Genomic DNA, 57671 nt, shown 5'->3' with positions numbered 1-57671 from the left:
AAATCATTTTTCTTGAAACACTATTCCATTCGATGTTTGGAATAGTGTTTATACTTGGGGCTGTACCATTATTATCCAAAAACTTTTGTTGGACAAGTTTATTTTGCCTGTCAAAAGCAGATATTTCTAGCTTGGTTAATTTAAGGCTATCCGTGGATAGATTTTCTATAACAAAATCAAAATTTAAACTGTATTGCTGTTCATTGATTTTTTCTTTCAGCGGATGCTCAGGTTTGCATTCAATTGTAAGTTTGTTTTGAGCATTAACAGACAAGGCAGATAATCCAAAAATAAGTACTGCAAAAAATTGAATGGTTTTCATCGTTACTTATTCGGTTTTAATGATTATACCGTCTTTGTTGATTTTCAATTCTTTGAAATTCTTTTTGGTTTTAACAACCGAATCACTTTCTACAGTGACACCATTTTCATTGATGGTTACATTTGTTTCGTTGTCATCATCTTCATCATTATAGTCATTATCATCGTTTGGACAATTTAAACATCTTATTTTATTGTCTTCTACTCTGAAAATATCATTAGTAGAATCAGGATGCCATAAAAAGTAATCACCATCTGTACGATCATAATTTCTCATTGAATCGTCTGGTTTCAATAATGTGCCTTGGGGCAAGTATAAAGTGATTTCTATTTCTTGATCCCTGAATTTGTTTTTTAAATCAGTAATTAAATAGTTGTCAAATATCAATTGGTTGCCAACGATTTTATAGTTGTAACGAATGGCATCAGCTCTTTTTTTAGCTTCAGACAGTGATTTTCCTTTGGCTTCTTTTTCAATTTGTAGATAAGCATATTTTTCTTCTGATTTTTCGATTCTGATGCTTACTTGATTTGAATAAATAATGTCATTATTCAAAGAATCTTGAGTAATCATAAACTCATTTCGGTCATCCACATTTTTAGCAAAATAATCATTGTGCTTGAATTTGATTAAAAGAGTATCTGTTGGTTTTATATTAATGGTTTCTTTTTGAACCGATCTGCCATTTACCGCAAATGCTGTTGCTTGTTTTATACCGATTGAGATTGCAAGTGAAACTGCGATTAACCAAAGGGCTAATAAAGTGTATTTTGCAATGTTTCCAATAGAGTTCATGTTGGGTGCCAATAATTTGAATCCTAATAAAGTCATGAAGAAAAATGGAATTCCAACCGCTAAAAACATTAATAAACCAAAAGTCCAAACGGGGTAATCAGTGAAGTTTCCTGCTTCTACAAATGATTGCCAAGGAAAGTTTATAGATGTAGTAGTTCCCAAAGTAAATACTCCAATGAATAGCATAACAAGCACCACTAAACCTGATATTATTAAAACAACTCCTAGAAACTTAGCGAAAATCTTGAAAACGGTCATGATAAAATCACCTAAACCACTTCCTATTTTTTCGGCACCTGATTTTACTTGATTGCCAAATTTGTCATAATCAGCGTTTTTTATTTTTCCGGAAACACTTTCAAATTCTTCACGAACCTTTTTTTCAATATTAGAAATGGTTACCGGTTCTCCTGTCATTTCTAATTTTTCAGATGTGGTTATCGCTTCAGGAGTTACAATCCAGAGAATGACGTATGCCAAAATTCCAGTCCCAAATCCAGCAAAAACAAATATTAAAAACATTATTTTTAACCAAACTGCATCAATTCCAAAATAATGTCCTAAACCAGTGGCAACACCACCTATCATTCCGTTTTCTTTGTCACGGTATAGTTTTTTAGTACTTCTTGGAGCTGCATAATCTCTATTGTTTGTTGAATTTGGACCGTCTTCTTCAATGATGTAATCTTCTGGTTGTCCCATTACGGCGATAACATCGTCTACTTCTCTAATGGTTACTACGTGTTTTTCTGTCTTTTGTTTCTCTGTCAATAGTTCCGAAACTCGCATTTCGATATCTTTGATGATTTCTTCTTGTCCGGATGATTTTGACAGCGAACGTTTGATAGCGTCAAAATAACGGGTTAATTTTTGGTATGCATCTTCGTCAATATGGAAGAACATTCCGCCTAGATTTATATTTACAGTTTTGTTCATGACTATTATTTTTGGTTGGTTATTAGGTTTACGGCATCAGACAATTCCGTCCATGTGCCATCTAGTTCTCTTAAAAAGGTTTGTCCAATTTCTGTCAAACCATAATATTTTCTAGGTGGTCCCGATGTAGATTCTTCCCAACGATAGTTGAGTAATCCGTCATTTTTTAATCGAGTTAAGAGCGGATAAATGGTTCCCTCCACGACCAACAATTTTGCGTTTTTTAAAGTGTCTAATATTTCTGAGGTATAAGCGTCTTTCTCTTTTAGTACTGATAAGATACAAAACTCAAGAACACCTTTACGCATCTGGGCTTTTGTGTTTTCAATGTTCATAATTTTTTAATTTGAGTGGATTTGATTTGTTGATGAAACTGTTCATTTTTGATTGATGATTGATTAATGGGATGATTATAAATAAGTTGATTGGATTCTGAGCTCATGAGATTCTATGAGTAAGTCTTAGCGATCTAGTTACTATTTATTTTAGGAACGGTATTGTAAAGGGATAGTCGTATTCTTCGCCATTAGATGCTTTGATTGAAGCATAAATAACAAGAAAGAATTCAGCTATTTTTATAGAAGCAAGCACAAAAAGCGCCAGGACACCCACTGTCAAGATTCCGATGCTGTTGCCATAATCAAAGTTTTCAAAAATGACATCATTACTGTTTACAAGATCATTGAATGAGATGTTCTTTAAAACAGTATACAAAAATATTGGAATGGCAATCATAGCCAATACCAAAGTGTAAATTAAAATGCTCAATTGAAAGTTTAGCGCTTGTTTACCGTTGTGGTCTACAAATTCCGATTGTTCTTTTTTGGATGTCCATAGGATAATTGGAAATATATAATTCCCAAACGGAATTATATATTGACTAAAAGTGCTCAAGTGTGTAAATGCTGCAATGTTTCTTTCGGTTGAAGTTTCCATTTTTTTGATTTTTTGATTTCGTTTTTTTGATTGATGATTGATGACAGAAATTAATTAGATGACTTACCTAGTAATTTCTTATGCAAATATATGTCCGAAAGACAGTATCTTGTATCACATAGTAGTATATATTAACACAATATTAACAAAAAATAGCAGTATTGAAAGAAAAAAGCTCTTATTTTGACAGCTATGCGATCTCAAAACCCAAATTTTATTAACTTAGACATAAAACCCAAAAGACTTTACCCAATGGTTTAATTTGTCTTGTTGTGGAGCGAAAAGCTTGAAATAACGTTAATTGAAAATTTTTATATGCACGCATGGTATTTTTTGTATTTTAGCAAAAAAATCTATTACATGGAATTAACGGTATCTAAATTGAATCGATTTATATTTTTCAAATTGCCTTCTGCATTTATATGTGGGATACGAGTGAAATCTATTGACAATGAAAAATGCGAGGTGACAGTAAAACACCGATGGATTAACCAAAATCCTTTTAATTCTATGTATTTTGCTGTACAGGCAATGGCTGCTGAGATGACAACAGGTGCGATGGTGATTGATAAAATCCAGAAAAGCGGAAAAAAAATATCGATGCTGGTAGCTAATAATAAATCTAACTTTTCTAAAAAAGCGACAGGCAGAATCACTTTTGTATGCCAAGACGGCCATTTAATTGAGGAAGCGATTCAAAAGACAATTGCCAATGGCGAAGGTCAAACATTTTGGATGAAATCTATAGGTACTAATGAAGAAGGAGTTCAGGTTTCTGAAATGGATTTTGAATGGAGTGTTCGATTGAAATAAGCTGTTTTTATAAAAACAAAAAAAGCTTCGTTTCTAGTTAACGAAGCTTTTTTTAATATAAGGCAATGGTGAATTAATAATTATATAGAAAACAACCTTACTTTCAATCATCGAGAGTTGTATTCTTTGGGGCTTGAATATAAATCTGTCTCAAAAATAGAAAAACTATATCGTAATAGTCTTAAAATTATATTAAATTTTAATTTGAAATTAAAAGTGTCAATATAAAGTTCCTTTTTTATTTTTAAAAAAAGATGACAATTTGACATTTTAGAAGTTTTGGCAGTACTTTTGCAATCGAATTTAATGAATAAAACTATGTTTAAGAATTTTTTTAAAAATAAAAGTAATATGACTACAGAAAATACAGAATTCGATCAAGAAATAGATGATGTAACATTAGAGAATAATGCAAATGGTGAGCAACTTATTATTGAAGAATTAAGTGTTGAAGAGCAGTTAACACAAGACTTAGCCAAAGAAAAAGATAAGTTTTTGAGATTATTTGCTGAATTTGAAAATTACAAAAGACGTACTACAAAAGAAAGAATCGAGTTGTTTAAAACAGCTAATCAAGAAGTTTTGCTTGCTATGTTACCTGTATTGGATGATTTTGACAGAGCAATGGTTGAAATTAACAAATCGGAAGATGAATTGTTAGCCAAAGGTGTAGAATTGATTCATGAAAAATTGAAAGGAACGTTGGTTGCCAAAGGATTAGAGCAAGTTGATGTTAAAGCGGGTGATACATTTGATGCGGATTTTGCTGAAGCTATTACTCAAATTCCGGCAGCATCTGACAAGATGAAAGGGAAAATTGTGGATGTTCTTGAAAAAGGATACAAACTAGGCGATAAAATTATTCGTTTTCCAAAAGTGGTAATTGGTAACTAAAAAAATCAAATTGCAAATCCTAAATTCTAATGTGTTGAACGGTTGGAATTTGGTCCTGAAAGTTTCGGGATTAAAATTTGGAATTTACTTTAAATTATTATGAAAAAAGATTTTTACGAAATATTAGGCATTTCAAAAGGTGCAGATGCTGCTGAAATTAAAAAGGCATACAGAAAAAGTGCATTGAAGTACCATCCTGACAAGAATCCTGGCGACAAAGAGGCAGAAGAAAAATTTAAATTGGCTGCCGAAGCATACGAAGTATTGAGTGATCCTGCCAAAAAAGCAAAGTATGACCAATATGGGCATCAAGCATTTGATGGTTCTGGAGGTTTTGGCGGAGGTCATGGCGGTATGAATATGGATGATATCTTTAGTCAATTTGGAGATATTTTTGGTGGTGGTTTTGGAGGATTTGGCGGAGGCGGAGGCGGAGGTCCTCGTCGCGTAAAAGGAAGTAATTTGCGTATTAAAGTAAAATTGACTCTCGAAGAAATCGCCAATGGTGTCGAGAAAAAAGTAAAAGTAAAACGTAAAGTTCAAGCTCAGGGCGTAAGCTACAAAACGTGTTCAACTTGTAATGGTCAAGGTCAGGTAATGAGAGTTACCAATACGATTTTAGGTAGAATGCAATCGGCTTCAACTTGTCCTACTTGTGGTGGTTCTGGTCAAATTTTGGACAAAAAACCAAGCAATGCCGATTCTCAAGGAATGGTTGTAGAAGACGAAACGGTTTCTATAAAGATTCCAGCGGGGGTTGTAGACGGAATGCAGTTGAAAGTTTCCAGTAAAGGAAATGATGCTCCAGGAAATAGTGTACCGGGAGATTTAATTGTAGTCATTGAAGAAATTGAACATGAGTTCTTGAAACGTGAAGGTGAAAACCTGCACTACGATTTATACATTAGTTTCGCAGAAGCTGTTCTTGGAATTTCAAAAGATATTGACGCGGTAAACGGTAAAGTAAGAATCAAACTCGAAGAAGGAATTCAATCCGGTAAAATCCTGCGATTAAAAGGAAAAGGTATTCCAAGTATCAATGGATACGGAAGTGGAGATTTATTAGTTCACGTAAATGTTTGGACTCCAAAGACCTTGAATAAAGAACAAAAACAGTTCTTTGAAAAAGCATTGACGGATGATAACTTTACTCCAAATCCTGAAAAATCAGATAAATCATTTTTTGAAAAAGTAAAAGATATGTTTTCTTAACTTTTTTTAAGATAAAAAATACAAACCCATCCTTTATTCGTTTAGGATGGGTTTTTTAATGCATTATTAAGAGAATTTCGTTTTGAAATTATTTACTTTTACGCCAATTAAAAAAGTAGCATGAGTAACATACTTGAAGTAAATAAAGTCGTTAAGCAATATGGTGATTATGTAGCGCTTAACGAAGTATCATTGACCGTTCCCAAAGGAAGCATATACGGGCTTCTTGGTCCAAATGGAGCAGGAAAGACTTCTCTAATTCGAATCATAAATCAGATTACGATGCCCGATAGTGGCGAAATCATTCTAGATGGTGAAAAACTTCAGCCCAAACACATACAATACATAGGATATCTCCCAGAAGAAAGAGGCTTGTACAGCTCTATGAAAGTAGGCGAACAATGTTTGTATTTGGCACAAATGAAAGGATTGTCCAAAGCAGAAGCCAAAAAACAACTCGAATATTGGTTTGATCGCTTGGGAATTCAAGGCTGGTGGAACAAGAAAATTCAAGAATTGTCCAAAGGAATGGCACAGAAAATACAATTTGTGGTTTGCGTTTTACATAAACCTAAATTATTGATTTTTGACGAACCTTTTTCTGGATTTGATCCTGTAAATGCTAATGTCATTAAAGATGAAATATTGGCATTGAGAGAGGAAGGCGCAACGATTATTTTTTCTACCCATAGAATGGAAAGTGTTGAGGAATTGTGTGATCATATCGCATTGATTCATAAATCGAATAAGTTGATAGAGGGCAAACTAATTGATGTAAAAAGACAATTCAAAACGAATAGTTTTGAAGTAGGTATTTTGTCAGACAATGTGGAAGGTTTGATGTTTGATATTACTCAAAAATTCAGGGTGGGTGAAGCCAATTTTAAATCATTAAATGACGAAATAAAACTGGAAATTCAACTTGGTAATGCCACACCAAATGAATTATTGAATGTTCTGACAAAACGTGGTCAAGTAATGCATTTTGTGGAGAAAATCCCAAGTGTGAATGATATTTTTATTCAAACGGTAACAGCATAGAATTTAGATTATAAATCCGAAATCCTTATTCACAAGTCTAAAATCCGAAATCTAAAATTAAAAAATGAGTATTATTTCATTAATCATAAAAAGAGAGTTTATTGCCAAAGTTCGCAATAAGTCATTTGTTGTTATGACTTTTTTAAGTCCGTTGCTGTTTGTTGCGATTGCTGGTTTTGTTGCGTATTTAAGCTCTATGAAAGCCGAAACAAAACGTGTTGCAATTCATGATGAATCGGGTTTATTTGTCAACGAGTTTGTAGCTCAGAATAATAAAGACAGTGAATACAGATACTTGGATTTATCGGCAATAGATGTTCAGGCTCTTAAAGACAGTATAACTAAAGAAGATTTTGAAGCCTTACTTTATATTCCAAAGACGATAAGTAACAAAGATTTAGAAAATAAAATTCAATTGGTTTCCAACAATAGTCCTAGTATTATTTTTATCGAAAAAGCCCAAGGAATTATTGCAGATAAGCTCACCAAAAATAATCTTGAAATGGCGCATTTGGACACTTTGGCAATAGAAGGTGCCAAGGCCGAAGTAGTTTTGAATCTGTCTAAAGCATCTGGTGAAGAAAGTATCAAGGGACTTAACGAAATAAAAATTGCAATAGGTGGTGCATTTGGTTACCTTATAATGATGTTCATAATCATTTATGGAAATATGGTGATGCGCTCTGTCATCGAAGAAAAAACGAATCGTATAGTTGAGATAATCATTTCCTCGGTAAAACCATTCCAATTGATGATGGGTAAAATTATCGGAACTTCATTGGCAGGTTTATTGCAATTTTTAATTTGGACAGTTATCGGTTTGTCGTTAATGTTTGCTGCCTCTGCATTTTTTGGTGTCAATATCGGTCCAACGTCTAGAGTTTCTCCCGAAATGATGCATGTTGCCCAGCAAGAATTTTCAGGAACTGCCCAAATGTATATCAAAGAATTATGGAATCTGCCTATTGCCACTATTTTGATCGGTTTTGTTGTTTATTTTATTGGAGGATATTTTCTGTACAGTTCTTTTTATGCGGCTATTGGAGCAGCAGTTGATAATCAGACTGATTCGCAACAATTTCTTTTGCCTATTATCATGCCATTAATGTTGAGTGTTTATATTGGATTTTTTACCGTTATTAATGACCCTCATGGGACTATTGCGGTCATTTTTTCTATGATACCCCTTACATCGCCTATTGTTATGCTAATGCGTATTCCTTTTGGGGTACCATGGTGGCAAATTGCAATTTCCGTATCTTTGTTGTTTGCAAGCTTTTTTGGCGTAGTTTGGTTTGCTGCCAAGATTTACCGAGTTGGGATTTTGATGTATGGAAAAAAAACGAGTTGGAAAGAGTTGTATAAATGGTTAAAGTATTAAATAAGTAAAAAACACAGCAAACTTAAATAGTTATTTATGCCAAAAATTCTGATTATAGAAGACGAAGTAGCCATTAGAAGGGTATTAGTGAGTATACTTTCTGAGGAAAACGAGTCTTATGAAGTTGATGTTGCCGAAGATGGTATGATAGGGCTTGAAAAAATAAAAGAGAATGACTATGATTTAGTTTTATGTGACATAAAAATGCCAAAAATGGATGGCGTTGAATTACTGGAAGCTGTAAAAAAAATTGATACCGAAATTCCTATTGTAATGATTTCTGGGCATGGGGATATGGAAACAGCAATAAACACCATGCGCCTTGGGGCATTTGACTATATTTCAAAACCGCCCGATTTAAACCGATTGCTAAATACAGTTCGAAATGCATTGGACAAGAAAAAACTGGTTGTAGAAAATAAAATTTTAAAGAAAAAAGTTAGTAAAAAATACGAAATAATAGGAGAAAGTGAACCAATCAATCTGGTGAAAGTCATGATTGATAAAGTGGCTAAAACCGATGCCAGAGTTTTGATCACTGGTCCAAATGGAACAGGGAAAGAATTGGTGGCTCATCAATTGCATGACAAAAGCGATCGTACTAGTGCTCCAATGATAGAAGTCAATTGTGCGGCAATTCCGGGTGAGTTGATCGAAAGTGAATTGTTCGGACACGTAAAAGGAGCTTTTACATCGGCGGTGAAAGATCGTGCCGGAAAATTTGAGGCAGCCAATAAAGGAACTATTTTCTTGGATGAAATTGGAGACATGAGTTTGTCGGCACAGGCCAAAGTTTTACGAGCTTTACAAGAAGGAATCATTACACGGGTCGGAGCAGATAATGATATAAAAGTAGATGTCCGTGTGATTGCTGCCACGAATAAAGATCTGAAAAGCGAAATAGCAGCAGGCCGTTTTAGGGAGGATTTATACCATCGTTTGGCTGTTATTTTGATAAAAGTGCCTTCTTTGAATGATAGAAGAGAAGATATTCCTTCCTTGATTGAATATTTTTCAAATAAAATTGCTGTAGAGCAAGGAAATGCGGTTAAACATTTCTCCAGAGAAGCAATTCGTTTGTTGCAGGAATATGATTGGACAGGGAATATTAGAGAATTACGTAATGTAGTAGAACGCTTGATAATCCTTGGCGGAAACGAGATTTCCGAAAGTGATGTTGTCGCTTTTGCAAGTAAATAAAAATTAATTATAAATTAGGAATTGATTGGCAGTAAAAGCGACACGATTTTGGCTGAAATCAGAAAACTAAAATTTAAAATGAAACTAAAGAAATTAAATCAAGTATTGCAAGAAGCTCTAATTGACTGCGGATTGACAGAGGCTAATGCAATGCAAAAAGAAACTTTTTCGACTATAAAAAGTGGTTCAGATGCGATTATTATTTCCCCAAGCGGTTCTGGGAAATCTACTACTATTGTGATCAATGTAATTCAGCAATTGGTTTGTGAGGGTGAAGAATCACCGCGTGCTTTGATTATTGTGGAAGATAAAGCCAAGGTTCTGGAAATGGAAGAGCTTTTCGAGAAGTTTGGAAAATTCACCAACTTGAGAGTATATGGCGTTCACGACAAAGGCGATATGGAATATGATAAAAATTATATTTCAACAGGTATTGATGTTCTTATTGGGACGCCAAATAAATTGAGTGATATGTTCACCACTGCGGGATATAATGTAAACCGATTGAGAATGTTTATTCTTGATGACGCAGACCCAATTTTGAAATTACGCCACGAAACAAAAATCATGCGAATCTCAAATAGTATTGCTAAAACGCAACGTATTATTTTTACAGATCAATTGACCGAACGAATTGAAATCTTGGCAGAGAAAATGTTGTTAGAACCTTATATTTTTGACTTTGATGAAGAATATGACGAAGACGAAGAGGATTTAGACGATGAAGAATCAGCTAGTCAAGATGTTGATGATTTTGAAGAAGAAGATGAGGAAATTGAAGAAGATGAAGAAGAATAGAGTTTCAGATGAATCAGTAGGTAGGAAGCAGTATTCAGAAGACAGACAAAATTTAAGTGCTTTTTAGTTTAATGGTTTTGACATATTAATAATTAAAAAAAATAAAAGAATCATGGGATTAATGAAAGTATTTTCGGGAAGTGAAATTTTGGCATTAGCTTTGCAACAAAAAATTGAAGCTGCAGGAGTAGAAACTGAGATTAAAAATAATATTCAATCGGCTAGAATGTCAGGTTTTCCAAACTTAGATTCTGCTGTTGAAGTATTTATCCAAGAAACTGATTTTGCAAAAGCAAATCCGGTTATTGAAGAATTCAGGTTGAGCATCTAGTTGAATCAAATTGATTTTAATTTTTTGAAAAACCTTGAGACTTATTCCAGTATCAAGGTTTTTTTTATAGTATAATAATTTTATAATGAAACAAGTACAATACAAAATGATTGTTTTAGATATGGATGACACGCTGTTGACAGACGATCATACAATATCAGAAGAGAACAAGGAAATGATTTTTAAAGCCCAAGAGATGGGTGTTTATGTTGTTTTGGCTTCAGGCAGACCAACATCGGCGATGACAGCCTATGCCAAAGAATTGAAGATGGATTTTTATAATTCATTTATGCTTTCCTATAATGGTGCTGTAATTACTGATTTGAAAGAAGATGCAATTCTTTTTGAACAAATGTTGACCAAGGAACAAATTCATGAATTGTATGATTACAGTTTAAAGAACAAGACGCATATCATTACCTATTTAAATGATGAGATTGTAAGTGAAACTGATTCGGAATACATTGATGTAGAAAAACATATCACCGGTTTGACTCATAATAAAGTAGCGAGTTTTAAAGATGCTGTACAGTCTAATGCCGTAAAATGTATTTTATTGGAAGAACCTTCCTATCTCAAAACGGTTGAAGATGATTTGAAATTGACCATGCCTCATTTGAGTGTGTCGATGTCAAAACCTTTTTTCCTAGAAGTGGCACAATACGGAATTGATAAAGCATATAGTTTGAAAAAATTGGCCGAGAAATTAAACATTCATCAAAGTGAAATTATCGCTGTAGGAAATGCTGGAAATGATCTGACAATGATAGAATATGCAGGTCTAGGCGTTTGGGTAGATAATGTGACTCCTGAATTAAGAGAAAAGGCAGATCTAATTGTTGCTTCTAATAATGATCATGGAGTTGCCGAAGTAATTAATCGTTTTATTCTAAATTAATGAAATCCTTTATTGAAACCGAAAGATTGATTTTGAGGAAAATGATTCCTTCAGATGATGAAAAGATGTTCGAATTGGATTCAAATCCCGAAGTGCATCGTTTTCTGGGAAATAAACCTGTGAAAGATATTGAGGAAAGCCGAGGCTATATTGAGAATGTTAGAAAGCAATATACCGAAAATGGAATTGGCAGATGGGCCGTAATCCTTAAGGAAACTAATGAATTTATCGGTTGGTCTGGAATAAAATTAATTAAGGACGAGATAAACAATCATCATAATTTTTATGAGATTGGCTATCGCTTTATTCAGAAGCATTGGGGGAAAGGTTACGCTACCGAAGCAGGATTGGCTTTTGTGGATTATGCTTTTAAAGAAATGAAAGTAGATGTTCTATATGCATACGCAGATGCAGGAAATAAAGGTTCTAGAAAAATTTTGAAAAAATTAGGAATGCATTATGTGAATTCTTTTGAATACGAAGGTGAAGAAGAAGTCTGGTATGAAATGCGAAGTCCAAGTTTGTAATTTCGTATTTCTCAAAAATAAAAATCCGTCTCATTCAGCAATGAGACGGATTTTTTTATGAAATTTATACTGTTATTTTTTGGCAACCGAAATAAAATAATTATTTCCGTCACCCATTGTCAATTTTACTCTTTCATCGCAAACATCGATGTTGAATTTACCATTGTCATAACACGTACAAGTTGTTTTTTTGTCTTTTGACATTTCATTGTCACATTTTCCTGTTTTATAGCCAGCCAATTGTGGTGTGTAAAAAGAAACTAAATCTGTGGAAGCAGTTACTAATGAAATGATACTCGCTGAGTTGTCATTGGCAATTCTGTATACGATTCTGTCAGTATAGTTGATATTGTCTACCGAAACTTTTCTAATATAAGTATAAGAAGTCGAAGCAGTCTCAACTGATTTTTCTTCGAATTTAAAGCCAAGGCTTCTGATGTCAAGATTGAATTTTTCTTGTGAATTGTAGCTAGCCCAATTAGTTAAAGTGCTTATTGTTGGAAATGGGTTTTTAGTTGCTATGGTCGGTGCATTTTGAGCTTGCGCGCAAAGTGTAATAAATAGTAGGGAGATTGTGAGGTAGAATGATTTCATTTTTTTGTTGTTAATATTTATTTAATAGTACCTACTCTTTATGGTTTTCGGCAATCCCATTTATTGTTATTTAAAAAAGTTTCATTTTCAAAGTTTTATAGAAAAAATTAAAACAATGCAAAGAAGAAATGCAATGCTATTTATTTTCTCTGTTCTTTAAACTGATAAAATCATATAATATTACTTTATTCCTGAATTATTTTTTTTGAAATAATTTGGATTTATTTTGGTAACGGTATTTAGTGACTTTATTGGTATGAGATAAATTCAATATCGTTATATTGTTTTTGGAATTGTGAAATTAATACTTAAATAAATAAGAACAAAACCTTGAAAGAAAAAATAAAGTTTTTTTAAAGTATATAGTTTTGGGGTTTTAAACAATAAATTAGCCGAATTAAACTCAGCAACTGAAAATGGGATAAATATAAATAATCATCGGCTTTATAGTGTAAATTTTTGTTTGTAAATTTGCAGACTTAAATTTTTTGACAACGATTTCATTAGTTTAAGACAAATTATGGAAAATAGAAAAAAAGTTGCTTTTTACACGCTTGGTTGCAAACTAAATTTTTCGGAGACATCAACCATTGCCCGTAATTTGCAGGATGAGGGATTTGACCGTGTGGATTTTGAGGAAGTAGCCGATATGTACGTGATTAACACCTGTTCAGTTACTGAGAATGCCGATAAGCAATTCAAGCAAGTGGTACGCAAGGCGATGAAATTGAACGATAAGGCTTTTGTTGCTGCGGTAGGTTGTTATGCACAGTTGAAACCAGAAGAATTGGCCAATGTTGATGGAGTGGATTTGGTTCTTGGAGCTACTGAGAAATTCAAACTAGCAGATTATATCAATGATTTGTCAAAGAATGATTTTGGTGAAGTGCATTCGTGTGAAATAGCCGAAGCTGATTTTTATGTGGGCAGTTATTCGATCGGGGACAGAACACGTGCTTTTTTGAAAGTTCAAGATGGTTGTGATTATAAGTGTACCTATTGCACAATTCCTTTGGCGCGTGGAATTTCGAGAAGCGATGAATTGGAAAATGTATTGAAGAACGCCTACGAAATTTCGAAACAAAATATCAAAGAAATTGTCCTGACGGGTGTGAATATTGGGGACTATGGAAAAGGGGAATTCGGGAATAAAAAACACGAACATACTTTTCTGGAATTGGTTAAGGCATTGGACGAAGTTGTAGGAATTGAAAGATTACGTATTTCTTCGATTGAGCCTAATTTATTGAAGAATGAAACTATAGAATTTGTATCTAAAAGCAGAACTTTTGTACCGCATTTTCATATTCCGTTGCAATCGGGTAGTAATGATATCCTGAAATTGATGAAACGCCGCTATTTACGTGAAGTCTATACCGAAAGAGTGAATAAAATTCGTGAAGTGATGCCACATGCTTGTATTGGTGTGGATGTGATTGTTGGATTTCCGGGAGAAACTGATGAGCATTTCTTGGAAACCTATCATTTCCTGAATGAAATGGATATTTCGTATTTACACGTTTTTACGTATTCAGAAAGAGATAATACCGAAGCTGTAATCATGGAAGGCGTTGTCCCAGGCAATGTTAGAGCCAAACGAAGTAAAATGCTACGAGGTTTATCTGTTAAAAAGCGTAGAGCATTTTATGAAAGTCAGTTGGGAACCAATAGAACCGTACTTTTTGAAAGTGAAAATAAAGAAGGATACATTCATGGATTTACTGAGAATTACGTAAAAGTAAAAACACCTTGGAATCCAGAATTAGTAAATACTTTGCATGATATTAATTTGACAAAAATTGATGAAGACGGAAGCGTTCGAATGGAATTTTTGAATGTTGAGGTTTAAAATTTAAAATAAAAATGATTTTTAAACATAAAAAAAGCATCATTATACTTTTATAATGGTGCTTTTTTAGTTGGTAAACTTTATACCTGCCCTAATTTAGCTACTTGTTGTTTTACTGTATTAATTCATTCCAACAAAAGTTTTTGTATTCAAATTGGTTTGCAATAAATTATTTTTATTAATTTCTTTAAAGTTCAAAGAACTTACTTCATCAGTAACTGAACTTTCAATCACCATTTCAAGTTGCGCTATTTCAGATTCAATAGTGCTTTCAATAGAAAGGGGATAAGCTTCATTTGAAACTGTATTCTCAATTATTAAGTCAGATTGGGATATAATATCTTTCATAGAATCTTCGAAAACTATAAATTCTATTTCATCTGAAGTTGTGTTTTCTGTAAGCTTATCATTTTCAGTAATAATTTCGTTAACTGTTTTAGCATTGAATCCAATTACAGTTTCTGGATTAAAAATTTCAGAATCTATAATTACTTTGGGTTTTACTATTGTTGGTTTTTCATTTGATGTTATTGTGTCATTTTCGCTCAAAGAAACTAGTGCCTGATAATTAGCAACTTGACTGTTTATTGTGTTTGAAGCTTTACAAACATTAGATAAAGATACTAATGCGATTCCTAAGATTAAAATTGAATTTTTCATGATACTTTGATTTTTGATTGTTGTTTTTTTTGATTGTTGTTTTGTTGATATTAAAATCATATAATAATATCCTATGCAAATATATATCTTAAAAAAGGTATTATGCATCACATAGTACTTGAAATTAACTTTATTTTAACTTTTAAGACAGATTTGCTATTGTCCTCTAGTTAATACGAAAACCATTTCTCAATCAATTTATAGAAACATTCTAATTAAGTCAAAAAAAAATGCAAGTTTTAGGAGTAATGCAATAGATTGTATAAAACATCAAATTATACAATAATGCAGTAATTATATTTAAAAAAAATGAGCCCGATACAATATCGAGCTCATCATTATCAAAATAAATTAAATACTTGTCTATATTTTTAGAAGTAATCTGTTTTTTATTGTTTTTTTAGATTTGTAAATATTTGATATCTATACATTTATTTATTGCAGAATATTTCCCCCAAAGCTATTAACTCAAAATTCTATACCATTTAATTTGTAAACTACTGCATTTTGGCAAATTTAAAAGAAGCAGTTTTTAGTTTACGTTGGTATTGGCTAAGGATTTGTTGACCAGATACTGCTGTTTTTAATAAATACGCGTCGGTTTAATTTTAGCTGGGCAATGATTAATTCGGCCATATCTTCAGATTGCATTACTTTGTCAGGGTTGCCATCCGTAAGTTTTAATTCTTTCGCCATATCAGTAGCAACAGTACTTGGAGTTAATGCGGTCACACGTATGTTGTGTTTGCGAACTTCCTGCATTAAAGAATCGGTCAATCCTAAAACGGCAAACTTAGAAGCGCTATAAGCACTAGTAAGTGCATTTCCGTTTAATCCCGCTGTTGAAGAAATATTGATGATATCACCCGTTTGTCTTTCAATCATATTCGGTAAAATAGCGCGGGTTACATAATAGGTTCCCATTAAGTTCACTTGGATGATGCGTTCCCAAGCGGTTGGCTCTAATTCTAAAAAATTACCAAAAGCTGCAATTCCGGCGTTATTGATTAAAATGTCAATGGTTTTAAATTCAGCTAAGGCTTTTTCTACAGCTGAATTTACGGAGTTGATATTGGCAACATCTGCGGTTATGGCTAATGATTTTACGCCGAACGTGCTTGCTTGTTTGGCTACTTCGTCAATGTCTGATTGCGTTCGTGCCAATAAAATTACATTTACACCTTCTTTAGCCAAAGCAATGGCTACAGATTTACCAATTCCTTTACCAGCTCCTGTAATAAGTGCGGTTTTGTTTTTTAAGTCGTTCATTCTAGTATGTTTTAATGTTTTTTATTTAATGTCAGTTTATAAATATTTGCTTCTAATATTTCAGTGTCGTTATCCTCACAAAGTAAAAACTCAATTGTATCGGCGGTATTTTGATAAACGGTTAATCCTTCAAATTTATGGGTATCACTGATTTTTTTGGTAAAATTGATTTTCATGGTTTTAGTATCGATACAACCGATAAAACTTCCCAGAATTTCGCCATCATGATATGTAGAATCGGTGTTTTCGGCTGTAGCCAAAAAGTAAATTTTGGTGTCGAGTGCAATGGCATCTGTAAAACTGCTTCGTACCCCTTTTATTTTGGGTAGTTTATAATTGTTTGAAAGCATATTGAACTCGTTTACCAAGTTTTTGCCTTGAATGGTAAAGAGTACATTTTTGACTGATTTTCCGTTGCCACGATTCAATAAATACCATTCTTCTCCAGTGTAGATGGCGCCTTCAATATTAAAATCTTCGGGTTTTATTTCGCCAAAACTTTGCATCACACCATACAAGTCGGTGAGATCATTGGTTGAAATTTCTTTTTCAAGTGTGTTAATTTGAACCATTTTATTTCTTTTTTCGGTAGATCCTGAACCAAAAACATAGAGATTGTCTCCAAAATGGGTTATAGCTTCAAAATCGGGTTTTTCACTTTTTGCTATGTTTTCGGTGGCATTTTCCAGAATTTGATGTTTTTCCAAGTTTTGGGTCGATGTGTTGTATTCGTATAAAAAACCGCTGTTGTCACCAATGATAAAAAGCGTGTTGTCTTTGTAAATGAGTCCAGAAGCAGAACCGATTCCGATGATGTGAAATAGGATTTCGAGTGTAAATTTTTCCATGAAAAGTTATTTTGAAAATAAATGCCCTAGCCCAGATGGAATTGGAAATCCTTTTGAAAAGAACAGCTGTTTTTCTTGTACGAGACGAGCGACCTTCGGAAGCTCCTTCTAGGACTTAGAAAAACAGCAGTTCTTGAAAAAGATTACTTCACTAACTTTTATTTTCATAGGAGTTCAGTGAATTCCATTTGCAACAAACAGCTGGATTAAGCTCCTTCAAAAGTAATCTATTTTGTTGGTAGCGGAAAATTGTAGTTTGCTTTTGATGGAATTTTGGGTTAAATAGAAGCGTCTTAAAAAGTTGTATTATTGTTATTAGCTTTATGTTTATGTGATATTATGGTAATATTTTTATTGTTTAGTAGGTTTTTATTTAAGTTTTATTAATATTAAATTGATTTTTAGTTTAAAATTTGGAAGTTCCTTTGTGTTGAATTTTAAAAACAACCAAATGAAAAAAATTATTCTATCGATGCTTGCAGTTGCATCATTAGTATCATGTAACGATGACAAAAATGCAGATGAGAATCCTATTAGCAGTACTGTTGTACTAGCCAATCAATCTGTAACACCTGTTTTATTGAAAAAGCAAGCTGGTTTTGAGAAGTTAGAATTATTTTCTCTTATTAGTTCTGACGATGTTTTGGCAGGAAGTCCAAGTTATGTTTTTGGAGGTTCAGCAGATGGTTCAGGATTGTTGAAAAATGAAGATGGAACTTTTACATTTTTGGTAAATCAAGAAGATAATTTTTCGGTTTCAAGAATTACATTGGACAAAACATTCAAACCGGTAAAAGGAGAATATTTATTGAATTCAAAAGGAGGAACTTGGAGATTATGTGGTGCTACTATGGCTACACCTGCAGAGCATGGCTTTGGACCAACCTACTTAACATGCGGAGAATCTGGTGAAGAGTCTAGAACTCATGCTTTGAATCCTTATGGAGATGTTGGATCGGCGGGCGTATCTAAAGAGTTACCCGGTTTTGGACGTTTAAGTGCCGAAAATGCATTGCCCTTAAGGAAATCGGCTTTCGCAGGAAAAACTGTTGTCGTTATTGGAGATGATGATTCTGGAACTTATGGAGGTCAGGTTTTTATGTATGTGTCTAATACAGTAGGGGATCTTGCAAACGGTTCTTTGTACATGATGAAAAGAACTGATGGGAATCAAAGAGAAATGGATATGATTACTGGGAAAGATTATCCAGTTTCTTTTGTGAAAATTGAAAATCATACCACTTTGACAGGAGCTCAAATCAATGCTGCTGTAAATACATTGTCGGCCATTAAGTTTGGTAGAGTTGAAGATCTAGATTATAGAAAAGGTGGTGATACTGCAGATCGTGAAATTTATTTTAATGCTACTGGTCAAAATACATCAGGAATAAATACTGATGCTTCCAGAACAAAATATGGAAGAGTTTATAAATTGAATTTGGATGCTACTAATCCATTATCAGGAACTTTGCAGGTGTTGCTTGACGGTGATGATCGTACAGGAATTGCAGGCAAATTTCAAAATCCAGATAATATTTGTGTGACTAAAAACTATGTGTATGTTGAAGAAGATGCCAATGGTTATGGTGACGAAACACACGATGCTTATATTTACCAGTATAATATTGCCACAAAACAATTGAAAGTGGTTGTAGAATTAGATCATCGTCGTACTGCGGTTGATGCAGCTAAGTATAATGTGGTGTCTTCTCGCGTACCAGATCCAAGTGCTAAAGGATGTTGGGAATATGGAGCATTGATCGATGTTTCGGAGCAATTAGGAATTGAGGATACTTTTTTATTAAGTGTACAACCTCATTCTTGGTCAGGTGAAAAATATAAAGGCAAAGATGGAGGAGAAGGTCGTCCTAATGAAGACCAAGCGAGTCAAATTGTTTTAATCAAAGGATTAGCTAGATAATTTTATTTTTTTTTTCAGAAGTCCACGATATCATTTTTTGAAATCGTGGCTTCTGTTTTTTATATTTAAATCATTTTTATGAAAAATATTGTTTTTCTTTTTGCTCTTTTTCTATTGTTTTCTTGTTCCGATTCTAAATCCAAAGCTGAACAAATTAATGATTTGTATGAGTCTGATTTAGTTGTTTTACAAAAAGAAGTTGTTCAATTACAACATTTGGTTCAAATTGATGCAACGCAAAAACAATTGCAGATTCAATTTTTAAAAGCACACCAAAGTTATAAAAGTGTTGAGTCCATCAGCGAATACTACTTTCCAACGGTTTCCAAAGCTATAAATGGTCCCGCTCTTGATGAATTTGAGGTCGATGAAGGAATTACGGTTCCTCCCGCAGGTCTTCAGGTTATTGAGGAATATTTTTTTCCGGTGTATGATAAGGGTACCAAAAAAGATTTATTAAAGGAGATTGGGATTCTCAATGCCAATTTGTATCGTTTGGAAATGATTTCAAAAAACAATGAGTTGACGGATTCTTCTGTATTTGATGCTCTGCGATTAGAAGTTTTCAGAATCATTACTTTAGGAATCACGGGCTTTGATTCTCCAATTGCACAAAATTCTTTGCCCGAAGCAATAACTTCATTGGAAACTATCGAAAAACAGCTCACAGTTTATGAGGAAAATCAAGATAACTCTATGGCTCTGAAAATACTAAAAGAAGGAAAGGAGTATTTGAATAAAAACTTGAAGTTTGATGAATTTGACCGAGCTTATTTTATCAAAAAGTATTTGAGCCCTTTGAGTAAAGCGATTTATAAAATGCAGTCAGATTTGAAAATTCCTTTTTTTAAGGAGAGCCGTGGTTTAAAAGTGACTGCTCAAACTTTATTTGATAAAAATGCTTTTGATGCTGAAGCCTTTTCGGGATTTCCGGATTATAAAACGACAAAAGAAAAAATTGAATTGGGCAAAATGCTGTTTAGTGACCCCATATTGTCGGGCGATAATTCCCGTTCTTGTGCTTCTTGCCATCATGCTGATAAAGGGTTTACCGATGGTTTGGAGAAAGCGGTTTCGCTGGATGGGACAATGATGGTAAAAAGAAATACGCCGACACTCTCCAATATTGCTTTTCAGCGTAGTTTTTTTTATGATTCGAGAGTAAATTATCTCGAAGATCAGGCAATTGCCGTAATTACAAATGAGAATGAAATGCACGGATCCTTGGAGAAATCAGCGTGGAATTTAAAAAAGAGTAGAAAATATGCTGCCAATTTTAAGAAGGCATTTCCAAACAAAGAAATTACTGCTTTTACCATCAAAAATGCATTGGCATCATACATTCGGTCTTTAAGTAATTATGATGCTAGATTTGATGGTTATATGAGGGGGGAAGAAAAACTGAATTTGGATGAAATAGCTGGTTTTAATCTTTTTGCAGGTAAAGCCAAATGTGCAACCTGTCATTTTATCCCTTTGACAAATGGAACTGTTCCCCCTAATTTTGACAGGTCTGAGAGTGAAGTTTTGGGGGTTCCTGGAAAAAACAAAAGGATAGATGAAGACTTGGGTAAATTTGATTTAACAAAAGCTGAGGTGAATCGCTATTCTTTTAAAACACCAACAATTCGAAATATTGCTTTAACCGCTCCTTATATGCACAATGGCGTTTTTAAAACTTTGGAAGAAGTAGTCGATTTCTATGATGGTGGTGGTGGTGAAGGGTTGGGTTTTAATTTACCAAATCAGACGCTGCCAACAGATAAATTGAATTTAACACCATTGGAAAAGAAACAGCTAATTGCTTTTATGAAGACCTTAACAGATAAAAAGCAATACTAAAAGACAAAAAAAAGCCCTGAAATTTCAGGGCTTTTTTTGGAGAGCTTTTTTTAAAGTTTAAAACCATATGCGATGCGTAACGCAATTTGATTGGTATCATAATCAGTGTAGCCTTCATAACGTAAACTTACATCAATATTTTCATGAGCATATCCAATTCCAGGTGACCAGATATAAGTGTTTTGATCATAACCGTTGGTTACTGCAAAACCACCACCTACTTCACCTAAAACATAAAATTGGTCTTCCCAAATGAAAGCTTTGAATCCAATTTTTGCAGGGATAAAACCTAAATCTTTTACATCTTTATCAATGAATAGATTGGTAAAACCTGTTGTAAGTGTTAGAGATGCTTTTGGAGTTAAATCATATTGAAGGCGAATATCACCACCTAATGACCAATCATAAGTGTCATTGTTTGTTGGCATTCCTCCGTTTAGACCAATTCCTAAACGGAATCCTTGATCAAAACTTTTTGTTTCTTGAGCTTGTGAATTGTTTGCAAATAATAGTGTGATTGCGAATACTAATAACACTTTGATCTTTACTGTAGTTTTCATAATTGAAATTTAGGTTTAATTATTTATTTTATTGTCCTGTTTATTTGTTTCAGAACGACAGGGCAAATGTAGTGTCGATACCGGCTGGAATTGTTATAGAATTATGATGCACTATTATAGAATTACTTCATTTACGTAAAAAATATCTAATAAATGGCTGTTATATTTTTAATAGTATTGATGCAATTGAAAGCTTCTATTTATCTTTGCAGACTTAATAAATTAAAATGAAATTTTCGCAATACACCAAAGAATTCTCGTATAATATTAAATTGGCTTATCCAGTAATTTTAGGAATGCTGGGGCATACTTTGATAGGAATTGTAGATAACTATATGGTTGGGAATTTGGGTTCAACCGAGTTGGCGGCTGTTTCATTGGGGAATAGTTTTATCTTTTTGGCTTTGGCGCTTGGGATTGGTTTTTCTACAGCGATTACACCTTTAACTGCCGAAGCAGATGCCGAGAAAAATGATAAAAAGATCAGAACTACGTTTCATCATGGTTTGTTGTTGTGCACCATTCTGGGAGTGTCTTTGTTTATGTTAACAGTACTGTCAAAGCAATTAATGTATTTTATGGATCAGCCTCAAGCAGTTGTTGTACTAGCAGCACCTTATATTGATTGGGTTGCTTTCTCTCTAATTCCTGTGGTAATGTATCAAGGGTACAAGCAATTTGCTGATGGTTTGTCTTTGACCAAATATTCTATGTACTCGATTATTTTGGCGAATGTGGTACACGTTTTTTTTAATTACGTATTGATTTATGGTTTTTGGATTTTTCCAAAATTAGGCGTTATAGGTGCTGCTTTAGGAACTGTGATTTCTAGAATTATGATGGTGGTTTTTATGCATTATCTGATGAAGCACAATGTCATTATGAAACAGTATTTTAAAAATTTCACTTTTAAAGAAATAAAAAAATCAATTGTTAAAAAAATTATAGGGCTTGGTTTTCCTTCGGCTATGCAAATGTTGTTCGAAGTGACTTTGTTTACGGCTGCTATTTGGCTTTCGGGGACATTGGGTAAAAACAGTCAGGCGGCAAATCAAATTGCATTGATATTAGCTTCGTCAACATTTATGGTGGCTATGGGTTTGAGTGTTACGGCTATGATTCGAGTGAGCCATTCTAAAGGGCTAGCAGACTATAAAAACTTAATCATTGTAGCACGATCTATTTTTTTATTGGCTGTGATGATTGAAGCTTTTTTTGCATTTATTTTTGTTGTCTTTCATAACTTCTTACCACATTTGTTTTTGAATATGAGCGACCCTGCGCAAGTTTTGGATAATAAGGAGATTATTTTTATTACATCAAAATTACTGCTGATTGCGGCTATTTTTCAAATTTCAGATGGTATTCAAGTGGTTGTTTTAGGAGCCTTGAGAGGTTTGCAGGACGTGAAAATTCCAATGTATATCACCTTTGTGGCATATTGGGTGATAGGTTTTCCAATTTCCTTTTATTTAGGAAAATATACCGACTTAAAAGCCGTTGGCGTTTGGATAGGTCTTTTGGCTGGATTGACAGCTGCAGCTCTGTTTTTGTATATTCGATTTGTACGATTGACTAAAAAGTTGGTTCTGGAAAATTCAGTAAAAGAAGTGTTTGTAAGAATGTAACTTATAATTGGTTTTAACGTATAATCACTGTACCAATTAAAAACTATAAAATGATACTATTTATTATTCTTGGAATAATTTTACTGATTGTTGGCTTTACATTGAGTCATAATACTAATCCGTTTTCAAAATTTGCCGGTTTATTGAGAGTGCTTGGATTTATTCTGATTGCTTTAGGGGTTTTTTCTTCTATGTTTAAGCAAATTGACGCTGGAAAAGTGGGGGTAAAATCCCTTTATGGAAGTGTCGATTCGGATGTGTTGGAAAGTGGATTACATCTTATAAATCCACTACTTGATGTAACCGAATTTGATGTTCAAACTCAAAATTACACCATGTCTGCGGTTCATGGAGAAGGAGCACAGGAAGGCGATGATGCCATTCGTGTTTTGTCTAATGATGGACTTGAAGTGGTTATTGATTTAACTGTTTTGTATCGCGTGGTTCCTACAGAGGCTCCAATCATTTTTAAGAAAATTGGAGTGGATTATATGGATAAAATTGTTCGCCCTGTAACGCGTACCCGTATTCGTGACAACGCAGTTTATTATGATGCAGTGGCTTTATATTCCACAAAAAGGAATGAATTTCAGCAACGAATTTTTAAGAGTATTGAAGCCGATTTTAAATTAAGAGGTTTGGTTCTGGAACAATTATTAATTCGTAATATCAATCTTCCAACATCTGTAAAAGCTTCGATAGAAAGTAAAATCAATGCCGAACAAGATGCTCAAAAAATGACATTCGTACTTCAAAAAGAAAAACAAGAAGCCGAACGTAAAAGAGTGGAAGCACAAGGTATTGCCGATTATCAAAGGATTATTTCTTTGGGATTAACAGATAAACAACTGCAATACGAACAAATTAAAGCACAAAAAGAATTGGCAGCTTCTCCAAATTCCAAAATTATTTTTATGAATGGAAAAGGAAGTGCACCGGTAATTTTGTCGGACAAATAGAGCTTAAAAAGTTTAATCGGTTAATCGTTTGTTCGTTTAATCGATTAAACACATTACCAAATTAACGATTAAATATACAAACATGGAATTACCAAAATTTTTACTAGGCGACAATACCGATTTTCCAGATGATATCTTCATTATTCACATGGATTACCCTAGATTTATCATCAACCTGAAAGACGATGAGGTAGAATTTATGGAAGAAGCTGAAGACCTTGATGAAGCCGAATTGAACGCCGAAATGGAAGGACTGATTGTTCTTGCCAATGAATTTTATGATAGAGAAATGGAACGTTACGAGAAAGAGTGATTATTTCTTCGTAACGATATAGAATGTTCGGGTCAATCGATCATTGTGTTTTTTTGAATCAGTTGGAACATGATTCAAATCAATATTCGAAACCTTTTTTACATTATAATTCTGGAATTCTTTTTTAGAAGTAATTGTATCTGTTTCCAAAGCCAATAAACCAAATTTGCTCTCTGCGGGTAAGTTTAGTTTGTTGGTTTCTTCATTTAATAAGATAAGAATGCTAAAACCGTAATCCCAAATAATTTCGGGGGTAAATGCGTTTAATTCATAAGTTCGAACACCAAAACTCTTTTCTTTTTCTCTGATGGCTTTTGCACTGGCATAATCAGGATTTTTCAAAATAAGCTTGGTAAAGGGGATTCCGAAAACCACAACCACAACTTGAACCGCAATTACCGCATAGAATACTTTTATAAAGTTTTTGCTTCTAAGGTTTGTAAATAGTATATAACCGATTGTTAACAGAGATACCGTTAATGCAATTAACCAAAATTCAAATCCTGCAATGTCATTTTTCACTCTAATGAAAATTCCAATAGGAATGGCAATACAAATGATTCCGATAAGCCCAAAAGCAAAATAAACAATTCCTTTTTCCTTTTTTAAACTGATGTTTTTGAAATTGTTAATTAAATATTCAATATAAAATCCAGTGTTCAAAGCCATCGGAATTAAAACAGGTAATAAATATCTTGATTTTTTTTCGGGTACTATTGAAAGTAAAACTACGGCTGCTAATGTCCAAATAAGCGTAAATTGATAGGCTTTTAAATTGCTGACTTTGTTTTTTAAATAGGGATAGATTAAGGCAATAAATGCGGGTACAGTCCAAATTCCACTTTGGGTAAAAAAGCTCCAATAGTAATAAAAAGGTCTGGTGTTGTAATTTCCCCATCGGCTGCTTTCTATTTTGGTAACTTTTAAATAAGTTGCAGGGTCTGCCCATTTTACATATAATGGCCATGATAAACCAATAACAATACCTAGTACTAGAATTAGTATAAGGTACAATTTTTTGTTCTTCAATTGGAATTTATAGGTAAATCCGTAAGCAATTAAAAAAGGTAATAGTAAAGCATAAACTGAAATTGGTCCTTTGCTTAAAAAAGAGAACCCAAAAAACAATCCCGCCATAAGAACATTGAAAAGCGGTTTTTTTGTTTCATTCAATACCTCCCATAAAAACAAGATGCAAATCATCATAAAACTATGAGTATACATATCCCATTGGTTGTCTCTTCCTGCAAAATAAATATAAAAAGAAGTGATTAAAATGAGTCCGTTATGGAAGCTTTGCTTCTTTGATAAACCTAATTTTTCAGAAAGTTTAAAAGTACCAAATACAAGCAATAATGTAATTAGTACAACTGGTAAACGCATTCCGTAAAGACTGTCAAAACCAAATATAATGCCAGAAATTGCAGTTAACCATGTAGGCATTGGTGGTTTTTCATAACGAGGCAAATCATTGATAGTGGTCAGTATCCAATGGTTATTGATTGCCATTTCTCTTGCAGTGATGAAATTACGAGCTTCCATGATGTTAACTTCAATAACATCTAGATGAGAAAAAAGCATAAGGCAGGCTACTGTAAAAAGCCAGAAAGTATAATTATGAATTAATTTTGACATCCTTTTTTATGATTATAATATTTCTGGTATAAATGACTAAGCCCAAAGCATGCCCAGCCAATAAAACAGGGTCTTTTCTAATTATGGCGTATATAAATATAATAAGAGATCCGCTCAAACTGATAACCCAAAATCCTAACGGTAATATTGAATCTTTCTTTTTTTCAGAATAGAGCCATTGGTAGACAAAACGCAGTGTAAATAATACTTGCCCAATAATACCTGTCCAGAGTAACCATTTGGGTATTGCTTCGTTTCTTAATAAATTGTCTAAATCATAGATGTTATTATTATAGCCATACAATACGATAAAAGCTGGAAATAAAAGAATGAACCATCGTAGTACAATATGTAATTTTTTCCAATCGTTTTGCAATTGAATGTTTCTAATGTAAATGTAATAGGTAATAGTTTGGCCCAACATAATCGAAAAATCATGTCTGAAATAGCCATAAACAAACAATAAAAAGGAAGCAAATAAACTGATTTCCCAAAACAAAACAGGAGTTAATACCTTTTTGTTTTTTTCAGAAATAATCCATTGCAATATCATTCTGCTTGAAAACAAAATTTGAGCAATAAATCCTATGGAATAAATGATGATGTTGTTCATTATCCTTGTTTTGCTACACTATAATTGATGTATTTTTTCTTCATCCATAAGTAGGCAAAACAATCTTGCAAGGGACCCAATAATCGATTCCAAAGATTGAATTTCGAAACACCAGCTACTCTAGGGAAATGTCTCACAGGTGTTTGTTTTATTTTGCCATTTTGTAATAAAATCATAGCTGGTAAAAATCGATGTAAACCGTTAAACATTGGGATTCTCTTAGCCATATCCGTACGGATTATTTTTAAGGGACAACCTGTGTCGTCCATGCCGTCATGTGTAAAAGCTCTTCGGATACCATTGGCAATGGTTGAGGACATGTTTTTGGTAAAAGAATCTTTTCTGTTGGAGCGTACTCCGGTTACAAGATCATATTCTCCTGTAAATTCCATTAATATATTAAAATCTTCGGGAGCAGTTTGTAAATCCGCATCAATATAACCTACCCAAGGCGTATTGGTATAATCAAAACCTGCTTTAATGGCTGCACTTAAACCAGCGTTTTTTTCAAAAGAAATAAAAGTGAATTCGTCAGTGTCTTTACAGATTTTTTCAATTAATGCTTGGCTGTTGTCTTTGGAACCGTCGTTGACAAATAGGATTTTTGTCTTTTTTTTGGCAATGCTTAAGAACTGTTTCATTTCTTGTTGCACACGATTAAGGTTGTCCTCTTCGTTATAAACGGGTATGATGATTGTTAATTCAAAACTCATATGTTGGTAAAATTTATGCAAAAGTATTTCATTTTGAGAAGAAATAGCTTAAAATCTCCTTAAAAATTATTTCAATAAAGTTAGGAGTTGTGATTTTTTCGAATTAAAAGCGAAACCTCTGACTAGTTTTAAAAATAATTTTCAATTGTAATAAAGTATCCATTTTCCAAAATATTTTTTGTTTCTAAAAGGAGCTATTTCTGTTTTGATATACGTAGGTAAAATTTCTTTTTTTCGAACTAGAAAAACGGTATTTTGAGTTTTGAAATCGGTATTGAATCGAATGATTTCTTTATTCTCTTCAAGGTTGTAATAATTTTTCAAATAGTTTAAATTTTCTTCGAATTGAACTTCTCTTTTACAGGTATAATTTCCATTATTGACGGTTATAATGTTTTTATTAGTGTAAAAAGACATTGATGGGAGTAGGTAGTTATAAATATAAACATTTTTAGATTTTAATGTGTTTACAAAAGAGGCAATTGGTTTTACGGAATTGATAAGTAACTCGTTTGACCTCATTATAAATGTCGAAAACAGTAATAATGTCAATGAGTTTATTAATAATGTATATACATTTTTGTAAAACCAGCTTGTATTTTTTATTCCCAAAATGCTGATTAATAATCCGAACAGTATTATTAAAACATAAGGAAGGTCAAATTCTATTTTACGAATAACTATAGCTGCAAAAGCGACACTAAACAACAAAATGAAATAGCCATTTAGGTAAATTGTGAATTTTTTCCAATAATTTTCACTTAATTGAGTTAGTTGATTTGATGCGAACATTATTAGGAAATTAAGGGAAGGTAAGACATAAAAAATCAGTTTAGTTTTGAATGCTGAAAAAATTAAGATGATTAAGACAAATGATACTAATAAAATTTTTCGTTTTATAGAAGTAATATCAATTTTTTTTAAAGTTAAAAAAAGGTAAATAATCCAAGGAAACAATGATAAAGGTAGAAAAGCGAGATAGTACCAAAATGCTTTTCCTCTATTGAACGCATCATTTGAGACGATTCTTTGGTAAATTTGGTTACTTGTGAAATAGTTTAAAACCAATGGGTTTTTCAAAATTACAGCCAAGTACCACCATCCGCAGCTTATCAAAAATAGAATAACTCCACAAAAATCATAAATAGAAAATTTGATTCTTTTTTTGTTGTAATAAAGCCACGTTAATTGAAACACAAATACAGGAATAAAAACCAAGGGGCCTTTTGTAAAGAAACCTAATGAGAGTGCCAAATAAAATAGAAAAAAATATTTTTTTTCTTCTAAATACCTGAGCCAAAAATAAACGGCCATCAAAACGAATGTATTTAGATAGGCATCGGTAGTTAAATTTCGTGCAGATGCCAAAATCAGGGGTGTTGAAAAGTATAATGCAACGGTCAACAAAGATCCTTTTCTGTCATTAAATAGTAACAAAGACGTTTTGTAGATTAGGATTAATTGCGCCAATAAAGCTATAGATAAAAAGAAGCGAGCTCCAAATTCATTGATTCCAAATAAGGAATACCCTAAAGTTGTTATATAATATGTTAACGGCGGTTTATGATAGTGAGAGATTCCCATTTTTGTGGGATGAATATAGTCACCACTATCAATCATTTCTTTAGCAATTTGTGCATAACGCGCTTCACTGGTTTCGGTCAAACCCCATGAGCCAAGTTGAAATAAGGTAACAGCGAAAATGACAAGAAGGATAAGTGTGACTGGATGTTTTGTAATTAAAACTGAAAATTTTGTATTCATTGAATTAAAATTTATTTCAGTAACATTTAGATTACGAATATAACTTTTTAGTTTGGGTGATATTTTCTTTAATCTAAATGGCCGTTTATTGATGATTTACTAACGTCTATGAGAAATGTTTTTTAATGAAATAGTCGTATTTTCAAATATTTGATAATGACTAAGTTATAAATAATTTTTAATTAATATGGATTGTTTTACAAATAATTTTCATTGTGTACTATTACATTTGTTTATCTTTGTTTCAAGGTCAAATGGCATGTGAATTTGTTATTTTAGAAATGGAATTAGGTAATGTAAATTGCAAATGACCGATGTAAAACAATAAAGATTAACCTATGAAGATATTAGTTACTGGTGCAGCTGGATATATTGCTTCACATGCTGCAGAACGTTTGCAATCCCTCGGTCACGAAGTTGTTGGTTTAGATAATTTTTCGGATTATTATGATATCACTTTAAAAGAGCTGAATGCCAGCGCATTGAATACAAAAGGAATTGTAATCGAAAAAATAGATTTAAGAAATGCTGAGCAACTTCAAACGTTGCCCACCGATTTTAATTATATTTTTCATTTTGCTGCGCAACCGGGTATTTCTGCTACTTCCAGTTTCGAAGATTATTTAGATAACAATGTAATTGGAACAAAAAAATTACTTGATTTTGCTTTAAAAAATGAAAACTTAAATCTTTTTGTAAATATAGCAACTTCATCTATTTATGGTATTCACGCTACTTTTGATGAGACTGTGGCTCCATCGCCAGCCTCTTTTTATGGTGTTACTAAGTTAGCAGCTGAACAATTGGTTTTGGCAAGCAGTAGACTAGGACAATTGAAAGCCTGTTCTTTGCGATTGTATTCCGTTTACGGTCCACGTGAAAGACCTGAGAAGTTATATACCAAATTGATTGCAAATGCTTTCAATAATGTTCCTTTTCCTTTGTTTAAAGGAAGTGAACATCATTTGAGAAGTTTTACTTATGTTCAGGATATTGTTGATGGCGTGGTTAGTGTTATTGGGGCAGAAGATTTGGTCAACAATGAAATTATCAATTTAGGTACCGAAGAAGAGAATACAACCCAACAAGGAATTGAAATTGTAGAGCAAATTTTAAATAAAAAGATTGAGCTGCAAATTGTTGAAGCCAGAACCGGTGACCAATTGAGAACTAAAGCTGTAATTGATAAGGCGAGAAAATTATTGGGATACAATCCGAAAACGAGTTTGTATGAAGGATTGAAAGCGCAAGTGCAATGGTATCAGGATAATTTTTTATAGTATATCATTTTATAATTAAAAAAAACTGCAAAAGTGAATTGGAAGCTTTTGCAGTTTTTTTTGTTTTAAAAAGGTTCTAAATCAGCTTTTTAATAAATGTAATTTATAACGGAACTATTTTTTAAAATAACTATCCAGTAAAGTTTGGGCTGCCGCAAAAGGGGAAATCTCATTATTTTGAACCGCTTTTTTTGTTGATTCTAATAACTGAATAATGTTCGGTTGATTGTAAAAATGAGTTTTCAATTGCTCATCAATGGTTTCTATCATCCAAAATTGATTTTGTTCTTTACGTTTTTCTACGAAATAATGATTTGAATGTACCAGTTCGAGATAATCTAAAATAGTTTGCCAAACGCCATCAATTCCTTCTTGGGTTAAAGCGCTACAGGTTGCGGTAGTTGGAATCCATCCTGATTTTTTAGGAGGAAATAAATGTAAGGCTCTGTTGAATTCTACTTTTGTCAATTGCGCTTTTTTTATGTAATCACCATCCGCTTTATTAATCACAATGGCATCGGCCATTTCCATAATACCTCGTTTTATTCCTTGAAGTTCATCGCCAGCACCTGCAATTTTTAGCAGTAAAAAGAAATCGACCATACTGTGAACTGCTGTTTCACTTTGTCCCACACCTACCGTTTCAATTAGAATGACATCAAAACCGTAAGCTTCACAAAGTGTAATGGTTTCTCTGGTTTTTCGGGCTACACCACCCAAAGTTTCTCCAGATGCAGATGGTCGGATGAATGCATTTTTATCCTTAACTAATTCTTCCATGCGGGTTTTGTCTCCTAGAATACTACCGTGTGAAATGGTACTGCTGGGATCTACTGCAAGTACGGCTACTTTTTTACCTAAACTAGTTAAGTATTTGCCAAAGGCTTCAATAAAAGTACTTTTTCCAACTCCCGGTACACCTGTAATTCCTATTCGAATCGATTGATTGGCGTGCGGTAAACAACCATTGATAACTTCATTCGCTTTTGTTAAATGATTACTGTTTGTACTTTCAATTAATGTAATAGCACGACTTAAGGCCGTTATATTGCCTGCTAAAATGCCGTCAATCAATTCTTGTGACGAAGGTTGTTTTTTTCGGGATTCTTTGATTTGTTGTATAGCGTTGGAACTGATTATTTCGGGTGGCGAAATACCAGCTTTTTCGTTTAAAGCGCTTGGATTATTTTTTTTGGTAGACAAAATAATTATTTTTGAAAGTAAAAGTAATCAAAACAAAAACAGTTTCAAAAGACGAATCATTGAAACTGTTTTTAAATCTTAAACTAATTTGTGCTTATTAATATGCAGCAGTAAAACGAATTTGATGGTATTTTGGATTTTCGGCTTCATCGGCGATGACAACAGCTAAATCCTCAACAGATAAGATGCTTCTTTGATTTTCATCAAAAACAGGATTTTCTAAACCCAATCTGTATTTTCCTGTTCTTCCTATTGTTATTCCTTGATGCATTTCGAATGCCGGACTGAAAAAAGCCCAATCCAACTCTTTTTCCTCTTTAATGATGTTTAAATAATCTCTGGCAGCAGTTGCTCCAGCATGATATTCTTTTGGGAAATCAGGAGTATCAACAGCTTGTATATTTGGTGCAACAAATAAACTTCCTGCGCCACCAATAGTGATGAATCGTTTTACGCCAGATTTTTTTACAGCTTCTTGAATCGATTGGGACCCATTAATGAAATCATCATAAATGTTTGGGTTAGTCCAACCTGGATTGTATGCATTTATGATAACATCATTTTCTTTTAAAATTTTGGCTAAAGCATCTGTGTCAAAAATATCTGCTGCAACCCAATTTGCATTCGAATCATTTTTTGGATTACGGGCTATTGCTGTAATTTCATGATTTCTGTTTGATAATTCTTTAAAAATGTTGGAACCTACAAATCCAGTAGCTCCGATGAGTGCGATTTTCATAATAGTTGTATTTAAAAGTAATAAAAAAAGTTACAGTTTTATTTAAAAAAATAGATTAGAATTTATTGGAAAAATCTTCCAATGTAATGTCATTCAATTGCAAACTGATTGTCTTATTGATGTCTTCATATAAATTTTCTAAATTTTTATTAATTTGTTTACCAACAGGGCAATCGGGATTGGGCTCGTTCTTTGAAAAACCTAATGTTACGGTGTCAAAAGTCATTTTAAAAATGGCGTCCAAAGTGATTTTTGATGCCGATTTTAATAGTCGTGTCCCACCGTTTTTCCCCTCTTTGCTTTCTACAATATGATTTTTTTTAAGATTTGCTATTTCTTTTCTGACCAAAACAGGGTGCAAGTTCATACTGCCCGCTATAAAGTCTGAGGATAAATAGTCATCAGGAAATTTAGAAAGCAATGTTAGGATATGGATTGTAATAGCAAATTTTCCTGAAATCATACTGTAATAAAATATATTGCAAATGTATAAATTATTTTTGAATCATTACTTTTTTGGTTGAATATTTATTGTTACTCATTGTGGGTTTATTATGGGTATTGGTTTTGCTTTAAGTGTTTTTAGTGTTATTTTTGTCTTCTATTTTATACGATGAACAACTTTATACTCATTTTTGTTTTCTTATTTATTGGGATTATTTTTCAAAAGATAAAGCAAATTCCTAAAAACACTCACAAGTTTTTAAATTGGATTGTTATCTATATTTGTCTTCCTGCTTTGTCATTATATTATATTCCAAAGATTAAATGGTATAATCAGTTGCTGTATCCTATTGCGGTAGCATGGATCGGGTTTGTAGTTTCGTATTTTTTCTTTAGTTTTTTAGGAAACAGATTGGGTTGGTCTAGAAAATTGACGGGTTGTTTGATTATTTGTGCTGGACTTAGTAATACTTCCTTTCTAGGTTTTCCAATAATTGAAGCTTTGTATGGCGAAGAAGGTTTGCAAACGGCCATTATTGTTGACCAACCAGGATCTTTTGTAGTGCTTTCTACACTTGGAATTCTGGTAGCTACAGTTTATTCCAAAGGAAATTTGAGTGGATTTCAAATTGCTAAAAAGATTGCTTTTTTTCCCCCATTTGTTACTTTTTGTATGGCTTGCTTGATGAATTTATTTCAGTTCGATTTTTATAATTGGGTGCAATTACTTTTTAAAACCATTGGGAGTGGAGTAACTCCTTTGGCCTTACTTTCGGTGGGATTTCAATTGCGTTTTGAAAAGCGAAGTATGCATTGGGATTTTTTGGGGTTGGGATTGTTTTACAAATTAATTTTGACTCCTGCCATTATTTATTTTTTATATGTGATAGTGTTGCATCAACATTCCAAAGATATTCAAGTGGCAATATTAGAATCGGCGATGGCACCTATGATTACGGGTTGTATATTAGCTTCTACTTATGGGCTGAAACCAAGATTGAGTAGTATGATGATTGGTTTTGGAATTCCTATTTCATTTCTTACTTTGTTGTTTTGGTACTTTGTTGTCCGTTTAATTTGAAAATATTTTTGTAACGTATTGATTGTGAGTAATTAGATTCATAGCTATTTATCGTATTTGTTGTTTTTTTTATTTAATTTTAAGGGAACTAAAAAAATAATAATTATGTCAACATTACGATTAGGAGATATTGCTCCAGATTTTAAAGCAGAAACATCAATGGGAACTATACAATTTCATGAATGGTTGGGCGATTCTTGGGGTGTATTGTTTTCGCATCCAGCTGATTTTACGCCAGTTTGTACTACTGAATTAGGTACAGTAGCGAATTATTATCCTGAATTTGTTAAGAGAAATACAAAAGTGATAGCCTTAAGTGTTGATGGGTTAGAATCTCATAAGGAATGGATAAAAGATATTAACGAAACTCAAAACACAACCGTTAATTTCCCAATTATTGCTGATGAAAATAAAGAAGTGGCTATGCTTTTTGATATGATTCATCCCAATGCTAGTGATAAATTTACGGTACGTTCGGTTTTTGTGATTGGAGCTGACAAAAAGATTAAATTAACGCTGACTTATCCTGCTTCGACAGGAAGAAATTTTGATGAACTATTGAGGGTTATTGATAGTCTACAATTGACAGCCAATTATTGCGTTGCTACTCCGGCTAACTGGAAAAATGGGGAAGATGTCGTTATATCTACAGCTATTGCAGATATTGATATTGCTGGTAAATTTCCAAAAGGATATACTCGTATTAAACCCTATTTGCGAATGACACCTCAGCCTAATTTATAGGTTTTTAGTTTTCAGTCACAGTTTGCTCTGAAAACTGTGACTGAAAACTAATTTTTTTACACCAAATTATTGATTTTAGCATACTGAAGCAGCATAATAGTTTTGGCATCTTTTATTTCGCCGGATTCTATCATAACATAGGCTTGGTCAAAAGGAATTTCAAGCACCTCAATTTCTTCATGTTCGTGTTCTAAACCACCACCAGAACTTACTTTCATACTTGAATCGTATTCGCCTACAAAGTAATATAGAATTTCGGTTACTGCCCCTGGAGACATATAAGCTTCGAAAACTTTTTTCACAGAATGTAATCGGTAACCTGTTTCTTCTTCGGTTTCACGAATGATGCAAGCTTCTGGATTGTCTTCATCCAATAATCCTGCACATACTTCGATTAATAAGCCACTTTTGTTTCCATTTAAATAGCTAGGCAATCGAAACTGACGGGTTAAAATAACAGTTCCTTTAGATTTGTTATATAATAAAATAGCGGCTCCGTTACCCCTGTCATAGACTTCGCGTACTTGTGTGTCCCAAGAATTATCTTTTTTTTGGTACTCTACCGTAACTCTATTTAGGATATACCAGTTATCTGAGAGTAATTCTGTTTTTTGTATTTTGTATTTAGGATTGGTCATGAGTTTTGATTTTAAGTTCTAAAAAAAACGTCCCGATGTATCGGGACGTTTTTTTATTATTTAAGAATTGTTTGTTTTCTGTCTGGTCCAACAGAAACAATTTTTATTGGAACTTCAACTTCCTTTTCTATAAATTCGATGTACTCTTTTAATTCAATAGGCAATTGATCGTAAGTGGTCATACCCGTTAAATCTTGATGCCATCCTTTGAATTCTTTGAATATTGGAGTTACATTTTCCGGTTCGATGTTGTAAGGAAAATGCGAAATTGTTTTTCCTTTGTAGTTGTAGTCAGTACAAACTTTCAATGTTTCAAATCCAGAAAGAACATCGCCTTTCATCATCATTAATTGTGTTACTCCGTTGATTTGAACAGCATATTTTAAAGCTACTAAGTCTAACCATCCACAACGTCTTTGTCTTCCGGTAACGGATCCAAATTCGTTTCCTACACTGGCCATTGTAGCACCATCTTCATCAAAAAGTTCAGTAGGGAAAGGTCCGCTTCCTACACGAGTTACGTAAGCTTTGAAAATTCCGTACACTTCTTTGATTTTGTTTGGAGCAATTCCCAAACCTGTACAAGCTCCAGCTGCAGTAGTATTAGATGAAGTTACAAATGGATAGGTTCCAAAGTCAACGTCTAATAATGAACCTTGAGCACCTTCACAAAGAATAGATTTTCCTGCTCTTTGGGCTTGGTTTAAGTATTCTTCACTGTCAATAAAGTCTAATGATTTTAATACTTCGATAGATTCGAAAAATTCTTTTTCCATTTCAGCTAAATTGTACTGAATGTTAACATCGTAGAACTTAATCATTTCTTCGTGTTTGTCAGCCAATGCTCTGTAACGCTCTTCGAAATCTTCTAATTCAGTATCTCCAACACGAAGACCGTTTCTACCGGTTTTATCCATGTAAGTTGGTCCAATTCCTTTCAGTGTGGAACCAATTTTTGCTTTTCCTTTTGAAGCTTCAGAAGCAGCATCCAGTAAGCGGTGTGTTGGTAAAATTAAATGTGCTTTTCTGGAAATGATTAATTTACTTTTGATGTCCAAATTAAATTTGGCAAGACCTTCAATTTCTTTTTGAAAAACTACTGGGTCAATTACCACTCCGTTTCCTATAATGTTAATGGCTGTTTTATGGAAAATTCCAGAAGGAATAGTTCTAAGAACGTGTTTTATTCCATCAAATTCTAAAGTGTGTCCTGCGTTTGGACCTCCTTGAAAACGAGCGATTATATCATAATTTGATGTAAGAACGTCAACAATTTTTCCTTTTCCTTCATCTCCCCATTGTAATCCTAATAATAAATCTACAGTCATTCTATGTTTTATTTGTAGTTAATTTTCTATTGTATTTTCTGCGTTTGTTTTTTTCTTGTTTCCGTATAAGTATAGGGAATGATTGGTGATCTCGATATCAAAAATTTCTTCAATTGTTTTTTTGATAGTTTGAATTCGTGGGTCACAAAATTCAATTACTTCACCAGTATCGGTCATAATAATATGATCGTGTTGTTTATCGAAATAGGATTTCTCGTAGTGTGCTTGATTCTGTCCGAATTGATGTTTGCGAACCAAGGCGCAGTCCAGTAATAATTCGATGGTATTATAAAGGGTGGCTCTACTGACACGGTAGTTTTTGTTTTTCATTTTGAGATATAGGTTTTCTATATCAAAATGTTCTTCACTTTCGTATATTTCTTGAAGGATAGCATAACGTTCTGGGGTTTTGCGATGTCCTTTGTTTTCGAGATACATTGTAAAAACATTTTTTACAATCTCTTGATTTTTGTTGTTATCGGTGGAAATGAGTGTCATATCTTGCAAAGATAAATTTTTATTTTAAAAGTATAAAAATTTAGAGTTTTAATTGTGAATCCAGCCTTTTATTTTTTTACGGTTTAATGACGGATAGTATGTGGTTTTTTATAAAAACTAAGTTGCTTGGATTAACGCGTGAGGGATAGGAGCTGACTACCAAAGTAGTGCGGATAGCCCGACCCAGTTGAGTAAAGGGGCTTTGTAAGCATTGCTATGGGTAAGCCCCTTTGCTCAATTGGGTCACGCCCAAATGATTTTTGAAACTATTTGTTTTTGTATTTTGGTTGTGATTATCACAATTTTTAGTGCTAAAGTTTATTTTGTATTTTATTAGTTTTTGTATACTCGTGTTACTTTGTCGATTCCGTCTATTTTTTTGATGTTGTCCATTAATTTTTTCAGAATGGTGATGTTGGGTACAATTACGGATACTTGTCCTTTGAAAATACCCGCTTCCCCGTTGAGAGAAATACTTTGAATGTTGACATTCATGTTATTTGAAATCACTTTTGTCAATTCGTTAGTCAATCCCAAAGTGTCCATTCCCATAATGTTGATGGTGGCTTTGAAGTCCTGTTGGGTAGAGTCGATCCATTTGGCCTGCATGATTCGGTACGCATAATTGGACTGTAGTGCAATGGCATTTGGGCAATCTTTTTTATGAATTTTGATGCCTTCATTTATAGTGACAAAACCAAAAACTTCGTCTCCTGGAATTGGGTTGCAACATGTGGATAATTTGTAATCGAGTTTGTCTTGCGATTTTCCAAAAACCAACATGTCATAATTACTGCTGATGACTTGTTTGTGTATGTCAATATCGGCAGTACTGTTGCTGCGTTTGATTTTGTTTTTGAAAAAGTTGATCAAAGTATTGCTTTTTTGAGCAGCATAATCCTTTAATTGTTGGTTGTCAATCGAACCAACGCCCACTCTGTAAAATAAATCCAGACTGGTTTTTAGTTTGAAAAAGTTGACCAACTCATTGATGGTTTGCTCATTTAAGCTTACTTTGAGGTGTTTTAGTTTACGGGTAAGAAGTTCTTTTCCGTCTTCGGCGATTTTCTTGGTGTTTTCGTTGAGGACGTTTCTAATTTTATTTTTTGCTCTTGAAGTGGTCACAAAATCCAGCCAGTTGATGGTTGGTTTCTGATTAGGAGAGGTGATGATTTCGACTTGATCTCCACTTTTTAACTCGTAATTCAAAGGAACTAATTTCCCATTGACTCTGGTTCCTCTGGTTTTTATTCCAATTTCGGAGTGAATGCTAAAAGCAAAATCCAGTGAGGTGGCGCCTTTGGGAAGGGATTTGATTTCACCTTTTGGGGTAAAAATATAAATCTCTTTGGAATACAAGTTCATTTTGAAATCTTCGACAAAATCGACTGCACTGGTTTCCGAGTTTTCAAGGGCTTCTTTCAAAAGATTTAACCAAACATCGAGACCGTTTTCTTCGGTGGCTCCGTTTTTGTATTTGTAATGTGCTGCATATCCTTTTTCGGCAATTTCATCCATGCGCTCGCTTCGTACTTGCACTTCTACCCAACGGCCTTTTGGTCCCATTACGGTGATGTGTAAAGCCTCGTAACCAGTTGATTTTGGTGAAGAAATCCAGTCACGCAAACGACTTGGGCTGGGTCTGTAATGGTCGGTTACGATAGAATATATTTTCCAAGCGAGAAATTTTTCATCGTGCGGATTGGATTTATAGACTATTCGCAGGGCAAATTTGTCGTAGACTTCGTCAAAAGTCACATTTTGTGCCAACATTTTTCGGTTGATGGAATAAATGGATTTAGGGCGGCCTTTGATAATGTAATCTATGTTTTCTTCATCTAATGCTTTTTGGAGTACTTCGGAAATATCTTTGATATACAAATCTTGTTCTTCCTTGGTTTCTCTTATTTTGCTAACGATGTTATTGTATCTTTCAGGTTCAGTGTACTTTAATCCTAAATCCTCTAGCTTGTTTTTTATTTTATAAAGTCCTAATCGATGCGCTAATGGAGCATAAATGTATAAAGTTTCAGATGCCAGTTTGACCTGTTTGTGGTCCTCCATGGAGTCCATAGTCAGCATATTGTGCAATCTATCAGCTATTTTAATGAGGATTACCCGAACATCGTCATTGAGAGTTAAAAGCATTCTGCGGAAATTCTCAGCCTGCATCGATACATTAAGGTCTTTTTGTACCAATGATATTTTGGTTAATCCTTCAACCAATTGGGCGATTTTGGGATTAAACATTTTTTCAATGTCTTTGACGGTGATTGGAGTATCCTCAACAACATCATGCATTAAGGCTGCGGCGATAGAAGTTGCTCCCAAACCAATATCGGAAGCTACAATTTTGGCAACGGCAATAGGATGGAAAATATAGGCTTCTCCGGACTTGCGACGTTGGTCTTTATGGGCATCAACGGCCACGTCAAATGCCTTGCGTATCAGTTTTTTATCCTCCGTAGTTAAAGTTTGATAACTGATACGTAATAACTCTTTGTATTCTTGAGCAATTGCTTTGTTTTCTTTTTCTATATCGATTTCTATCATAACGGCATGGTTCAATTCTTAAAAATAAGAAATTTTTAGTAGATGTGCAAGGGTTTTAGATGGCAGATTTTAGATTTAAGAAGACAGAATTCAGGTTGCAGAATTCGGGTGCTAATTTTTGAATAAAAAAAATCTTTTAAAGGTTCTAATTTATAAAAGCCTTATATGAATATTCTCTAATCTAAATTCTGCAGTCTGCAAACTGTTATCTAAAGGATTCTCTTAAAATCTAAATCTTGAAAATCATAACTGAAATCAGTTATTTCAGAGATGGGTTTCATTTTGATTGCAATTGCTTTTCCGGTCGTCTCATATTCAAAAAACAAATGGGCATCGGCTTGAAAATAAGGATTGTTCCATTTTACCACTAAATTTTTGTCTTTGTAAAGGAATAATTCTCCAGTAAGTTGTGGAGAACGTTTGGAGGCAAAATACAATTTTCCTTTCTTTTCGTTAATCACAATTTCGCCCAACCAATTGTCTTTATACGTACCGATATAGTTGTTGAAGTCAATTTTGTTGTTGTCTTTTTTGTTTTTAGCTACAGCTGCCCAAACGTCGTCAGTAACTTTATCTGTCGATTCTTTGTGCGCTTTAATTCGATTGCTGTAAATAGTGATATAATCATCCGATTTGATTCCCAAATAGCTGTCTTTGATCGTATTTGTAATCGAGTTAAAAGCAGATCCCGATTGTTGATTGGTTAAAACCACAATTCCTAAATTCAGTTCTGGAATAAGGGTAACTTGGGTTACAATACCTTCTAATCCTCCAGTGTGTGTGACTTGTTTGTACCCTTTTACATCGCTCAAAAACCAACCTAATCCATAGGAACTAAAATGAGTATTGTAAGGTGGTTTTGTAGTTGCAGTGATTATAGTTTGTGGACTCCACATTTCATTGTGTTCTTTTTCTGAGAATAATTGTTGGTTTTCGATGCCGTATTTTCCGTTGTTTAATTGCATAATCATCCATTTGCTCATATCATTTACGCTGGAATATATTCCTCCTGCGGGATCAAGTATTTGGTTTTTATATCTCGAAATCACTTTCAGTTTTCCATCAATAGGAACGTGGGGTGCGATAACATTGCTGGTGTCTTTTAATCGAACAAACGAAGCGGCACTGTTTTTCATGTCTAATGGTTTCATGATTCGTGTTTCAATAAATTCGCACCAACTGATGCCACTTACTTTATGGACAACTTCGCCTGCTACAATGTATAAAAGGTTGTCGTAATCATATTGTGTTCTAAAAGCAGAAACCGGTTTCAAGTACTGTAGATTTTGGATGATATCTTGCGGTGTAAAATCGCTTCCGCCTGGCCAGACCATTAGGTCACCAGCGCCAAGACCCAATCCGCTTCTATGCGTGAGTAAATCCCGAATCGTAAATTCATTGGTTACATAATCATTATACATTTTGAAATTTGGTAGGTAAGTAATGACTTTATCATCCCATTTTAGTTTGCCTTCGTCTACTAATATTGCAAGAGCAGCTGTTGTAAATGCTTTACTATTGGATGCAACGCCAAAAAGCGAATTCGCATCTACTTTTTCATTCGTTTTTATCGATTTTACTCCGTAGCCTTTAGCAAGAACTATTTTTCCGTCTTTTACAATGGCTACCGCAATTCCGGGAACATTAAAAGCGGTTAAAGCTCTATTGACTACATTGTCCACTTCTTGGTCGGAAATCTGAGCAAAAGAAGGAATGCTAAATGTAAGCAGTACTAAAAGGGAAAAGCTAACTTTCTTCATGTTTTTGGTGTAATTAAATTCGAAATCCATATTCTACTATCTATTTTCTGCAGTCTAAAATCTGCAATCTAAAATCAAAAACCTCTCTGTCTTTTGGCCTCAAATATTAAAATCGCCGCAGCAACCGAAACATTCATACTGTCTATTTCACCTTGCATTGGGATAATGATGTTTTGAGTGGCAGCATCACGCCATTCCTGCGTCAATCCCGTGGCCTCTGTTCCAACAACCAAAGCTGTTGGTGAAGTGTAATCCTGTGTGTGATAGGAAGTAGAGTTTTGCAGAGTGGCACAATAAAAATTGATATTTCGTTCTTTCAAAAATGCAATAATTTCAGTAGTCGATCCCGTGGCAATTTGATTGGTAAATAAACAGCCCACACTTGACCGAACTACATTGGGATTGTACAAATCACTTTTTGGATTAGCAATAATCACGGCGTCTAGATTTGCTGCATCGGCGGTACGTAATAAGGCACCAATATTTCCAGGTTTTTCTGGAGCTTCGGCAATAATAATCAATGGGTTTTCGGATAATTGTAAATCGGATAGTTGCATCGATTTGGCTTTGGCAATCGCCAAAATCCCTTCAGTGGTATCACGATAAGCCAGTTTTTGATAGACATCTTTATTAATTTCTATTAATTCGGCGTTATTCGATAATTTACGGGTTTCCGTTTCTGGACAAACTTCAGGTAAAAACAAAATCGTTTCTATTTCATATCCACCTTTTAAGGCCAAAGCAATTTCACGTTTTCCTTCAATCAAGAACGTTCCCGATTGTTTTCGGGCTTTTGCTTTTTCCTGCAATAACACCAAGGATTTTATAAAAGGATTTTGGATGGAAGTGATTTGTTTCAAGGCTCTAAAGGAATAAGTTTCTAAGGTGCTAAGGTACTACCATTTTTTAAATTCTTAAAATAATCAATAGTAAGTCCTTTTTTATTTAATTTTGAAATCTTAAGTATAATCTGCTCCGATAATTATCGGAACTAAATTCTAAAATCTCAATGTTTCATCTACTTGATATCATCGGAACCATGGCATTTGCAATGTCAGGTGCACTAACTGCAATGAGCAAAAAGCTAGACCCGTTTGGCGTTTTTATCATTGCATTTGTCACTGCAGTAGGAGGCGGAACCTTGCGTGATGTCATGATTGGTCGTACACCTGTGGGATGGATGCAGGATTTGACTTATGTGTATGTGATTATTTTAGGTTTTATTTTGACAATTCTATTCCGAAAAAAATTAGACAAACTCCGTACTTCATTAGCCTTATTCGATACCATCGGATTGGGCGTTTTTACCTTAATCGGTATTCAAAAAGGAATAGATTATCAGCTTCATCCAGTGATTTGTATTGCTTTGGGAACTATGACTGCCTGTTTTGGAGGTGTCATCCGAGATATTTTATGTACAGAAATCCCAGTAATTTTCCGGGAAGAAATCTATGCAACCATTTGTATTCTGGGCGGAATCGTATTTTTCATCCTCCGAAAAATGAATCTGGAGAATGATGTTTTATACCTTATTACCTCATTGGTCATTATTGCCGTTCGCCTAATGGCCGTAAAATACAAGTGGCATCTTTCTCCCATAGAACATAAAAAATAAGAAACATTTTGGCGAGACCACATTAAGAAAAGCGGCCTGCTTATCTATACCGGTTATTAGGCCACTTTCCTTAATGCGGTCAGGCTGTACGCGCTACTTCGGTAGCTTGCTTCCATCCTTCTCGCAGGCAAACGGCAAACAAAGTGCTGAAAATGATGGTGAGGACTTAAATCAAAAACAGTGATTGCCAAATGTAGTAAAGAAGTTTTTTGTCATTCGTATTTATAATATTACCCTAAATGTGTACTTTTCCACTCTTTAATATTCAATTGTGAAAAACTACACCGTAAAACGATATCAAGAAAGTGATTATGCCAATTGGAATGCTTTTATAAGCGAAGCCAAGAACGCTACTTTTCTGTTTAATCGTGATTTTATGGACTACCACAAAGACCGATTCGAGGATTATTCTTTAATGGTTTATAAAAATGAAAAGTTAGTAGCTGTATTGCCAGCCAATAGAGCAGGAGAGTTTGTCTATTCCCATCAAGGGCTGACTTATGGTGGTTTAGTTTATGGAGAGAAGCTGAAATTAGCCTCGGTAATTCTAGTTTTTCAAGCCATTCTATTTTATTTAAACGAAAACAAAATTTTCAAAATCCAGATCAAAACCATTCCGTCCATCTATCATAACAAACCAGCCGAAGAATTGAATTATGCTCTCTTTTTGGCGGAAGCCGAATTGATTCGAAGAGAAACACTTTCTGTAATTGATTTGTCTAAACCAATTTTAATTACAAGTGGTAGAAAAGAAGGAGTAAAAAAAGGAATGGTAAATAGTTTAGAAATTAAAGAAGTGAATGATTTTGAAGATTTTTGGAATGATATATTAATTCCAAATTTGAAAGATAAGCACAATGCAAAGCCAGTTCATAGTTTGGAAGAGATCACAAATTTAAGAAAGAATTTTCCCAAAAATATTCGCCAATTTAATGTGTATTACAAAGACCAAATTGTAGCAGGAGCAACATTGTTTGAAAGCGAAAATGTAATTCATTCGCAATATATTTCCGCAGATAAGAACAAAAATGAAACTGGGAGTTTAGATTTTTTATACCATCACTTAATTACCGATGTTTTTAAGGAGAAACGTTTTTTTGATTTTGGAACTTCTAATAAAAATCAAGAAAGAATACTCAATAAAGGATTGTCTTTTTGGAAAGAAAGTTTTGGTGCAAGTACAGTAGTACAGGATTTTTATGAAGTAGAAACGATTAATTATTCAAAACTTGAAAATGTTGTAAAATGATAAAATTCTTAGATCTAAAAAAAATAAACGAACCCTATGAAGCTGATTTTCAAGAGAAATTGAAATCGTTTTTGGCTAGCGGTTGGTATATTTTAGGCAAGGAAGTTCAGGAGTTTGAAGCCAATTTTGCTCTATATTGTGGTGCTAAATATTGCATAGGAGTAGGGAATGGTTTAGATGCACTAACACTGATTTTTAAAGGATATATTCAACTGGGAAAACTGCAAAAAGGAGACGAAGTTATTGTACCCGCCAATACGTATATTGCCAGTATACTCGCCATTCTTCAAGCTGATTTAGTACCAATTTTGGTCGAGCCAAAGTTAGAAACTTATAATATTGACCCGACTTTAATTCAAGATAAAATAACATCAAGAACCAAAGCCATTCTAGTCGTTCATCTTTATGGTCAATTGGCCGAAATGGATGCTATAAATGAAATTGTGAATCGAAATAATTTAATTGTGGTTGAAGATGCAGCACAATCATCAGGTGCAATCAGTAATCAACAATCGGCAGTAGCATATAGTTTTTATCCAACAAAAAATCTCGGAGCTCTTGGAGACGGAGGTGCTGTAGTAACGAATGATGCCGAGCTCGCAAAAACCATAAAATCCCTTCGCAATTATGGTTCAGAAATCAAATATCAAAATGATTTTATAGGAGTTAACTCCAGATTAGACGAATTGCAAGCCGCTTTTTTGAACCTGAAATTATCCAATTTAAATACCGATAATGAAAAACGAAAATCCATTGCCAAAGGTTATTTGTCCGAAATAAAGAATGATAAAATCACTTTGCCTTTTTGGGATTTAAGTAACAATCATGTTTTTCATCTTTTTGTTATTCGAACCCAAAACAGAGAAGATCTACAAAACTATTTAGCAAAGAATAATATAGAAACGGTGATTCATTATCCGATTCCACCACATCAGCAAAAGGCTTTGGAATCGTGGAATAATTTATCTTTCCCGATAACCGAAAAAATACACAAAGAAGTATTGAGTTTGCCTATAAGTCCAGTTATGACATTGGAGGAGGTGGATTATGTTGTCGAAATTTTAAATAAATATTGAAATAGTGTCCGAAAGTAAATCTTCATATCTGCAAATTGTAAAAGCGACCTCTATTTTTGGCGGGATGCAATTTTTAAATATTATTATTTCAATTGTGAGGACAAAATTGATTGCAATATTTATTGGACCAGCTGGAATGGGAATTATTTCGTTGTTGAATTCAGCACTGAATATGATTAGCGGCATTACAGGTTTGGGAATAGAAACATCTGCCATAAAACACATTTCTGAACAGTATAATTCAGCAGATTTAAACACGGTCTCTCCAATAATTGCAATAGTTAAAAAAATTGCATTTGTAACGGGGATTTTTGGAACATTGATGGTTACATTGTTTTCAAGTTGGTTAAGCGAACTCACTTTCGGTAATTCAAATTACAGCTATCTGTTTGTTTATCTGTCAATAACGTTGTTGTTTAAGCAGTTGTCTGTAGGGCAAATGGTGGTTTTTCAAGGATTACGAAAATTAAAAATATTGGCCAAAGCTAATTTTTATGGAAATTTGATAGGACTGTTGTTCTCCGCTCCTTTGTATTATTTTTATAGAATTGATGCCATTGTACCAACGATTGTGGTAACGGCTGTTTCATCTTTGTTGGTATCTTTTTATTATTCAAGAAAGATTAAAATTGAAAAATCGACTGTTTCTAATGCCCAACTAATCATTGAAGGGAAAAGCATAATCAAACTTGGAGTGATGCTTACATTAAGTGGATTACTGACATTATTGGCATCTTATATCATTCAGATTTATATTGGAAAAAATGGAGGTTTAAAAGAGGTAGGATTTTATAATGCAGGTTTTACTTTGCTGAATTCTTATGTGGGAATTGTTTTTACAGTAATGAGTACCGATTATTTTCCGAAATTATCCTCAATTTGCAACGATAACAAAAAAATTAGGATTAGTGTGATGGAGCAATCCTATATGTCCATCTTTATCATAACTCCAATAATAATTCTATTTTTAACGTTTGTTCCGCTTATTATAAAAATTTTATATACGTCAAAATTCATTTCGATTATCCCAATGGTATGTTTTGGAATACTGGCGATGTTGTTTCGGGCTGTTTCGTGGTCAATGGGTTATATATTAATTGCGAAAGGAGATTCGAAAATTTTTATTAAAACCGCTTTAGGATTTAATTTTTTGTCTGTGATTTTAAATATACTGGGATATTATTTTTATGGTTTAGAAGGACTTGGCTTTAGTTTCTTGATTTATTATTTAATACATTTATTCGCTGTAAAAATCATTACAAAGATGCGGTATGATTTCTGTTTTGATGCTGAATTTTATCGTGCTTATATGATTTGCATCGTCATGTGCGTTGCCACTTTTTTTATGCGATACATACCAAATCCAATTTTAAAATACAGCTTGATGGCGGTTATGATAATTTTATCGTTAGGATTTGTTTTGTACCATTTGAATGAAAAAATAGGCCTTAAGTTTTTATTTAATTCGATTAATAAGAAAAAAAATGTTTAAGAAGATGGTGAAGAAAATGTATTGCAAATTGCGTTCGATATATCATAAATTAAAATTTTATTATTCTGTAAATTGGACAAAAACGCTTTATTTTAATTTTAAAAAATTTCCTTTTCAAACCGCAAAAAAGCTTCCTGTCTTTTTTTACGGGAAGGTTCATTTTCAAAGCATTCAAGGTGAAATCAAAATAAACGGACCAATCAAAACAGCGATGATTGGATTTGGACAACAATTTGAAATAGAAATTAGATCTAAAGGAATTGCGCAACTTTCACTTTATGGAAAGCTAACATTCAATGGATACGCACATATGGGGAAAGATATTATTTTGTATGTCGGCGAAAATGCCGACTGTGAGTTTGGGTATATGTCTTGTTTAGGGTCCAGTGTTAAGGTGATTTGTACCCATAAACTTGTTATTGGAGATTGGTCAAGGATAGGGCATGAATCACAAATTATGGACACCAATTTTCACCCTATGATAAACACACTGACAGGTGAACATTATCCGCTAAAAGGCCCAATCTATATTGGTAGTTATAATGCATTTTCCAACAGAATTTCGATAATGCCAAATACTAGAACTCCTGATTTTTGTGTTGTTGCTTCAAATTCTTTGTGCAATAAAGATTATACAAATTTTGGAAGTAATATTTTATTAGGAGGGATTCCGGTCAAGCTCTTGAAAAATAATTATAGCCGTGATTGGGAAAACGAGAAAGAGCCTTTGATGAAGTATTTGATTGTTCAGTTATAGTATTCAAACAATAATCAATGTTTAAAAAAATTTCTCTTAATCAACAAAATCCGTAATCCGATAAACTTCAAAAACAAACCAAACTCATTAATCCTTAATGTGTGTATAATTTCATGATGTACTCTTTTTTGAATAGCCAAATCTTCGGCTCTGGTTTGGTTTAGTGCTGTTGCTTTTTTTAGAATTAAGTAGGTAGAATGATTTATTTTCTTGGCTCGACTATCATTTTTTTTGAAGAAATCACTCCCTAATGAATTTGCAACTATTCTTTTTTGAACAAGAGGTTCGTCGATAAAATCAAATTCATATAGGCGAGAAGCCCGAATCCAAAAATCCAAATCTTCATAAGCCAATGTTTCATTATAACCTTGTAAACGATCGAATACCGTTTTCTTAATCATGGCTGATACCGAACAAATACTATTACCTCCAGAAAGAACCGATTGATAAATTTCTCCTGTAATTCTGTTTTCGATTGCTTTTTTTTGATGGTTTACCGGAAAATAATAAGAGTCGAACGAGCCATTTTCTGAAATCAATTCAACATTGCCATAAACAACACCGAGGTTTTTGTAGCAGCTGTTTTTGAAAGCATCGATTTGTAACGCCGCACAATTGGGCAATAAAATATCATCAGCAGCTAGGTCGATTACATATTCTCCTTTGGACAGTTTTAGGGCTTTGTTAAAGGATTTGGTATTTCCCAAATTGGCTTGATTGGCTACAAACTGAATTTCAGGTTTTTTTTTGAGCCAAGTTGTAATTATGGCTTTCGAAGAATCGGTACTGCAATCATCAACGATTATGAGTTCAATTGATGGATACGATTGATTAATGACAGAATTCAAACTCTCAACTACGTAGGCTTCGTGGTTGTAGCACAAACAAATAATAGTAACGAGTGGATTGTCCTGCTGCATTATTTTTTAAAATAGTTATATTTGAGACGAAAATAACAAAACGAAAATGATATTGCCTCACAAAAAATATAAAATTGCATTAATCGGTTATCGATTAAGTGGAGGGGGTAGTGATAAAGTGATGGCGAATTTGTCTGTTTTCTTTGCTAAAAATAATATTGATGTTCATATTATCATTGTTTTGGATGAAGTTTCATATCCGTATTCTGGGAAATTGGTCAATTTGGGTTTGTTGAAGAATAAAAGTAATGGCTTATTCAATAAAATGAAACGATTGGATTCGTTGAGAAAGTATCTTAAAGAAAATGATTTTGATTTTATAATTGATTTCCGATTTCGAACCAAAGTCATACAGGAATTGGTTTTGGCTAGATTTATTTATAATGCTAAAACAATTTTTACAGTTCACAGTTTTTTGATTGATCATTATATGCCTAATAATTCATGGTTAACGCGATTAATGTATAATCATTGTTTTGCTAATGTGACGCTAACCAATCAAATGCATGATTTAATTGTGAAAAAACATCAATTAAAGAATTTAATTACGATCTCAAATCCGGTTAATTTGGAGGAGATTTATGAAAAGTGTGATGAACCGATTGCTATTAATTTTGAATACATAATTGCAATTGGACAATATGAAAACAATATAAAACAGTTTGATAAATTGATTTTGAGTTATGCCAATTCTGTTTTAAAGGACAAACAAATTCATCTTGTAATAGTTGGAGAAGGAGATAGCAAAGAATTGAAAAAAGTAGCAAAAGGATCTAATGTAAACGATTTTGTTCACTTTTTAGGGTATCAAAATAATCCTTTTAAATATCTAAAAAATGCTCAGTTTTTAGTTTTGAGTAGTAAAAATGAAGGAATGCCAAATGTTATTTTAGAGTCATTGGCTTGTGGTACACCAGTAGTTTCATTCGATTGTCTTAGTGGCCCAAGAGAAACTATCAGTAATTTAAAAAATGGAATTCTGGTTGAAGATCAGAATATAGAAAAACTTACCGAAGCTATGAATGAATTGGTTGAAGATGAAAAAGTGTATCAATATTGCAAGCAAAATGCAAAAGAAAGTATTACTCCATTTTTGTTGGATACAATAGGAAAACAATGGTTGGATTTAATGCAAATTAACACAATTTAAAATGGAAACAGTAAACGCGATTCAATTATTAAAAATACCTGTTGTTGAAGATGTAAGAGGGAATTTAGGAATCATTCAAAGTGATTTTTTGCCCTTTGAATTCAAGCGGGTTTATTATCTTTTTGATGTGCCAAGTAATGCTTTTAGGGGAGGCCACGCTCATATCAATCAACAGGAAGTTCTAATTGCTTTAAGCGGAAGTTTTGAAGTAACGGTAAATGACGGAATTGAAAAGAAGCGTTATTTGATGAATAAACCAAGTATTGGCCTATTGATTCCAACAGGGATTTGGCGTGAACTTGAAAATTTTTCTTCGGGTGCTGTGTGTTTGGTTTTGGCTTCGGATGATTTTTTGGAAGAGGATTATATAAGAGACTTTGATGAATTCTTGATTTCCAAAAAATGAAGTTGCTTTATATAGTTCCTAAACTAAATAATGAAGGTGGAGTCGCCAGAGTTTTGTCTTTAAAACTGAATTACCTTATCGAGAATTTTGGTTATGAACTTCATATTCTTACCCAAAATCATGGGAACTTTCCATTATTCTATTCTTTCCATGAAAAGATTATTTTTCATGATATGATGCTGGAGGGAACGATTTTTAATTTCTTTAATTCTTTTCGGAAATCTTTAAAAAGTAAAATACAAATCATTCAACCGGATGTTATTATGGTTTGTGATAATGGTCTGAAAGCCTTTACGATTCCATTTATTTTTTCTGATGCAGTTCCTATTGTTTTTGAATGTCATGGCTCAAAGTATATTGAAGAAAGTCGTTTAAATTCGAATTTTATTTCAAAATTTAAACGCTCCTTTAAATATAAATTCAAAGATTTTGGTGCCAATAAATTTTCAAAAGTAGTAGCGTTGTCCGATGAAAGTTTGAAAGAATGGAATGTGAACAACGGTTTGGTAATTTCAAATCCATCGTGGATACAAAGCGAAAATAGGTCAGATTTACAATCTAAAAAAGTAATTGCAGTTGCCCGAAATTCTTATGAAAAAGGATTAGATAGATTACTGATTATTTGGCAGCAAGTGATCGTGAAACACCCCGATTGGGTTTTGGAAATTTATGGAGATTCGGTAGCGCATTTAAGATCTGTAGTTCTAGAGTTGGGAATGGAATTCAATGTGACTTTAAATGAACCTGTAAAAAATATTTCAGAAAAATACTTGTTTTCAGCGCTATTTGTTATGACTTCACGTTCCGAGGGATTTCCTATGGTGTTGCTTGAAGCAATGGCTTCTGGTTTGCCTTGTATTGCCTATGATTGTCCAACTGGTCCGAGAGCCATTATCAATGAAGAGGAGAATGGTTTTTTGATTGAAGATGGAAATGTAGATTCATTCGTTCAAAAACTGAAATTGCTTATTGAAGATGAAAATTTGAGAATGCAAATGGGTAAAAAGGCGAAAGAGAGTGTAAAGAATTATGATTTTGAAAGCATAATGCAACAATGGAAATCACTTTTTGAAAGTTTGGTGAAGTAATAATTATTTGGATTGAATACTGCAATAATAGCCCAATTTATAAAGGTCAAATAGAAAAAGGGACGGATTTTTAGAAAATAAATTGGCAATTATCGTTGATTCAGTTTTTTTGAAGATGAAAGTAGTTATTGCAACGAGTCTTAACTTTTTTAAAATAATATAAACCGAATTGATTTTGCTCTCAATATTTGGGAATTTGCCTGAATTGATAATGTTAACTAGGTTTTCAATAGCTGTTCTTGTTTTGTCTAAAAAAACAACCGAAGTCTCTAAATTCAAGTGATAGGTTGGATTATCAATATGAGAAACCTTAATGCTTTTTGTTTTTAATACCGAGAGAAAACACAAATCTTCATAGCCATATTTTGTAATGGTTGCATCAAAAGGGTTTTGTTCTAAAATTTCTTTTTTGATCAACAAATTGGAAGTTAATGCCCTTAAATTTGGGTTTTCATTCCTGTAGTGAACAGAGATAGATTCTCTTTTATTTCCGTAAACCCAGCGTAAAAGCTCCTCTTTGCAAGGTATTTCTTTTTTGTATTGAATACCTCCAAATACGACTGATGTATTCGGAATGACTTCGCAATATTTTTGTATAAAATTATTTTGGGTTGGAAAAGTGTCGCAATCCATGATGAGCAACCTGTCTAATTTTGATTTTTTTACTAATGAGTTGATGTTCTCTCCTCTTCCTAGGTTGGAATTATTAATAAAAAAGGAACAGTTATTTAAAGCGTTTATTTTTTGGTTTTCGGTATTCCAATTTGAGCCTGAAGCATCATCCTGACATAAAATTTCAAACTGAATTCCACAATTTAAGCACTGCTTATGTAATTCTGAAACTAGTGGAAATGTATTGTAATTGTATTCAGGGATAAGAATTGATAACATTACACCGTTCTTTGTACCACTTCAAAAATGGTAGCGTCTTCACATTTTAATGTTTTGTAAGGATACTTCATGAGCAAGGCATAATCGTGAGTAGCCATAATGACTGTTTTTCCATTAGCATTGATTTTTCTTAAAACTTCAAGAACTTCAATGCTGGTTTGTGGATCAAGATTTCCTGTTGGTTCGTCGGCTAGGATAAATTCCGGATCATTCAACAATGCTCTTGCTATAGCAATTCGTTGTTGTTCTCCTCCAGAAAGTTGATGAGGCATTTTGGTTGCAAAGTCTTTCATGTTTACTTTAGAAAGTACCTCGTCAATTTTGGCATCCATCTCTTCTTTATCCGTCCAGCCGGTTGCTTTTAGAACAAAAAGCATATTGTCTTTTACAGAACGATCTGGGAGTAATTTAAAATCTTGAAAAACAATTCCGATTTTTCTTCTCAAAAATGGAATGTCATCTTCTTTTAAGGTAGCCAAATCAAATTCTACAATTTTGCCTTCGCCTTCTGTTAAGGGCAAATCTGCATATAACGTTTTTAATAAACTACTTTTACCGGAACCCGTTTTTCCAATGATGTATATAAATTCGCCGTGATTGACTTCTAAATTAACATCAGACAAAATGATTTTCCCTTCTTGGTATATGTTTACGTTTTTTAAAGACAGTACAGATTGTGACATGATAGAATATGTTTATTGGGTAAAAGTAAAAAGATAAAATCCAAATACAAAAGTAAAACGCAAAAATTAAATTCCAAATAACAATTCAAGTTTCCTTTTCCTTTGGAGGAGAGGCAGAGGTGAGTAGTCTGATTTAAAAATAATTCATAATAAAAGCAACCAGCCTTTCGTTATAGAAACAGATTAAATATATTTGAACATTAAATAAAAACAACAATGCATAAACTTCCTGGACTTTTTTTATTTCTTTTTATTGTTCAAATAACGTCCCTTTATTCTCAACAATCTGCTATTAATACATATTCATCAAAAGACTTCGATAAGGCACTTTCTTTATACGAAGACAAACAATATGCATCGGCTCAAATAATTTTTAAGCAGGTTCAAGAAACTGCTACAACAGAGGGGTTGCAATCGGATTGTGCTTACTATATTGCTAATTGCGCTATACGTACGGATCAGGATAATGCCGAGGAACTCATCAATCGTTTTGTGGAGGAACATCCTGCCAGTCGGAAACAAAATCAGGCTTTTATTGACGTAGCTTATTATTATTTTGATCATGGAGATTATAAAGAAGCCATGAAGTGGTTTGAAAAAGTTGATGAAAGTGTTTTGAAAGACGGAGAGCGCAACAAGTATAATTTTCAAAAAGGATATGCTTATTTTGATTCCAAAAAACTGAAAGAAGCAAAAAAATATTTTAGCCGAGTTGTCAATTCGGATGAATATGCTACCCAAAGCAAATACTATATGGGTTTTATGGCTTACGAATCGGATGATTATGTAGAAGCCAATAAACAATTTGACCAAGTTTCAGGAAATGAAAAATATGCTGAGAAATTATCCTATTACAAATCGGATATGAGTTTCAAATCGGGTGATTTTCAAAAAGCTATCGATTTAGGAATCAAAGCTATGCCGAATTCCACTCCTGCTGAGCAATCTGAATTGAATAAAATTATTGGCGAAAGCTATTTTAATTTAAAACAATACGACAAAGCAATTTCTTATTTGGTAGGTTATAAAGGCAAAAAAGGAAAATGGGGTAACAACGATTTCTATCAATTGGGTTATGCCTATTATGTTCAAAAAGACTACGAAAATGCCATTTCGCAATTCAATAAAATTATTGATGGGAACGATTTTATAGCCCAGAACGCCTATTATCATTTGGGAGAAAGTTATTTAGAATCAGGAAAAAAACAACAGGCTTTGAATGCTTTCAAGAATGCTTCCGAAATGAATTTCAATTTAAAGTTGCAAGAAGATGCCAGCTTTAATTATGCCAAATTGAGTTATGAGATTGGGAATTCATACCAAAGTGTTCCTGAAATTCTGTTGGGTTTTATCAATAAATATCCAACGAATCCGAATAACGATGTTATCGAAAAACTGTTGATTGATTCTTATATTTCATCCAAAAATTATAAGGAAGCATTGGTTTTATTGGAGAAAAACAAAACTCCTGAAAACCGAATAGCCTATCAAAAAGTAGTTTTTTACAGAGGTTTAGAATTATACACCGAAGGGAATTATTTTGAGTCTTTATCGATGTTTGAAAAAGCAGCAAAAGAACAAAAAGATGCTGTTATTACTGCGCGTGCCACTTTTTGGAAAGCAGAATCGGACTATAATTTAGAAAATTACAAAGACGCTTTATTGAGTTATCAGCAGTTCTCGGATTTGGCAAAAGCCAAAGAAACCGTTGAGTTTAAAAATATCAATTATAATATGGCTTACGCTAATTTTAAGTTGAAAGAATATGATTCTGCCGGGAATTCTTTCCAAAGTCAGATAGACAATAATAAAGTCGATAAATTTCGCTTGAATGATTCTTATTTACGTCTTGCCGACTGTAGATTCGTAACAACTAAATACCAATCGGCATTGGATGCTTACATAAAGGTAATAGAATCCAAAAGTGTAGACGCTGATTATGCTTATTTTCAAAAAGCGCTTTGTTATGGATTTCTTTCCAAAAACAGTAAAAAAATTGAGGAACTGAATGCGTTTTTGACATTGTATCCAAAATCAGATTACCAAGACGATGTTTTGTTTGAATTAGGAAATACGTATGTTGCCGAAAACAAACAAGATTTGGCTATAAAAGCCTATGATAAATTAGTAAATGGTTTTAAAAACAGTTCGTATACTTCAAGAGCAATTTTACGTCAGGGATTAATTTATTATAATTCGGATCGTGATGATTTGGCTATAACTAAATTTAAAAAAGTAGCTTCTGAATATCCTAAAACTCCCGAAGCGTATGAAGCAGTATCAACCGCTCGACTAATTTATGTTGACAATGGAAAAGTAGATGAATATGCTACTTGGGTTCGTACATTGGATTTTGTGGCGGTTACTGATTTGGATTTGGATAACGATACTTTTGAGGCCGCCGAAAAACAATTTGAACTGAATAACACCAAACAGGCTATTTCAGGATACAGCAGTTATGTCGCCAAATTTTCAAATGGAGTTCATATTCTGAAAGCCAATTTTCAATTGGCACAATTGTATTACGCCGAAGGCTCGGAAAGTAAATCGGTTCCTAATTATGAGTATGTGATAAGTCAGCCTCGTTGCGAATATACCGAGCAGTCTTTGGTTCGATTAGCGCAAATATTTTTGAAAGATAAAAATTGTGACAAAGGAATTCCGGTTTTGGTTCGTATAGAAAAAGAAGCAGATTTTCCACAGAATAAGACTTTTGCGCAAGCGAATTTGATGAAATGTTATTATGAAACAAAGGATTATCCAAATTCAGTGGTTTATGCCGACAAGGTTTTGGCGAATCCAAAAGCGGAGGAAAATGTAAAAAGTGATGCCCAAATCATCGTTGCCCGTTCTGCCATGCAGTCTGGAGACGAAGCCAAAGCTAAGACTGCTTACGCAAAATTATTAACGGTAAGCAAAGGCGAATTGGCTGCAGAAGCTTTGTATTATGACGCTTATTTTAAAAATAAAGACGGAAAATTTGAGCTTTCGAATACAGCTATTCAAAAATTAGCTAAAAATTATTCGAGTTACCGCTATTTTGGAGCCAAAGGGTTGGTTCTAATGGCAAAGAATTATTACGGATTAAAAGACAGTTATCAAGCGACTTATGTACTAGATAATGTAATTGAAAATTTCGCGGATTATTCGGATGTGGTTGAAGAAGCCAAAACCGAATTGAATAGAATAAAAGCAGAAGAAGCCAAAACAAATTCATCAATAACTAAATAGAAAAGCAAATGATATTACCTTTTTATATAGTAGATGTTTTTGCAGAGAAAAAATATGCCGGAAATCAACTAGCGGTTTTTTTGGATGCCGATGGATTGAGTTCAGAAGAGATGCAGAAAATAGCACGCGAAATTAACTTTGCTGAAAGTACTTTTATTACTAATATTCAACCTGAAAATAACAGTGCGTCAATTCGAATTTTTACTCCTGTTAGTGAAATGCAATTTGCAGGTCATCCTATAATTGGGACTTCGTGGGTTTTGATGAATAAAATAGTAGAAACTCATCCTCGAAATTTTAAATTATCGGTGCCAATTGGCGAAATTCCGATTCAACAATCGGGAGATTTAGTTTGGTTGCAGGCGGCACAACCTCGTTTTTTGGATATTTTTTCAAAGTCAGATATTTTGTCTTTTAGTAATTTAACCAGTGCCGATTTTGAGGATAAATTGCCCATTCAGGAAGTGACTACAGGAAGTGCGTTTGTGATTGTTCCTTTGAGTAGTATAAAGGCTTTAGAAAGTGTACGTTTTGATTTGGGAGAAATGAATGAGTGGTTGCAATGGCATTGTAAAACAAATCATAGAGCACTGTATTTGTATTGTTTCGATAAAGGAAAGCTTTACAGCAGAATGTTTTGTATCGAAAATAATCAATTGATCGAAGATGCAGCGACAGGGAGTGCGAGTACTTGCTTGCAGGCCTATCTTTTGAAATATCATTCGCCAGAAATTAAAATGGTTAACCATCAAGGTGATTTCATCAATAGACCTTCTCAAATCTATTTTGACGGGGAATTGACTGGGGATAATTTTGATATAAAAATTGGTGGCAAAACGCAATTTATTGCAAAAGGAGAATGGGAAGTGTAAAGGAGAAGACAGATTACAGAATAAAGAAGTCAGAACAGAAAACGGTAGATAGAAAAAAAGAAAGATGATAATTAAAAACATAAGAGCATTCGTAAATAAACAATCTAGGTTCTCGGGAAGAGTGGGGATTTTTCTTTTGCTATTTTCACAATTTTCTTTTGCCCAAGACAAAAAAGATAATATTGGAACCGAGGTGGTAAATGTGGTGAAGCCGTATACTCCAACAATTTCTGATGCTTTCAAAATAAAAGAAGTTCCCGTAATAACAACGGATGAGAATGCAAAAAAAGAGATTGTGAAATATTCTATTTTACCTTTTCCCGTTGCGTCTACTTTTTCTCCTTCCAAAGGAAATGCTCAAAGTGTTGAAAAAGCAAAACAAGATCGATTGTTTAAGAATTATGCAACTCTTGGTATTGGAAATTACGGTGCTTTCAATGCCGAATTGTACGTGAATGAAGATCTGAATAACAATGAATATATAGGAGGAATGTTTCGCCATAATTCTTCTCAGGGTGGTATAAAAGATATTACGTTGGACGACTTTTATTATGATACCAAAATTGATTTGATTTATGGGTCAAACGAACAAGAAATGTCTTGGAATGTGAAACTGGGTTATCAAAACCAAATTTACAATTGGTATGGTTTGCCAGCCGATTTTGGGAATACATTAACGCTTCCAGAGAGTATGGCATTAGTCAATGGTATTAATCCACAA

55 protein-coding genes (2 of these 55 cut by a window edge) are annotated in these 57671 nt (G+C 33.4%); 30 read left to right on the top strand and 25 right to left on the bottom strand.

The window, feature by feature from the left end; genetic code table 11:
- The 4 genes from KZH69_RS14555 to KZH69_RS14540 all read right to left on the bottom strand — a co-directional run.
- Positions 1–322 carry the 5' end (the start) of a M23 family metallopeptidase gene (locus KZH69_RS14555; protein ID WP_219318207.1) on the bottom strand. Its footprint begins 746 nt before the window's first position, so the window shows 322 of its 1068 coding nt (coding positions 1–322); it begins with the start codon at positions 320–322; its stop codon lies off the left edge, out of view.
- A gap of 6 nt (positions 323–328) precedes the next feature.
- On the bottom strand, positions 329–2053 hold the full coding sequence (locus KZH69_RS14550) for a PspC domain-containing protein (RefSeq protein ID WP_219318206.1): 1725 nt from the start codon (positions 2051–2053) through the stop codon (positions 329–331).
- Between the two features lie 5 nt (positions 2054–2058).
- Positions 2059–2388 carry a PadR family transcriptional regulator gene (locus tag KZH69_RS14545; RefSeq protein WP_111409468.1) on the bottom strand — a complete coding sequence of 110 codons (330 nt, stop codon included), beginning with the start codon at positions 2386–2388 and terminating at the stop codon, positions 2059–2061.
- Between the two features lie 145 nt (positions 2389–2533).
- Positions 2534–2989 carry a DUF4870 domain-containing protein gene (locus KZH69_RS14540; RefSeq protein WP_219318205.1) on the bottom strand — a complete coding sequence of 152 codons (456 nt, stop codon included), beginning with the start codon at positions 2987–2989 and terminating at the stop codon, positions 2534–2536.
- A 360-nt stretch (positions 2990–3349) separates the two neighbouring features.
- Here KZH69_RS14540 and KZH69_RS14535 point away from each other — a divergent pair, with 360 nt between their 5' ends.
- The 10 genes from KZH69_RS14535 (at position 3350) to KZH69_RS14490 (ending at position 12084) form a co-directional block, all read left to right on the top strand.
- A complete protein-coding gene (locus KZH69_RS14535) occupies positions 3350–3802 on the top strand; it encodes a DUF4442 domain-containing protein (protein WP_219318204.1) in 453 nt (150 codons plus the stop codon).
- 318 nt (positions 3803–4120) lie between these two features.
- Positions 4121–4696, top strand: coding sequence for a nucleotide exchange factor GrpE (locus KZH69_RS14530; RefSeq protein WP_219318203.1), 576 nt, complete (start codon positions 4121–4123; stop codon positions 4694–4696).
- 99 nt (positions 4697–4795) lie between these two features.
- Positions 4796–5908 carry a molecular chaperone DnaJ gene (dnaJ, locus tag KZH69_RS14525; protein WP_219318202.1) on the top strand — a complete coding sequence of 371 codons (1113 nt, stop codon included), beginning with the start codon at positions 4796–4798 and terminating at the stop codon, positions 5906–5908.
- A 120-nt stretch (positions 5909–6028) separates the two neighbouring features.
- Complete coding sequence (locus KZH69_RS14520; protein ID WP_219318201.1) at positions 6029–6949, top strand: ABC transporter ATP-binding protein; 921 nt, start codon at positions 6029–6031, stop codon at positions 6947–6949.
- A 64-nt stretch (positions 6950–7013) separates the two neighbouring features.
- Complete coding sequence (locus tag KZH69_RS14515) at positions 7014–8330, top strand: ABC transporter permease (RefSeq protein ID WP_219318200.1); 1317 nt, start codon at positions 7014–7016, stop codon at positions 8328–8330.
- 36 nt (positions 8331–8366) lie between these two features.
- Positions 8367–9530, top strand: coding sequence for a sigma-54-dependent transcriptional regulator (locus KZH69_RS14510; protein ID WP_219318199.1), 1164 nt, complete (start codon positions 8367–8369; stop codon positions 9528–9530).
- Between the two features lie 78 nt (positions 9531–9608).
- A complete protein-coding gene (locus KZH69_RS14505; protein ID WP_219318198.1) occupies positions 9609–10328 on the top strand; it encodes a DEAD/DEAH box helicase in 720 nt (239 codons plus the stop codon).
- A 112-nt stretch (positions 10329–10440) separates the two neighbouring features.
- The gene (locus KZH69_RS14500; RefSeq protein ID WP_219318197.1) at positions 10441–10659 is read left to right on the top strand and encodes a putative signal transducing protein; all 219 of its coding nucleotides are present in this window, start codon (positions 10441–10443) and stop codon (positions 10657–10659) included.
- Positions 10660–10744: 85 nt separating this feature from the next.
- Positions 10745–11557 (top strand): Cof-type HAD-IIB family hydrolase, encoded by an 813-nt coding sequence (locus KZH69_RS14495; RefSeq protein ID WP_219318196.1) that lies wholly within the window; start codon positions 10745–10747, stop codon positions 11555–11557.
- Positions 11557–12084: a GNAT family N-acetyltransferase gene (locus KZH69_RS14490; protein WP_219318195.1), complete on the top strand. Its 528-nt coding sequence runs from the start codon at positions 11557–11559 to the stop codon at positions 12082–12084. Before KZH69_RS14495 ends, KZH69_RS14490 begins: the two co-directional genes overlap by 1 nt.
- Positions 12085–12156: 72 nt before the next feature.
- Here KZH69_RS14490 and KZH69_RS14485 read toward each other — a convergent pair whose 3' ends face one another.
- Entirely contained in the window at positions 12157–12678 is a 522-nt protein-coding gene (locus tag KZH69_RS14485) for a hypothetical protein (protein WP_219318194.1), read from the bottom strand.
- Between the two features lie 520 nt (positions 12679–13198).
- On the opposite strand from KZH69_RS14485, the gene mtaB reads away from it, so the two are divergent.
- Positions 13199–14527: a tRNA (N(6)-L-threonylcarbamoyladenosine(37)-C(2))-methylthiotransferase MtaB gene (gene mtaB, locus KZH69_RS14480; RefSeq protein ID WP_219318193.1), complete on the top strand. Its 1329-nt coding sequence runs from the start codon at positions 13199–13201 to the stop codon at positions 14525–14527.
- 120 nt (positions 14528–14647) lie between these two features.
- Here the strand turns inward: mtaB and KZH69_RS14475 are convergent, their stop codons facing one another.
- The 3 genes from KZH69_RS14475 to KZH69_RS14465 form a co-directional block, all read right to left on the bottom strand.
- A complete protein-coding gene (locus tag KZH69_RS14475) occupies positions 14648–15187 on the bottom strand; it encodes a hypothetical protein (protein WP_219318192.1) in 540 nt (179 codons plus the stop codon).
- A 552-nt stretch (positions 15188–15739) separates the two neighbouring features.
- Entirely contained in the window at positions 15740–16456 is a 717-nt protein-coding gene (locus tag KZH69_RS14470; RefSeq protein WP_219318191.1) for a 3-ketoacyl-ACP reductase, read from the bottom strand.
- Between the two features lie 11 nt (positions 16457–16467).
- Positions 16468–17304, bottom strand: a complete 837-nt coding sequence (locus KZH69_RS14465) for a DUF6929 family protein (protein ID WP_219318190.1) — start codon at positions 17302–17304, stop codon at positions 16468–16470.
- A gap of 451 nt (positions 17305–17755) precedes the next feature.
- Here KZH69_RS14465 and KZH69_RS14460 point away from each other — a divergent pair, with 451 nt between their 5' ends.
- A complete protein-coding gene (locus tag KZH69_RS14460) occupies positions 17756–19225 on the top strand; it encodes a PhoX family protein (RefSeq protein WP_219318189.1) in 1470 nt (489 codons plus the stop codon).
- Between the two features lie 78 nt (positions 19226–19303).
- Positions 19304–21067, top strand: a complete 1764-nt coding sequence (locus KZH69_RS14455; RefSeq protein WP_219318188.1) for a cytochrome-c peroxidase — start codon at positions 19304–19306, stop codon at positions 21065–21067.
- Positions 21068–21117: 50 nt separating this feature from the next.
- Here KZH69_RS14455 and KZH69_RS14450 read toward each other — a convergent pair whose 3' ends face one another.
- Positions 21118–21627, bottom strand: a complete 510-nt coding sequence (locus tag KZH69_RS14450; RefSeq protein WP_219318187.1) for a hypothetical protein — start codon at positions 21625–21627, stop codon at positions 21118–21120.
- A gap of 227 nt (positions 21628–21854) precedes the next feature.
- Between KZH69_RS14450 and KZH69_RS14445 the strand changes: the two genes are divergently transcribed.
- From KZH69_RS14445 to KZH69_RS14435, 3 genes are all read left to right on the top strand, one after another.
- Entirely contained in the window at positions 21855–23255 is a 1401-nt protein-coding gene (locus KZH69_RS14445) for an MATE family efflux transporter (protein WP_219318186.1), read from the top strand.
- 50 nt (positions 23256–23305) lie between these two features.
- Positions 23306–24214: a prohibitin family protein gene (locus tag KZH69_RS14440; protein ID WP_219318185.1), complete on the top strand. Its 909-nt coding sequence runs from the start codon at positions 23306–23308 to the stop codon at positions 24212–24214.
- Positions 24215–24296: 82 nt separating this feature from the next.
- On the top strand, positions 24297–24527 hold the full coding sequence (locus KZH69_RS14435; RefSeq protein ID WP_077375204.1) for a DUF8828 family protein: 231 nt from the start codon (positions 24297–24299) through the stop codon (positions 24525–24527).
- Here KZH69_RS14435 and KZH69_RS14430 read toward each other — a convergent pair whose 3' ends face one another.
- From KZH69_RS14430 to KZH69_RS14415, 4 genes are all read right to left on the bottom strand, one after another.
- Positions 24528–26162 (bottom strand): ArnT family glycosyltransferase, encoded by a 1635-nt coding sequence (locus KZH69_RS14430; protein WP_255558093.1) that lies wholly within the window; start codon positions 26160–26162, stop codon positions 24528–24530.
- Positions 26143–26775 carry a lipid-A-disaccharide synthase N-terminal domain-containing protein gene (locus KZH69_RS14425; RefSeq protein ID WP_219318184.1) on the bottom strand — a complete coding sequence of 211 codons (633 nt, stop codon included), beginning with the start codon at positions 26773–26775 and terminating at the stop codon, positions 26143–26145. The genes KZH69_RS14430 and KZH69_RS14425 overlap by 20 nt, the downstream gene beginning before the upstream one ends.
- Entirely contained in the window at positions 26775–27488 is a 714-nt protein-coding gene (locus KZH69_RS14420) for a glycosyltransferase (RefSeq protein ID WP_219318183.1), read from the bottom strand. Before KZH69_RS14420 ends, KZH69_RS14425 begins: the two co-directional genes overlap by 1 nt.
- 141 nt (positions 27489–27629) lie before the next feature.
- Positions 27630–29252, bottom strand: coding sequence for an ArnT family glycosyltransferase (locus KZH69_RS14415; protein ID WP_219318182.1), 1623 nt, complete (start codon positions 29250–29252; stop codon positions 27630–27632).
- A 338-nt stretch (positions 29253–29590) separates the two neighbouring features.
- Here KZH69_RS14415 and KZH69_RS14410 point away from each other — a divergent pair, with 338 nt between their 5' ends.
- The gene (locus KZH69_RS14410) at positions 29591–30532 is read left to right on the top strand and encodes an NAD-dependent epimerase/dehydratase family protein (protein WP_219318181.1); all 942 of its coding nucleotides are present in this window, start codon (positions 29591–29593) and stop codon (positions 30530–30532) included.
- A 114-nt stretch (positions 30533–30646) separates the two neighbouring features.
- On the opposite strand, the gene meaB is transcribed toward KZH69_RS14410, so the two are convergent.
- The 3 genes from meaB to KZH69_RS14395 form a co-directional block, all read right to left on the bottom strand.
- Positions 30647–31735, bottom strand: coding sequence for a methylmalonyl Co-A mutase-associated GTPase MeaB (gene meaB / locus KZH69_RS14405; RefSeq protein ID WP_219318180.1), 1089 nt, complete (start codon positions 31733–31735; stop codon positions 30647–30649).
- A gap of 97 nt (positions 31736–31832) precedes the next feature.
- The gene (locus tag KZH69_RS14400; RefSeq protein WP_219318179.1) at positions 31833–32474 is read right to left on the bottom strand and encodes an NAD(P)-dependent oxidoreductase; all 642 of its coding nucleotides are present in this window, start codon (positions 32472–32474) and stop codon (positions 31833–31835) included.
- 55 nt (positions 32475–32529) lie between these two features.
- On the bottom strand, positions 32530–32937 hold the full coding sequence (locus KZH69_RS14395; RefSeq protein WP_219318178.1) for an RrF2 family transcriptional regulator: 408 nt from the start codon (positions 32935–32937) through the stop codon (positions 32530–32532).
- 150 nt (positions 32938–33087) lie between these two features.
- Between KZH69_RS14395 and KZH69_RS14390 the strand changes: the two genes are divergently transcribed.
- Together KZH69_RS14390 and KZH69_RS14385 are read left to right on the top strand one after the other, a co-directional pair.
- Entirely contained in the window at positions 33088–33999 is a 912-nt protein-coding gene (locus KZH69_RS14390; protein WP_219318177.1) for an AEC family transporter, read from the top strand.
- A gap of 105 nt (positions 34000–34104) precedes the next feature.
- Positions 34105–34743 (top strand): peroxiredoxin, encoded by a 639-nt coding sequence (locus KZH69_RS14385; protein ID WP_219318176.1) that lies wholly within the window; start codon positions 34105–34107, stop codon positions 34741–34743.
- A gap of 56 nt (positions 34744–34799) precedes the next feature.
- On the opposite strand, the gene nudK is transcribed toward KZH69_RS14385, so the two are convergent.
- From nudK to KZH69_RS14355, 6 genes are all read right to left on the bottom strand, one after another.
- Positions 34800–35381: a GDP-mannose pyrophosphatase NudK gene (gene nudK, locus KZH69_RS14380; RefSeq protein WP_219318175.1), complete on the bottom strand. Its 582-nt coding sequence runs from the start codon at positions 35379–35381 to the stop codon at positions 34800–34802.
- Positions 35382–35437: 56 nt separating this feature from the next.
- Entirely contained in the window at positions 35438–36709 is a 1272-nt protein-coding gene (locus tag KZH69_RS14375; protein WP_219318174.1) for an adenylosuccinate synthase, read from the bottom strand.
- Between the two features lie 18 nt (positions 36710–36727).
- On the bottom strand, positions 36728–37207 hold the full coding sequence (locus KZH69_RS14370) for a Fur family transcriptional regulator (RefSeq protein ID WP_219318173.1): 480 nt from the start codon (positions 37205–37207) through the stop codon (positions 36728–36730).
- A 333-nt stretch (positions 37208–37540) separates the two neighbouring features.
- Positions 37541–39760: a RelA/SpoT family protein gene (locus tag KZH69_RS14365; protein WP_219318172.1), complete on the bottom strand. Its 2220-nt coding sequence runs from the start codon at positions 39758–39760 to the stop codon at positions 37541–37543.
- Between the two features lie 209 nt (positions 39761–39969).
- Complete coding sequence (locus KZH69_RS14360; RefSeq protein WP_219318171.1) at positions 39970–41520, bottom strand: serine hydrolase; 1551 nt, start codon at positions 41518–41520, stop codon at positions 39970–39972.
- Between the two features lie 74 nt (positions 41521–41594).
- On the bottom strand, positions 41595–42380 hold the full coding sequence (locus tag KZH69_RS14355; protein ID WP_219318170.1) for a TrmH family RNA methyltransferase: 786 nt from the start codon (positions 42378–42380) through the stop codon (positions 41595–41597).
- Between the two features lie 149 nt (positions 42381–42529).
- Between KZH69_RS14355 and KZH69_RS14350 the strand changes: the two genes are divergently transcribed.
- From KZH69_RS14350 to KZH69_RS14330, 5 genes are all read left to right on the top strand, one after another.
- Positions 42530–43135 carry a trimeric intracellular cation channel family protein gene (locus KZH69_RS14350; protein ID WP_219318169.1) on the top strand — a complete coding sequence of 202 codons (606 nt, stop codon included), beginning with the start codon at positions 42530–42532 and terminating at the stop codon, positions 43133–43135.
- Positions 43136–43406: 271 nt separating this feature from the next.
- Entirely contained in the window at positions 43407–44384 is a 978-nt protein-coding gene (locus KZH69_RS14345; RefSeq protein ID WP_219318168.1) for a GNAT family N-acetyltransferase, read from the top strand.
- Entirely contained in the window at positions 44381–45460 is a 1080-nt protein-coding gene (locus KZH69_RS14340) for a DegT/DnrJ/EryC1/StrS family aminotransferase (protein WP_219318167.1), read from the top strand. The genes KZH69_RS14345 and KZH69_RS14340 overlap by 4 nt, the downstream gene beginning before the upstream one ends.
- A 4-nt stretch (positions 45461–45464) precedes the next feature.
- Positions 45465–46952: an oligosaccharide flippase family protein gene (locus tag KZH69_RS14335; protein ID WP_369410666.1), complete on the top strand. Its 1488-nt coding sequence runs from the start codon at positions 45465–45467 to the stop codon at positions 46950–46952.
- On the top strand, positions 46945–47709 hold the full coding sequence (locus tag KZH69_RS14330; RefSeq protein WP_243636333.1) for an acyltransferase: 765 nt from the start codon (positions 46945–46947) through the stop codon (positions 47707–47709). Before KZH69_RS14335 ends, KZH69_RS14330 begins: the two co-directional genes overlap by 8 nt.
- Positions 47710–47723: 14 nt before the next feature.
- On the opposite strand, the gene KZH69_RS14325 is transcribed toward KZH69_RS14330, so the two are convergent.
- A complete protein-coding gene (locus KZH69_RS14325) occupies positions 47724–48629 on the bottom strand; it encodes a glycosyltransferase family 2 protein (protein ID WP_219318165.1) in 906 nt (301 codons plus the stop codon).
- A 46-nt stretch (positions 48630–48675) separates the two neighbouring features.
- On the opposite strand from KZH69_RS14325, the gene KZH69_RS14320 reads away from it, so the two are divergent.
- The 3 genes from KZH69_RS14320 to KZH69_RS14310 are packed head-to-tail and all read left to right on the top strand — an operon-like array spanning position 48676 to position 51273.
- Positions 48676–49779 carry a glycosyltransferase gene (locus KZH69_RS14320; RefSeq protein ID WP_219318164.1) on the top strand — a complete coding sequence of 368 codons (1104 nt, stop codon included), beginning with the start codon at positions 48676–48678 and terminating at the stop codon, positions 49777–49779.
- Position 49780: 1 nt separating this feature from the next.
- Positions 49781–50185 (top strand): sugar 3,4-ketoisomerase, encoded by a 405-nt coding sequence (locus KZH69_RS14315; protein ID WP_219318163.1) that lies wholly within the window; start codon positions 49781–49783, stop codon positions 50183–50185.
- Positions 50182–51273 (top strand): glycosyltransferase family 4 protein, encoded by a 1092-nt coding sequence (locus KZH69_RS14310; protein WP_219318162.1) that lies wholly within the window; start codon positions 50182–50184, stop codon positions 51271–51273. Before KZH69_RS14315 ends, KZH69_RS14310 begins: the two co-directional genes overlap by 4 nt.
- Positions 51274–51276: 3 nt before the next feature.
- On the opposite strand, the gene KZH69_RS14305 is transcribed toward KZH69_RS14310, so the two are convergent.
- Together KZH69_RS14305 and KZH69_RS14300 are read right to left on the bottom strand one after the other, a co-directional pair.
- Positions 51277–52164, bottom strand: coding sequence for a glycosyltransferase (locus KZH69_RS14305; RefSeq protein WP_219318161.1), 888 nt, complete (start codon positions 52162–52164; stop codon positions 51277–51279).
- Positions 52164–52847: a cell division ATP-binding protein FtsE gene (locus KZH69_RS14300; protein WP_219318160.1), complete on the bottom strand. Its 684-nt coding sequence runs from the start codon at positions 52845–52847 to the stop codon at positions 52164–52166. Before KZH69_RS14300 ends, KZH69_RS14305 begins: the two co-directional genes overlap by 1 nt.
- Positions 52848–53063: 216 nt before the next feature.
- On the opposite strand from KZH69_RS14300, the gene KZH69_RS14295 reads away from it, so the two are divergent.
- From KZH69_RS14295 to KZH69_RS14285, 3 genes are all read left to right on the top strand, one after another.
- Positions 53064–56078, top strand: coding sequence for a tetratricopeptide repeat protein (locus KZH69_RS14295; protein WP_219318159.1), 3015 nt, complete (start codon positions 53064–53066; stop codon positions 56076–56078).
- 8 nt (positions 56079–56086) lie between these two features.
- Positions 56087–56950, top strand: coding sequence for a PhzF family phenazine biosynthesis protein (locus KZH69_RS14290; protein ID WP_219318158.1), 864 nt, complete (start codon positions 56087–56089; stop codon positions 56948–56950).
- Between the two features lie 64 nt (positions 56951–57014).
- A protein-coding gene (locus KZH69_RS14285) for a TonB-dependent receptor (protein WP_219318157.1) crosses the window boundary here: on the top strand, positions 57015–57671 show its beginning. 1134 nt of this gene lie beyond the right edge of the window; 657 of the gene's 1791 nt are visible here — the first part of the coding sequence; its start codon is at positions 57015–57017; the stop codon falls past the right edge of the window.

Source organism: Flavobacterium taihuense, from assembly GCF_019351435.1.
Classification (GTDB): domain Bacteria; phylum Bacteroidota; class Bacteroidia; order Flavobacteriales; family Flavobacteriaceae; genus Flavobacterium; species Flavobacterium taihuense.
This window is presented reverse-complemented; position numbering and strand designations above follow the sequence as displayed.

Bases quoted from the DNA above. Each gene is read 5' to 3' on its own strand.
- KZH69_RS14505 (WP_219318198.1), top strand. From the start codon at position 9,609: ATGAAACTAAAGAAATTAAATCAAGTATTGCAAGAAGCTCTAATTGAC.
- KZH69_RS14495 (WP_219318196.1), top strand. From the start codon at position 10,745: ATGAAACAAGTACAATACAAAATGATTGTTTTAGATATGGATGACACG.
- KZH69_RS14340 (WP_219318167.1), top strand. From the start codon at position 44,381: ATGATAAAATTCTTAGATCTAAAAAAAATAAACGAACCCTATGAAGCT.
- KZH69_RS14385 (WP_219318176.1), top strand. From the start codon at position 34,105: ATGTCAACATTACGATTAGGAGATATTGCTCCAGATTTTAAAGCAGAA.
- KZH69_RS14375 (WP_219318174.1), bottom strand. From the start codon at position 36,709: ATGACTGTAGATTTATTATTAGGATTACAATGGGGAGATGAAGGAAAA.
- KZH69_RS14545 (WP_111409468.1), bottom strand. From the start codon at position 2,388: ATGAACATTGAAAACACAAAAGCCCAGATGCGTAAAGGTGTTCTTGAG.
- KZH69_RS14535 (WP_219318204.1), top strand. From the start codon at position 3,350: ATGGAATTAACGGTATCTAAATTGAATCGATTTATATTTTTCAAATTG.
- KZH69_RS14360 (WP_219318171.1), bottom strand. From the start codon at position 41,520: ATGAAGAAAGTTAGCTTTTCCCTTTTAGTACTGCTTACATTTAGCATT.
- KZH69_RS14350 (WP_219318169.1), top strand. From the start codon at position 42,530: ATGTTTCATCTACTTGATATCATCGGAACCATGGCATTTGCAATGTCA.
- KZH69_RS14365 (WP_219318172.1), bottom strand. From the start codon at position 39,760: ATGATAGAAATCGATATAGAAAAAGAAAACAAAGCAATTGCTCAAGAA.
- KZH69_RS14415 (WP_219318182.1), bottom strand. From the start codon at position 29,252: ATGAATACAAAATTTTCAGTTTTAATTACAAAACATCCAGTCACACTT.
- mtaB (WP_219318193.1), top strand. From the start codon at position 13,199: ATGGAAAATAGAAAAAAAGTTGCTTTTTACACGCTTGGTTGCAAACTA.
- KZH69_RS14470 (WP_219318191.1), bottom strand. From the start codon at position 16,456: ATGAACGACTTAAAAAACAAAACCGCACTTATTACAGGAGCTGGTAAA.
- KZH69_RS14440 (WP_219318185.1), top strand. From the start codon at position 23,306: ATGATACTATTTATTATTCTTGGAATAATTTTACTGATTGTTGGCTTT.
- dnaJ (WP_219318202.1), top strand. From the start codon at position 4,796: ATGAAAAAAGATTTTTACGAAATATTAGGCATTTCAAAAGGTGCAGAT.
- KZH69_RS14325 (WP_219318165.1), bottom strand. From the start codon at position 48,629: ATGCAGCAGGACAATCCACTCGTTACTATTATTTGTTTGTGCTACAAC.
- KZH69_RS14550 (WP_219318206.1), bottom strand. From the start codon at position 2,053: ATGAACAAAACTGTAAATATAAATCTAGGCGGAATGTTCTTCCATATT.
- KZH69_RS14370 (WP_219318173.1), bottom strand. From the start codon at position 37,207: ATGACACTCATTTCCACCGATAACAACAAAAATCAAGAGATTGTAAAA.
- KZH69_RS14475 (WP_219318192.1), bottom strand. From the start codon at position 15,187: ATGAAAAATTCAATTTTAATCTTAGGAATCGCATTAGTATCTTTATCT.
- KZH69_RS14520 (WP_219318201.1), top strand. From the start codon at position 6,029: ATGAGTAACATACTTGAAGTAAATAAAGTCGTTAAGCAATATGGTGAT.
- KZH69_RS14490 (WP_219318195.1), top strand. From the start codon at position 11,557: ATGAAATCCTTTATTGAAACCGAAAGATTGATTTTGAGGAAAATGATT.
- KZH69_RS14330 (WP_243636333.1), top strand. From the start codon at position 46,945: ATGTTTAAGAAGATGGTGAAGAAAATGTATTGCAAATTGCGTTCGATA.
- KZH69_RS14300 (WP_219318160.1), bottom strand. From the start codon at position 52,847: ATGTCACAATCTGTACTGTCTTTAAAAAACGTAAACATATACCAAGAA.
- KZH69_RS14395 (WP_219318178.1), bottom strand. From the start codon at position 32,937: ATGATTTCAGGAAAATTTGCTATTACAATCCATATCCTAACATTGCTT.
- KZH69_RS14295 (WP_219318159.1), top strand. From the start codon at position 53,064: ATGCATAAACTTCCTGGACTTTTTTTATTTCTTTTTATTGTTCAAATA.
- KZH69_RS14530 (WP_219318203.1), top strand. From the start codon at position 4,121: ATGTTTAAGAATTTTTTTAAAAATAAAAGTAATATGACTACAGAAAAT.
- KZH69_RS14510 (WP_219318199.1), top strand. From the start codon at position 8,367: ATGCCAAAAATTCTGATTATAGAAGACGAAGTAGCCATTAGAAGGGTA.
- KZH69_RS14540 (WP_219318205.1), bottom strand. From the start codon at position 2,989: ATGGAAACTTCAACCGAAAGAAACATTGCAGCATTTACACACTTGAGC.
- KZH69_RS14315 (WP_219318163.1), top strand. From the start codon at position 49,781: ATGGAAACAGTAAACGCGATTCAATTATTAAAAATACCTGTTGTTGAA.
- nudK (WP_219318175.1), bottom strand. From the start codon at position 35,381: ATGACCAATCCTAAATACAAAATACAAAAAACAGAATTACTCTCAGAT.
- KZH69_RS14425 (WP_219318184.1), bottom strand. From the start codon at position 26,775: ATGAACAACATCATCATTTATTCCATAGGATTTATTGCTCAAATTTTG.
- KZH69_RS14410 (WP_219318181.1), top strand. From the start codon at position 29,591: ATGAAGATATTAGTTACTGGTGCAGCTGGATATATTGCTTCACATGCT.
- KZH69_RS14455 (WP_219318188.1), top strand. From the start codon at position 19,304: ATGAAAAATATTGTTTTTCTTTTTGCTCTTTTTCTATTGTTTTCTTGT.
- KZH69_RS14450 (WP_219318187.1), bottom strand. From the start codon at position 21,627: ATGAAAACTACAGTAAAGATCAAAGTGTTATTAGTATTCGCAATCACA.
- KZH69_RS14310 (WP_219318162.1), top strand. From the start codon at position 50,182: ATGAAGTTGCTTTATATAGTTCCTAAACTAAATAATGAAGGTGGAGTC.
- KZH69_RS14290 (WP_219318158.1), top strand. From the start codon at position 56,087: ATGATATTACCTTTTTATATAGTAGATGTTTTTGCAGAGAAAAAATAT.
- KZH69_RS14435 (WP_077375204.1), top strand. From the start codon at position 24,297: ATGGAATTACCAAAATTTTTACTAGGCGACAATACCGATTTTCCAGAT.
- KZH69_RS14320 (WP_219318164.1), top strand. From the start codon at position 48,676: ATGATATTGCCTCACAAAAAATATAAAATTGCATTAATCGGTTATCGA.
- KZH69_RS14515 (WP_219318200.1), top strand. From the start codon at position 7,014: ATGAGTATTATTTCATTAATCATAAAAAGAGAGTTTATTGCCAAAGTT.
- KZH69_RS14500 (WP_219318197.1), top strand. From the start codon at position 10,441: ATGGGATTAATGAAAGTATTTTCGGGAAGTGAAATTTTGGCATTAGCT.
- KZH69_RS14420 (WP_219318183.1), bottom strand. From the start codon at position 27,488: ATGAGTTTTGAATTAACAATCATCATACCCGTTTATAACGAAGAGGAC.
- KZH69_RS14445 (WP_219318186.1), top strand. From the start codon at position 21,855: ATGAAATTTTCGCAATACACCAAAGAATTCTCGTATAATATTAAATTG.
- KZH69_RS14465 (WP_219318190.1), bottom strand. From the start codon at position 17,304: ATGGAAAAATTTACACTCGAAATCCTATTTCACATCATCGGAATCGGT.
- KZH69_RS14390 (WP_219318177.1), top strand. From the start codon at position 33,088: ATGAACAACTTTATACTCATTTTTGTTTTCTTATTTATTGGGATTATT.
- KZH69_RS14485 (WP_219318194.1), bottom strand. From the start codon at position 12,678: ATGAAATCATTCTACCTCACAATCTCCCTACTATTTATTACACTTTGC.
- KZH69_RS14430 (WP_255558093.1), bottom strand. From the start codon at position 26,162: ATGTCAAAATTAATTCATAATTATACTTTCTGGCTTTTTACAGTAGCC.
- KZH69_RS14460 (WP_219318189.1), top strand. From the start codon at position 17,756: ATGAAAAAAATTATTCTATCGATGCTTGCAGTTGCATCATTAGTATCA.
- KZH69_RS14305 (WP_219318161.1), bottom strand. From the start codon at position 52,164: ATGTTATCAATTCTTATCCCTGAATACAATTACAATACATTTCCACTA.
- KZH69_RS14400 (WP_219318179.1), bottom strand. From the start codon at position 32,474: ATGAAAATCGCACTCATCGGAGCTACTGGATTTGTAGGTTCCAACATT.